Raw genomic sequence first — 57,671 nt, forward strand, 5'->3', positions numbered from 1 at the left:
GACTCCTCATACTCGCGAAGAAGATTTAATTTTTCTTCCTCACTGTAATGTTTGTACTTTTTACGCATAAGTTATACACATTTTTATGGTTATTAAATGTGTCTACTTATATCAGTATAAGTCAGAATGATGGTCAACATTCAAAAGAACGTTGACCATCAAAATATATATTCTTCAAATACCTTCCAATTACTTCTTAATATTCGGCTCTTCCAAACCGTAACCATGCTTCTTATCAATAGCCTTCAGATAGATGGCAAAAAACATGGCAAGCACCCCAAACATGGCAAAGATAATCAAAGGAACCGTATAATCATAAGGGATAAAAGTATTGGTAGCGCCATTTTCTATTGCTTGCTTCGCTGCAATAACAGCCGGATTATTTGCATTCACAGCCTGAAGAACAGTACCGATAAGCAACGGAACGAAACAAAGACCAATATTCTGAACCCAGAAAATCAATGAATAGGCACTACCTAAGAAACGAGGTTCCATAATCTTAGGAACACTTGGCCACAGAGCCGCGGGCACCAATGCAAATGAAACGCCCAAAATGACAATAGTAGAATAAGCAAGGAGCTTGCTATGGGTCGCGGGTAACACAAACGCAAATATTAAATGACAAAATATCAAAAGTAAAGCGCCCCATATCAACATAGTAGCGCCTTTTCCTTTGTGATCAAGATACGATCCAAGAAACGGAGTAATAAACGCTGCTCCAATAGGGAACCAACGGAAAATATCAGATGCCGCGCTTGCGGTTATACCATTCAAATTACACTGCAACATATTGGCTCCGTAACGCTGAAATGGGAATATCGCAGAGTAATACAGTACACAAAGTAAAGCGACAATCCAAAATATTCTACTTGAGAAAATTCCCTTTACGTCGCTCAATTTAAACTGGTCTTCCAGATCGGCATCTTCAACCGCGCCCAACTGCTTATCTAATTTCTTATCCATTACACAGAAAACCAAATAAAAAATCAAACCGATAAGTAACAGAACAGTACAGAACGCTACCGGCTTAACAACCGTTCCAAATTTCTCAGCCAACCAAGGAGAGATGGAGAAGATAGCAAACACACCTACACGTGCAATAGCCATTTCAACCCCCATAGCCAAAGCCATTTCTTTTCCTTTAAACCACTTTGCTATAGACTTCGATACGGTTATACCAGCCATCTCACATCCGCAACCGAATATCATAAAGCCGAGAGAAGCCATCTTCGCACTACCCGGAAGAGAAATCCACCACGAGTTCAACCATTCATTAAATGCTGTCGCTTGAAACCAATCACTGATACCCACATACTTGATACATGCTCCAAGTAACATCATGGAAGCAGCTAATGTTCCGGTAAATCGGATACCGCTCTTATCAAGAATAATTCCTGCTAATATCAGAAATCCGCAAACATTTAAAAGATACTCTGCTGCTGCATACGTTCCAAATACAGACGGCGTCCAACCTCTCTCTGCTTCGATAAGACTCTGTAGTGGAGACATCACATCCACAAACATGTAACCGAAAAACATCATCAGTGCTATCAAAATAAGAGCAGCCCAACGCGCAGCGGCATTGTCGTTGATGAACCTTTGAATTTTCTCTGCCATACTTTCTATTTTTAATAATTCTAAAATTTTTGTAAGCAAAGATACATAAATTTACGAATATTGATATGTATTCTGCAAAAAGTTCTATATTTGCATGAGGAAAGATACATCATATTTAATAATAACGATTATGAGAAAAGGAAAAATTACCGTGCTTTGCATACTGCTAAGCAGTAGCATCATGTTTTCTTCGTGCATCGGTTCGTTCAGTTTGTGGAACAATTTGAAGACTTGGAACCAGAGTGTAAGCAATAAGTTCGTCAATGAACTCGTTTTTCTGGCATTCAATATCATCCCTGTATACGAGATTGCATATCTGGCCGATGTACTTGTTATCAATTCCATCGAGTTTTGGAGTGGAGAGAACCCTGTTACCAGTATGGGTGAACAGAAACAAATTAAAGGTAATGACGGTATAAATTACACTGTTACCACTACTCAGAATGGCTATACCATCACTAAAGAAGGTGATGATAACGCTGTTGACTTGGTTTTCAATCCGGAGAAGAAAAGTTGGAATGCCGTTCAGAATAACATGAGCTACGAACTGGTTCAGATGAACGATGACGGTACGGCTACCTTAAGTATGAAAGATGGAGAAAAACTGACTGTTACTCCTGATGCTCAAGGTGTTGAAACTGCTCGTGTTGCATTAACAGGTACCATTCTTCAGAAATAACAGACATCTATTTATAAAGAGGATAAAAAATGAAATAGTCCACTTTTTAACATTACGATTCATAACTTATTAAAAAGAAAAGCCATTTCTAAACTCCAAACAGAGAATAGAAATGGCTTTTCTTATCAACTAACCGAATTAATCGAGATTAGCTAATTTATTGTCTGATCCAAGAACGTCAGTAATCTTATGCTTGTAGAGCTGCTCCATTAAATCGCGTGCAGGACCACAATACTTACGAGGATCGAACTCTCCCGGTTTTTCAGCAAATACCTTACGAACAGCGGCAGTGAATGCCAAACGAGAGTCGGAATCAATATTGATCTTACAAACAGCACTCTTAGCTGCCTTACGCAACTGATCCTCAGGAATACCTACGGCATCCGGCAACTTACCGCCGTTAGCATTGATAATATCAACATACTCCTGTGGAACTGAAGATGAACCGTGTAATACGATAGGGAATCCCGGTAATTTTTCCATAACTGCATCCAAAACATCGAATGCCAACGGTGGAGGTACCAATCGACCGGTCTTCGGGTCACGAGTACACTGCTCAGGTTTAAACTTATAAGCACCATGTGAAGTACCGATAGAGATAGCTAATGAATCACAACCGGAACGCTTAGCAAAGTCGATTACTTCTTCCGGTTTAGTGTAGTGAGATTCCTCAGAAGCAACCTCATCCTCAACACCTGCTAATACACCTAACTCACCCTCAACAGTTACGTCGTACTGATGAGCATACTCTACAACCTTGCGAGTCAAAGCAATATTTTCCTCGTATGGGAGAGCTGAACCGTCAATCATTACGGATGAGAAGCCCAAATCTACGCAACTCTTGCACAATTCGAAGCTATCGCCATGATCAAGATGAAGAGCTATCTCAGGATGCTTACAACCCAATTCTTTCGCGTATTCCACAGCACCCTGTGCCATGTAACGCAACAACGTAGCATTAGCATAGTTACGGGCACCTTTTGATACCTGCAAGATAACCGGTGAACGCAACTCTGAAGAAGCTTTGATAATAGCCTGCAACTGCTCCATGTTATTGAAGTTGAAAGCAGGAATGGCATAACCGCCATTAATGGCTCTTTTAAACATATCACGAGTGTTTACCAAGCCCAATTCTTTGTAATTAACCATTTGTATTAATTTTAGTGATTAAATTTATTCTTCCACCGCAAAATTAGTAATAAATGTGACATAATCCTTATAATCTGAACAAAAACGACTTTTAATTAACTTAATTTTATCACAAGCCTAATAAAAAGGCACTGTTTGACATACAGAGTTTACAAAAGGTCAAACCTTAAGAAAAAAAAGATTATAAAAAAGTAGAGAGAAGTTTTCTACTTTAAAAGAAATAGTCTATCTTTGCAGACCAAAACCATTACACATTGTTTTGTTACCATACAAAAATTGAAAAAATAAATATAATAAAATAAAAGTTGAAATGAAAAAAGATCTTCATCCAAAAGAGTATCGCCCGGTCGTATTTAAGGATATGAGTAATGGAGATATGTTTTTGTCTCGCTCTACTTGCAAGACAAACGAAACAGTTGAATTTGAAGGTGAAACTTATCCTCTTGTAAAATTGGAAATTTCAAACACTTCTCACCCTTACTACACCGGTAAATCTAAGTTGGTTGATACTGCAGGCCGTGTTGATAAATTCAATAACCGTTACAACCACTTGAAGAAATAATTTAGATTAATTTTTTCTCCGATATAAAAAGGCTGTCTCATTCATTTTGAATGTTGAGACAGCCTTTTTATATGATAATATATACACTTAAAAACTCAATATAACGAGCGAAGCGAAGACAAAAAAATCTATCAAAGTACTAATAGTTATATGTCTTATAAACTCCTTTCCTTACATTTAAAGTTTGAGGTAACCAAACTCTGTAACGATCCTTATAAGCCCAAGTGTCTCCTGCAGAAGCAAAATCGCAGAATGAAACAGTACGTTCATAACTACGCTCTAAGTCTGTACCCAATGTAGTTTTCAACCGGAAACTCAGCCAAGAAAATGTGGGAACAACCTGTTGCAAATCAACATACCCGTCTTTATCAAAAATTTCACAAGTCTCATCAACGAAACCATCGTTAAAACGAGTATCACGAGCCAAAACAATCGGGCCGCGGAGAATAGCTTTATGCTGATCTCTGTCAACAACACGACCTCTCATATCGAATTCAATGGAAATCCTATCACCTCTTTTCCATATTCGTCGCAACGGTACATATTTCCCCGGAGTTACATTCGCAATCACTTCATCGTTTACAGTCACCTTATTCACCTTGCTCCATTCCGGAATACGAAGATAAACGGTAAAATCAGCTTGCTTTTTCATATCGAACGATATCATAGAATTACCCGTTTTTGGATATTCCGATTCCTGCAGAACATGAATTTCCTGTTTACCCATCTTGAAATAAGCATCAACCCGACCAAAGAAATTGATATAAACATCGCTATTCTGAACCTTCATCGCATAATCCGGAATCATCATAAATGCACGCGGTCCGTTTGCGTTACAACAATTGATATGCATTCCACACTGCTCCTCACCAGCCGTATGCTGCCCCTCTAACGGACTATACTTAGAAATCTGCGATCCGTCACCTTTCAACGATGCCATCAACGCATTATACATAGAAAATTCCATCTGATCGGCATACTTGGAATCTCCTGTCAGAGTAAGCAACTTATTACATAGCTGCATCCAAGTAAAAGTTACACAAGTCTCCATGGTGTGATAAGTAGGCTGAACCTGATGCTTCTTACCGAAATACCAGCATTCAAACGAACTTCCGGACCCCGCGACATTAATCTCATTCTCAATAATATTATCAACAGTCTTCAATACAGCGTTTAAGCAATCTTGATTATGAGTCTCCTTATAGTACTCCAAGAGGCCGATATAACAAGACATCATTTCGTAAGCTTTCTGCCCCTGCTGTGGAGAGAACCAATTATCAGCCCCCGGATAAGGAAAACGCTCCGCAACGTTTTCACCCGCTAAAGCTTTGGAAATTAATTTTGACCCATTAGCCGATTCTATCTGTTCAACAATATATTTAGCGAAATCAAAATATTGCTGATTTTTAGTAGCACGATATAAATACATAGTCGGCTCAAGAATAGAACAACTGGCCATACCGTGATAGTTCCCCGTCTCCACAATGTTTACTTTGCCCGGTCCTACCTGACTGAGCAAATAATCCATTTCTTTCGATGCTGCTTCTAACGTCTTTTCATCTTTTGTCAAATCATACCACTTCAACAGCCCAAGCAAAGTATACTTCCGCCCCCATACATCCCAATTCGTCAACTGATACTCGGGCGCGTAATTACCAATATATCCCTCAGGTGTCTGAGTAGAAATCATATCCTCCACGCTCTTTTTAATCTTATCGTATAATTCCGAATTCCCGGTATAACGATACGCGGCAATAGCTCCCTGTACCCATTTTCCCCAGAATTCCATCTGCCATCGGTGATCTTCCGCCTTTGTTCTGAACGGATTAACCAAATGGTCTACATCCTGAGCTATAATACGCCCCTCAAAGCAATCATCCATCCGTTGCCCGACATAACCGCTCACCTTTATATAATCAATATTGGGAGCTATGAAATTCTTTCTCTCCTGAGCCATAACACTCCATGGAAGCACTAAACAAGCACAACCAAGAAGCATTTTATAATACACATTCATATATTGTTAGATTTAATTCATTAAGTTGAGCAAAAATAATTAAAATTGAGGATATTCCGACTTTTTTCTTCTTTTTCAAAATAAAAATCTCTATCTGTAGTATTACAAAATATAAACTAAACATACAGACAGAAAGAGACTTCTAAAAATCCATAGCCATCTTACCTGACTCTGCTTCTGAAAGTTCAGTCACCTTTGTCTGCATCACTCTATAAACCCGTTGGCACATATTCAAAACAGTGGGACGATGAGTGGTAACAATACATGTTTTGTTTGGTCTTTGTTGGATAATGTTACGCAATACAGCTCGCTCAGTTGTAACATCAAGTGCTGAAGTCGCTTCATCTAAAAGTAAAATAGGAGCGTTACGAAGAACAGCTCTGGCAATAGCAATCCGTTGAGTCTGACCTTCAGAGAATCCACGACCTTTCTCTCCTATCTTATGGTTGTAAGTATCCGATAATTTCTGAACAAAATCCCATGCGCATGCTATCTTCAGTGCCTCCACAATCTCCTCATCCGTTGCATCTTCCTTCGCCATTCGCATATTCTCAGCAATTGTTCCGGAAAGGATGGTGTTACCTTGAGGAACATACGAAAACAAATGACGGGTTTCAACATTCATTTGAACTTCTTTTCCATCGTATGCGCGAATCAATGCTTCACCATTTTGTGGATGAATCAAGCCAAGGATCAATCGCAGCATTGTTGTTTTTCCTTCTCCTGAAGGACCTACCAACGCTACAATTTCTCCAGGATGAGCAATAAATTCTGAATTTGTGATAACCTTATTATTTTGAATATAAGCGAAATCTACATTGTTCATCTGCACCGTGAAGCCTTTGTCACTATACTTATCCAATTCAGAGCTTTGAGGAATATGTATTTCTTTTGGTAACTGCACAATCTCACGGATACGATGAGCAGAAACGGAACTATTCAAAAATCCGGGAATGATACCTAAAACGCCATTAAAAGCTCCGGACAAAGCAGAACGCTGCTGCATAAAAAGTGTCATTGTACCGTATGTGATAGAGTGAGTCCATAAACGCCACAAACAATATCCGAAAGCCGTGAACTGAACCAGCATGCCTACCATCGACATGAATATATTTGTTTTGATAGAGAACATATTGTACTTCAAGCTTATATTCCTGAACTTTTCCTGCCACCAACGCAATTTTTTACTATATTGATCAGCTACACCGAATGACTTGATAGTATCAAAATTATAGAATGTTTCTACCTCAAATGTCATCATATCACTACTCATCTCACGCACTTTCTTATTATAATCTCGCTGTTTTGAAATAACAAAGCGTGAAACAGCCAACATAAATGGAGCACTTGCAAAAGCCAAAATCGCCATAATAACGTCATAATGCATAATAACAATAAACGTAGCAATAAACTGATACATCGCAATAATAATAGATGGCAACCAACTGATAGCGTTCCCGCTAACTGTTCCGGCATCACTCGTAAAGCGATTCAATACATCACCATTACTATATCGGTTTATCTCCATCCAGTCAGCATCAATAATCTTATTAAATAGGTCTAATTGTATATCGTTATTAATATAAATGCTCAACTTAGTTGTGACCCGACTGATAATACTGCTAAAAACTAATCCCAGAACAGTACTCCCCACGGCAATAGTTATTAACAGCCAAAGTTTATCAGTTTGATAACCAGTAATAATATCAATTAAATACTTCCCTGCAATACTTCCAATTAATCCCATTGTCGTACTAAAGATACCGAGTATCAAATAAAAGATAATAGCACCTTTATATCGGAGACTATATGTAAAAATCCACTTCCAGTCATCCAATATTTCTCTAAAAGTACCATCTCTCCACTTCCTAATCAGTATATCTAATGATTCAAAGGAGGTACTTTTGCTTCTCTGCTCTGCACTATTCTCTTCCATTTTTCAATCGGATACAAATATAAAAGAACAAGCCAAATTATCTAAACAGTCCGTATAATTTAACAATTAACGGTCGTACGGGCACAAGCCTGATATAAATTCTTTCAAAAAATTTCCACATAAAATTATTAGGCCCTATCCATTTCCCTTTTCGCTGTACTTTCTTAACAATAGCGAAAATCTGATTTTTATTCAAAGGGCCCTCAATTTCTGTCTGAGCATCACCTACTACATAATAACCATCAATCTTTACTTTATATATTCGGTGCATCACAAATTGACCGGTAGAACGCTGATAAAACACCATATCACCACGACGTAACGGACGGTCGGGCTTGCCAAACAGAATAGTATCGCGATGATGAATTAAGAATGGAGCCATACTACTTCCTGAGATAAGAAGTGAGACATCTCTCTCCTCCTCCACCAGTGAACGAAGCATTGAAATATACTTTTCTGTATTTACTTCGTACAACATCTAATTGTTTCCATTAAATAATTCCATGGTAGCCTCACCCTCATGCGAAATATCACGCTGTTGAAACACATTCTTGACAGTCAACAATATAACTTGCAAATCTATCTTTAACGAGAGATGATCAATATACCACACATCCATTTCAAACTTCCGTTTCCAGCTTAGAGCATTCCGTCCATGCACTTGTGCCCAACCGGTAATTCCCGGACGTACATCATGCCGACGTATCTGTTCTTTATTATATAAAGATAAATATTCCACCAATAAAGGACGCGGACCAATCAGCGCCATATCACCTTTCAGCACATTCACCAACTGAGGCAGTTCATCGATCGAAACAGATCGGATAAAACTCCCAATTTTCGTCAAACGTCTCTCATCAGAAAGCAAATTCCCATCGGCATCCCGTTCGTCCGTCATTGTTTTAAACTTTATAATTTTAAAAATCTTCCCATGCAATCCGGGTCGGTCCTGTAAAAAAAATGATCCTGCTCCCTTATTCGCGAAATGCAAAAAGATAATTATTAGTAAAAGCAATGGAAAAAGAGCAATCAGCATAATTAATGCTATCAAAAAATCTAAACTCCGCTTCACATATTTCGCATAAAAGGAATTCATACTACTTCATTACTTTATAGTAAATGTATCCAACCCATTCATGCAATAACGCCTGCCATTGCACTATCGCAGCAGGTGATGGAATAAATGTAGCCGGATCACCTCTGTCAATAATAGTATCCGTAATATAGGTATCAGAGAATATTCCAACTTTATTAAAAGCCATAATAGAACGGCGCATGTGAATTGCAGAAGTAATCAGCAACGAAGGTTGAAGTTTCAAGCTATCACCAATAAGATTTAATGTTAAAACAGCATTCTCCATCGTAGAATTTGCTTTTGTTTCCAAAATCACATCTTCCGACGGAACTCCCATATTATTGAGGAAATGTATCATCCCTTCCGGATTACCACTTAATCCAGTCACATTCGAACAGTCTATAATGGAACCATCCGAAGCTAAAACCAATTTCTTTACCCGTCCTTCCTTATAAAGTTGTATGCCATCAATAAGTCTGTCCGCATTCTCCCCGAACTCAGGCCGTTTCCAGTTTGAATCCCAATCACTGTAACCGCCCAGCACTATGCCATAAGTATATACCTTCCCATCTGGTAACGGATGATTATATTCTTGATACCATTCCTTTTGAAAAAAACTCATCAAAGGCATATTCGTAAAAAACAAGAAAAAAAACAGGCTTAATATAAAGAACATAATCCGCGTCTTTTTATGTTCCCTCTTCACCACTAACATAATCATAAGAGGAACAATAATATAGAAATAGGGCGAGGTTATTAAAGTTGATAGTATATTATATATTATTATCTGCATAATACTTTAGTCTTAAGTCGCGAGTATTCGGATAATTGCACGTTTTATTAAGTTATGCCATTCAACCATGATGTGACTGAGGGGTTGAAAACTACTTAATATCATCATTAATTAACCGTACTACTCTACACGGATTTCCATAGGCTAACACTCCATCCGGAATATCGCTCACCACTACCGAACCGGCACCAATAACACTCCACTTCCCTATTTTCGTACATTGTTTCAGTACCGTCCCCGCACCAATCCATGTTCCCTCACCAACAGTAACCTCACCACAAAGAGTTGCGTGTGGAGAGATATGAACATAATCTTCTATTTCATTATCATGATCAATAGATGCGCCACTATTAATAATGCAATGTTTCCCAATATGCGTGCAGCTCTGAATGATAGCCCCTTGCATCACAACTGTCCCTTCTTCCACCTTTGCGTATTTCGAAAGAATAGCTGACGGATGAATAGCTGTTCCAAAGATGATACCTCGCTTAAAAAGTCTTTCAGACAATAGTTTACGCTTCTTATTTGAACCAATGCTGATAATCACCTCACCCACTCCATCTAAAGAATGCTTTATCTCCTGTTCCATAAAACTTTTCTCTTTCGGATTATCATCAATAATACCAGAGAATATTATGCCATTTGCTTCTAAAATATCACGAATCACTTTGGCATGGCCACCGGCTCCATATAAATACATAACTACTGCTCCAAACTTTTATAAACATCTAATAATGCTGCCCACAATTGCTTTTGTTCATAACGCTCGGCAATCATCTGTCTGGCATTCCTCGACAAAGTTAATATTTTTTCCCGATGCTCATACCAATTCTGCATGGTATCATACAATTTAGCCTCATCTTTTGCAGGAATAATCGTACCATTCTTTCCTTCCACAATGATTTCATTACAGCCGTTAATGTCCGTTACTATACACGGTAAATCCATGGCTCCTGCCTGAAGTAGTACATTGGGAAATCCTTCCCGATAACTCGGAAAGACAAACGCGTCCGATGCTGCTAAAAACGGACGAATATCACTCTGCCAACCCATAAAAAGAATGTTCGGATGATGCAAAATCAGCTCTTTTATCTTTGGAGAAATCGGATCCAGTGTATCTTCAAAGGGACCAACTAAAATGAGCCGAATATCCTGATGCAGCTTATATAACTTATCAAAAGCACTGACCAGTTCATTGATGCCCTTATCATGCACCATACGTCCGACAAAACAAAATGTGAACATCTTTCTATCTGTATAAGGAATAGCCGCTTTCATTACCTCATCAATACGATTATAATAAGTCAGGTCTATACCGTTCACATTACCATTCGCTATGATATGGAGCGGTTTCTTCGTGATATGATTTTCCTCCAAATCATGCTTTACGCCTACCCCCTCAGGGTTAATGTAAGTAGCACTACTGCAAGTTATTCGGTCAGTCATCATGAGCAACTTTCGTTTCCATCCTATAGCAGAAGGGAATATTAATCCGGTAAAAGTATGAATACGAACAGGGACTCTGCAAATCCGAGCTGCCAACATGGAGAGTAATCCGGCTTTTGGCGTCAGCGAATGGACAATACCCGGTCTTTCTTTCCGAAACAATCGTATCAATTTTAATAGCGACACCATATCTTTCAACAGGGCGATATGCCGTTCCATAGGTATTTCTACCACACGCACCTTTTCCCGCGTTGACACCTCTTCCAAGTCCTTTCCTGGTGAAGAAACAGCAATCACCTCATAATATTCGTTCAACATCTTCAGTTGACCGGTTAATAATTTATTCAGTGAAAGTGGAATAGTAGTAATTCGTATTAATTTCATTTCCTCAGATAGTTAAGACTGACAAGCAAATCCGTCACCACTATAAAAGACTTATCCTTTGAACAGAAAATACCAATAGAATGAAGAAAACATAAGAAAGATATTTTCCATTCCTATAAAAGTATTGATTATTTTAATCATAAAATCCCACTTTTTAAAATATTCTCATAGAATGCAAAAGCATAGAATGTAAGAATAGCATATCCCAACATTTTCTCATGATTAGTCCAAAAGCGTTGTTTCATAAAAGGATAAATCAATACTATAGGCATGATAAACCAAGATATTTGAGCAAAACGATTAGAATAGGCAGCACGAATAACCAAAATCCAAAACGCATTAGTTGCCAAATAGGTATTATAAATCCAATGATAATATTCATCCTTAAAATCTCGCCTAAAAATAAAATAATAACCAACGACAACAGCCATTGAACTATATAACAAGAAGTCCCAACGAAAGACCATACTCATTTGGACGATTTCGCCAACCATATTTTCTCCTGTCATATATCCGGAAAAGCGTTCATCGCCAGCCATAAAATCAATTCCAGCCAAATAATTTTGTATCTGTCCACCAAAAAAATAAGAAACAATAACACAGAGAATCCAACCTGCCAAATAATAGTAGCTATTCTTTATAAACCAAGCTAAAGCTCCCCCTGCAACCATTAGCAATACAGATTTATGAAAGCCAATAGCTAATACACTTAATAATGCCATAACAGGTAGATTCTCTACGTATGTCATTGCCAATATAAATAAAGAAGCTCCTACACCATTTCTTACACCATTTACACCATATTGCCAAAATGTAAACATGCTTAAAATAACAAGAAATGGTATCCAATAATAACTTTTAAATATTCTAACCATGGCTAACCAAAGAGGGGCTACATATAAAAATGCGCATAACAAAAAGAAAGAATGAATATTGCTATATTTGGCAAACCAATGCAAAGTAGTATAAAAAATTATATCTTCTTGACTTTTATCTCCAATATCTATTCCATTAGCAATATCCTTAAACATCTTATAATAATTCATTGTATCTCCAAATTGTGCACTAACCAGCCTCAAACCCATATAAATAATAATCAATGAAGCGATAACAAATCCCCAACCTGCATCCATATTTACAACATCTTTACGGAAAATAACTCCCCGCTGACATTGAAATACAGCAAATAAAACTAATATTAATAATGCTATATGGAAGCAATGAGTGTATTGTTGAATTGGAACAAAATCAATAATCATAATTTATTTCAACGATTTATATAAACTATCGTAAGCTCCTACCATTTTACTGATGTCATATTGTTTCGCTTTTTCATAACAAGTATCGGCAACTTGCTTACTATATTCTTTATCTTGTCGCAAATGTAACAATATTTTAGATAAAGCTTCTGCATCCTGATGTGGAAATAAAAGACCTGCATCCTTCACTATTTCATGTAGCCCGTCTACATCACTGGCTATAAATGGTTTGCCTACAGACATACCTTCTATACTTGATAACGATAAGCCTTCAAAATGAGAAGACATAATTACCACATCTGCAGTATGCAATATTTCAGCAATATCACTTTGTATTCCCCAAAACTTAACTATACTTTCAACTTTTAAATTCTCGATCAGATGCTGCAATTCCCATTTCCTATTACCATCGCCAACAATCCAGAATTCAAAATCATCTTTTGGCAGATAAGCCAAAGACTTAATTACCGTATCTTGATCTTTCTGCCAATGTAAACTGGCAACCATCACTATAACAAAAGGTTTCGAATCCTTCCGCCACTCCATGTTAGGTTTAGCTTGTTGGAAAAATTCCACATCAACTCCATTATATATAGTTACGATATTATTCGTTTTTTTTCCAAGATATGAAATCAAGTTGTCTTTTGCTTTATCTGAAATACAGACAATATGATCATATTGTTTATACATCCATTGATCCAAATAATAAAACAATCTATTACTTCTTCGTCTATTGTTCGTACTATGCTCCGTAGTCACAAGTTTTGTATGAACGAATTTATTGGCAATAGCTGCATATAGCTGGGAAGAAGTATTATGAGTATGAACCACATCGTACAGTTTCATTAAAGGAATTAATTTAAAAATGCACATCGGACTATACATAGAATGTCCTAAATCATATACTTTACAACCACATTCCTTCAACCTATGTTTAAAAGGAGTATCTATTCCATCAAATAAAGCCACATCTATCTGATTCCCTTTTTCTCTTAATCGAGGGACTAAATCTATAACCAGTTTTTCAGCTCCGCCAGTCCGTAAAGAAGTAATTACTTGAAGGATTTTCATACCTTATATAATTTACCGACTTTTACTTTATACCTATTAACTTCATAAAGCACTAATCCTGGAACAATAGAAAAAAACGTCATAATTTTCATTGGAGACTCTTTCAGAAAATGAATATTCTTGAAACGGATAGAGTGAGAGACATAATGAATATTATCTATCCATTTACGCTTTATAGATTTTGTTTGCATCATATCAAAACGACGGAAAAAAGCAAAGCCTTTGGGATTATTCCAATATTGTTTCCACATTCCCATACTGGATCCATCTTTCTGATAATCAACTATAACATAAATATCATTCGAAACGAGAAGTGGGTAGTCGCAATCGACCATATAATATTTATATGCTAAAGCAAAATACTTTTCACCTTTAAATAAAGGGTATTCCGGGTACTTAGTTATCACATCCGTCCGATAAACTAACTTTTTATCTCCGGTGCCATGTAAATCTTCATAATATCCTCGCAAAGTTGTTTCTTCCAAATCAGTAAGGAACTTCTGGCCAATAATACTACCATTTATTTTAGCATCTAACCCTATAATACCTGCATATTTCTCTGAACCTTTCTCTCTCCACAAAGAAACAATTTTCTCTACAGCATCATCCGGCATATAATCATCGGAATCTATACAAGTATTCAATTCTGTTGTTATATTCCGATAGGCCATATTATGAGCTCCATGCATTCCCTGATTTTCCTGATGAATATATCGAATAGAAATTTTATTCTCTTCAATCCAGCCATCTACCAACTCTTTCGTATTATCAGTGGAACCATCATCCACTATCAACCATTCGAAATCCTGGCATGTTTGTCTGCACAAACTTTGATAAGTTCGTAGCAAAGTATGTGCTCTATTAAAAGCAGGAGTAAATATGGTTAATGTCTCAGACATAATTATGGTAATGGATAAACTATATATTTATCAGAAGGTGAACTATCTCTTTGAATTATCCTTCCCGGATTACCAATAACAATAGAATTATCAGGAACGTCAAAATTAACAAAAGCACCAGGAGCAATTAATACATTATTTCCTATTTTACATTTTCCAATAATGATGGAATTTGCATTCATACAAACATTATCTCCAATAGTTGGAACTCCTGCTAATTTTCCTTGAGCATTACCTATTAATGTTCCTTCTGAAATATTAAAATTGCGGCCAATCTTAACTTCAGGATTTACAACGATAGTCCCAAAATGAACAATGCGAAACCCTTCTTTAATATTAGTAGATGGCGGAATTTGAATATGCGTAATATAAGACGTGACTTTCAAAAAGAAATAAAAGAATGCTTTTATCAAAACATTCTTAGATAATTGTACTCTCCGAAAGAAATAAATATATGTAAATCCAGGGACAAAGAAAAAATAACGAAGTTGAATCCTTAATGATTCACATCTATTTCCTTCATATCTATATAAATCTTGTTTAATAATTTTATTCATAAATCCTTTAATAATATCTTTCTAAAGAATCTTCCAATCATAAATCGTATTTGATATTTTTTTGATGCCCATGACATAGTATACCAATGAATAGTTTTAGTATTATTTGTTATTGTCACATGCCCTGAAATAGCATTCATAGGGCAAAAATAATCTTCCGGATAAATAATCACATCAACAACAGTTTGTTTTAATCCATTATTTATTAGTCCATAATTCAACATGATATCATTTATCATAGGAATCATAGTGTAATTATTTCTGGAACCATTTTCTTGATAATAACTCAGTTTCGAAAACCTATTCAATATCTCTGAATATAATGGCAATTCCTTTTCTGCGGCAATGCCTAATCCCGGAGCAATTCTATAAACTCCATTACTTGGTTTTTCCCATGCCATAAAAGAACCATTATTAATAATATCATCCATAGGCTTAATAACTTCTACATCCGTATCAAAGTATACTCCACCATAGTAATATAATATCCAAAAACGAGCATAATCACTAACAAAGGCATACTTCTTTGCCTTATAAGCATCTCTTGTATAAGGGATTATGTTCACATCAAAGTTATCCTCATTCCATTCCTTTATCTCATATTCTGGAAAATATTTCTTCCAACTGGCTATACATTTCTGAGCAGACTTCGGGAGAGGATTTCTTCCAAACCAACAATAATGAATAATCTTCGGAATCATGTTATTAATCTGTACACTTTTTCCACTTCCCTCATATTCCCATAATTATGAGATTTCAGGTAATCTATTATCTTTTCTTGAAGAGATTTATTCTGTATAAAATTATAAATTCCTTCAGCACATTGGGTATTATCATGCGGAACAATTATTCCATCTAAACCATCATTTATCTGACTGGCCGCTGTCGCATAGTTCGTCACCACTACCGGTTTACACAATATCTGGGCTTCACGAACAGTAACGGAATTCCCTTCATAGCGAGATGGCTGAACATATATATCACATGCTCTGATATACGGATATGGATTTTCTTTTTTTCCTAATATAATCACATAATCTTTCATTCCTTCTTCTACAATCTTCTGACGAATTAAGGTTTCATCACCACCATAACCTATCAAATACCAATTTACATCCAATCCTTTATCGCGAAGATGTCGGCAAATATTCGGTATATTATCATAGTTTTTAGCTTCGCAAAAACGACCAACAGATAATAAATTTATATGATTTTTCTTATTAGCGACACTTTGTGCTCTAAACTCTAAACTCATACCTCCGGACTCACTCGCACGAGTTCTAACAAACTCAGACGAAAGTATGTTTTTTATCTCTACAATCTTTCCTTTTAAAATAGGAAATACTTTTAAAAAATTCCTCGTTACATCGGGAGAAATAGAAACTATATGATCATACCCTGTCCAAATAGGCAATTCCAAATCTATATTCACATCAATTTGACTATAATCGGTATGAATCCAAGCTACTTTTTTCTTCGCATCTACCTTATGAAGAACGATGTTATGAGGAGTAAGAAAACTGATAGCCAAATCATATTGTCCAAACATCTTTAGAGAAGGGAGATATGGTTCTACATTATTAAAAATATAAGAAAAAAATGAAGAAGCATCACTCGGATTCTTTGCTATCTGATATTTCTTAAATTGTATTTGGGCTTTCAAGCGGCCATACACTATTCCAAACTGCCCTGCCAACAATGTCTCTTTCATCGGTTGCTCAATATAAGCATAAGCCTGAATTTCCGGAAGAAGGTGCACTTCCTTTGGAACATATTGCATCAGCTCACCCCGATGACTATACAAAAACAAGTCTACATCATACTTGGAATAGTCTATAGCTTGCAACAAGCCTATTAAACTTATCTCGGCTCCACCAATCTCCAGATAATGAATTGCTATGAAAATCCGCTTTTTCACGAATAAAACAAATTTTTAAAGACGTTCACCACTTTGCCACTTCTTACGTATAACAATCTATGTATCATTACTTTACCAGTTGCAAACCATGGTAATAAAGTGACAAAAGCATATTTTTATAATCTAGTTAGGTGATAAACCGTACCGGTATTAATACGTTTAATCTCTATCCTAAAACTCAAGAAACGATGCATCAGCTGTCTGGGTGTTAACCCTTTAACCAATTTCGGATAAGTAATTTGCATCTCATCATAAATCTCTGCAGAATTGAGCCAAGCACCCTTCTCATTTTCTTTTGCCTTTCGGAATATTCTGAAGAATGCATTCTCCAATGGCCCCAACTTATAATATGCCTTATTAATTTTCTGCTGTTCTTTTTCTTCTTCGTGCGTCATATAATCTTTCAAACCCTGTTCCACTTCTTTTTTCAGCTGAGCGAAAAATTGTTTATGTTCCGGCTCACTCGAATCAATCTGATGATCCACCTCCACACAGATAAAACGTCGACTACCGGTAGGATCGGACAATACCTGTTTGGTATTAGTCGTAGCAATGAACGATGCCAGACGAGGAACGGTCACATACCCCAAATGTTTGTTCTTGTATAAACGCACCTGCGTCATCTGCGACAAGTTCTTCAGATCGGTAAAACGCTTTTCGCTGAACCGGTTAATCTCATCCAGATTAATCAGTACCACCTGCGCCAACTTATTTTCCGGCTTCTTGGCCGGAACCAAGTCTATGTTATCCAGATAGAAAGTACGCAAACTATTCGGTAATAAGTTTGCACAATACGTACTCTTACCCAATCCTTGCTCTTCGCTAATAAGAACCGGAATCATGGTATTACCATACTTACGTGTAATGCCCATCATCTGAGACGTTAAAGCACGAAACCAGTATTTCCCGGTACGCAACCAATATTCTTTATCCGAAACACGTTTTAAGTATGGAATCACACGGTCTACACCATCCCAATCGGGCAATGCGTTCATATAGTCTCTCACCGGGCTGTATTCTTTCACTTTTGTTGACAGAACAATAGTTGGTATAACATTCCGCCAGCAGACCAAGCCGTCAAGATGAGCTTCTACTCGGATACCGTTCAACGCACGATCATCAATAGGCATAAAGCACTCTTCGGAACCCTTGTGACGGTACTCCGTAACATCTGTCAATTCATTGTGCCGGAATTCATACTTGGAACTAAGATAGTTAATGATGTCTTCCATCTTGACCTTTGACTGTTTTTTTGTTTTCATCTTAGTCAATTTCTGCTGGAGGTTCATCAGTGCCTGAGCGCATGACTGGTTCAACTCCGAGTTCTGTTTAATAGAGGCCAATATGGTACTAACCGGATCCTGCTGCTTTTTAGCTTCTTTTTTACTTGATTTTTTCATTTTATCAGGTTTTTAGTTAATCTATTTATTTGTCAGTACAAATATACAGAAACTTTTTTCAACTGCCAAATGTCACAAAACCACCATGGTTTGCAACGCTTAACCATCAGGCATTCAAATAAATAAAGCTAAAAAGTGGCAAATGTATTTTATTTTTTATTTCTGTTTTATGAGAAGCTTATTATCCATCTACTTACTGACCATCATTTACTAAAGTGATGCGGACAGACGAACAAATTTATCAAGAGTTTTTCTGATTTAATGCGCATAAATTAATCATTTTATGCCCAACACTTTACAAAAACTTCTGCTAAATTTAACGGACAATAGCGAAACATTTTATACAATATTCTATAATACATTAAATACTTTGAGTGTTCAAATGCTGCATTTGCTGTTCTGTATTCAAGATTTAGGCCACCTATTGATTTTAAATGATTATAATACTTATAATATAATTTTTTCTGCTTATCTTTCTCATCTTCTTTAAAAGGATATTGCAACACAATAGAAATCCAAATTCTTGTAAATACAATTTCCATCTGATGCTTTAAGTCTGTGAAATCATAGTCTAATACATCTAACATTTGACTCCGAATTTGATAATATCCATGACTTAATCTTAATTTTTCTTCTACAGATTTTGGATGACTATGAGACCCTTGACGCATAATGTACTTCATTAACGGTCGATCGACATAGATACTTTCAGATTTCCATGTTCCTGGCATTAACATCTGAAGATTTTGACCAAAATCAGATTTTAGAATAGATTTATCTTTATAATACGATTGCAATGCTGAAGTTCTCACCATAAATGTTCCTGGAAAATTATTAGCTTTACCTAATACCAAATCTTCAAACATATTTTTAGAATACTTCTCTTCATCGTTTACCACTATCAAATCTTTTCCATCAAGATTACTCTCAAAAACCTTATATCCATTCGTTCTTGAACAATTGCATTGAGGATTATCTATTAATATAGTAGCCCGAACTTCAACAGATTGAGGCAAAAGCATATCGTCGGAATCTAAATAAGAAACAAATTCTCCCTTAGCTTTTTCCAAACCATTTATTGCAGCATATCCAGGTCCTTGATTAGTTTGTTGGATTATATTAATTTCGTATCCTTTATCAGAAAACTTTGGGATATAAGATTTCGCTATCTCCAAGGTATTATCATTTGATCCGTCATCAACCAAAACCAATTCAATATTAGAATAAGTTTGAGATAATACTGAACCCAAAGAACGTTTTAAATAATCTTTACTATTATAACATGGCATTATAATGCTAACTAAAGGCAAACTTCCCATCAGACACCAATTTTATACATTATTTCTTTCAAATATTTCTCGTCTAATTCTTCTCCGATATTATGACCTCCACCAGCTTCATTAACATACTTATTATGGACAGGTACTTTTGACTCAACTTTACTTAAATACCATTCGTATTCAATGTCCAAATGACCAATATCAATTGCCCAATAACCTAATTTTCCTAATTCATAAGCTAAAACTGTAGCTGTAGGCCCGACTGCTAACAATATAAGATAATTCTTTGAGAATTTTTGAGCAGTTTTTAATAATTGATCATAATAATCAAAAGCATTTTCATTGGGACATAATATTCGTTGTATGCTTTTAGCATTATTAAACAAATCATTACCAACACCCAATCTGGTTTTCTCGCCTTCAATTATAAGCAAATCCTTTGAATTCCAAATCTGTTTCCAAAGTATAAAACATTTATCAGCAATAGATTTGTCTTTATAAGGCATATAACATCTACTAATAAACGAATCATAATATGTCTTTGAAAGATCTAACTGAGAAAGATTTTTTTTTCTATTAAGAATATTATAATTTCTCCAATATTGCTGTTCATCCTCCTTATACTTTGAAAGACTCTTAAACATTGGCTGAATACATATTATGATAGATGAATTTTTAGATTTTAAAATTTTAGACAAATTCTTAGATAATCTGACATCTACATGCTGGAAAGCGGTTTTAATCCCAAACATAAGCTTAAATTCACCATCTCCGTATCTAACTACTGAACACTTATGGTCTCTTATATATTCCAATGTTTCTATTATTCCTTTAACTTTAGGAGATTGATGCAAATACGGATACAATTTATCATTTTCTTCTAAAATCCAGTTGTAAATATTCAAAAGAAACTTTTTAATAAAATTCATACTATCCAATTTAGTGAAATAATAAATATATAAATCTTTTAATAGTATATATAAAACTTTGAGATGACTTTATTTCAATAGGTTGATTAGGAACATATTGGTTGATTAAACGGTCAAAATCTTCTGTTCTATAATTCGCCAGAAATTCCTGACTTCGAGAATTTATTTTAGCAGAAATTGAAACGTTTTCATTAAAGACATATGCTACGCCTTTATCTATTAATGATACATCATTAAGCTGGTCTTTTATGATATTAAATATTTTCGCACCTTTTTCGGTGTTTACAGAAACCACAGAAACGCCAATATTATCTTTCTTATATTTTCTTAATTCACTACTCCCCCAAAAATCACTCAATGTAAAATCACTACCAGATTGAAAATCTTTAAATTTACATTTGGTACATGATGATCGAATATAAAGATTATTTATATACCCTTTCATATAAGAATTGTCAGCACTCGGCATAGATAAATCTTCTCCATTTTCAAATTTGAAAACAACAGAGGAGTTTCTCCATCCATTTTTCTTATCACGGAACGTAACAAAAATGACTTTTGAATTATATTTCTTTTCCAATGTTTTAATATACCACTGATAGACACCTGTACAAGGAACCCCATGACAAACGACATCAACGCATATTAAATTTATGTATTCTTGATGATGTAGGAAAGATTTCAACCCTGCTATTTGACAAGGTGTTCCACTAAACAATACAATTATATTTGAGAGAAGAAGCTTTTTTATTTCTTTAAAAGTATTTTCTATATTGCTATGAATATATTTTGCTCCCCTTAATAATGCTAAATCTTCTTCATTATCAATGATGACATGGTGGACATTATAATAATCATTAGAGAAAGCCGCACCTACAACATATCCTTTATGTTCAATTACACATTTAGCAATAGCGGAAAAGATTCCACCAGAAGAGCTTATCTTCCTGATTTCATCATTTTTATTTTTACAAGCATAAATTTTATTATTCAATTTAAAAGAATTATTGTGAAGTACAGGGCATACAATTTCACAAGCACCACAATCAATGCAATTCTCTTTGTTTTTATATGGATAATAAGACCCATGCTCATCAAGTTTAAATGAAATACAATTTCTTGGACAAATATTTACACAAGCATTGCATCCGCAACAGTCTTCTTTACTAACAAGGTTCAAATATTCTTCTATCATAACATGTCATAAAGAATTTCACCATCCACATTGGCTTTTTCAATATATTGCGGCATAAAATCTATCAAATGAGTACGTATTTCTGTTTCGTGACATACCAGCCACTGAAAACTCTCAACCAATTCTTTTTCATCAGACAGTGTTTGAACAGGCAACACATAACGATCATAAGTTCCAAAGATGTCTTTTGCGATACCTTTTGCTTTGACAGAATAACCCACAACTAAAGTTGGAACACAGGAAGAATAAGCTGCAATAGAAGCATGGGTACGAGCGGCGATCATAAATCGACATTTCGATATTAATCCTTTAAGTTCTGAAGCAGAAGCGTCTCCAATTAAGGAAACTCTTTGATTATTTTTAAATTCATTACAAAGTAACTGTAATGGAATACAATCATTGCTATGAGACCAAACAACATGAGGAATTAATGCTACATTCATTGAAGTATTTTCAAGAATATATTCAATTAAATGTACAAAATTCTTTATAGTAATTCCTTTCTTCCCTTCACATTTTAAAATATATGGACTTAAATTAATACCCACAGTATTTTCTTTAATTAAATTGTGATCGTCTATTTGTTCTTTCTTGAGTAGAAATGCAGGATCTGGATATAAGTAAACATTATTAAGACCATGACTTTTCATTGCTTCAAATGTCAAACTTTCTCTTGAAATGATATATGTATAATTTTTCATATCATTTAAAATATTTGGATTATCTAATCCTGACGGTTCTACAGAACAACCCCACAATATCGTTTTTATGCCATGTTTATTGAAATAATTATTTAAATATGCAAGTTCCTTATTTTCCCCATAGCAATAATTGTCTCCTCCTATTGATAATGCAAAACTTCGTTCTTTTCTTAATCGTCGTACTAAAGAATTATAACGATATGTATCTAAATAGACAAAATTATGAGTAAATCTGTATTTTAAATATGAAATATAAAAATCGAAATTCTTAATATTCTGAGATACATTTTTTAAAATACAAATCTTATCAACAGAATAGTGTTGATCCTCATTAATTTTGGGAGTACATAGAAACAATTTACTATCTGGCAATTTATCCTTTATTATTCCTGCCGTAGTTCTTACAATCGCTTCACAACCATGATTAGCACTTCCTCCATGCCCAAATAAAAGAATGTTTGCCATATATTATAATTTTTTTAGTTTGGAATAAATAGGATACAGAATCGCTTTTATTTTAAAATATATTTTTTTCATATTATCAACATATACAGCATACCATCCACGTACTTTAAATTCTTTTCTTTCTTCATTATTAGAAGAAACATATTGCTGTATAGTTTGAGCTATTTTATAATATACGTTTTTTTTAAAATGATTAATCGTATCTAAATAAGAATTATTACTATCTATACAAGTATTGACATCTAACAAGAAACAATTATCATCATGTGATTCTATAAAGTTCTCTAATAATCTATTTAAATGATGATGAAGAACTTCACGCCCCTCATAACCTTTTTTATATTCTCCCTTGTATGGAAGTTCTGCTCCATTTTGTATAATCAACATTGTTGAAGGAGACAACAAATGTCTAATCTGAGTAAGATTTTTTATCATATCATCATCTGAAATCCTCCCTATAAATTCATAGTTATCCTTGAAATATTGGTAATAATGTAATATTTCTTCATCAGACAATGTACTTTGATCATGTAAAATTGACATCCAACTATCTTTCTGAGTATAATCAATAGTGTATTGATTATAAGGAAGAATAATCAATGGATTCTTTTTATTCCTATACAATCCCAAACCATAGTCTGGAAGAATACTATAAATGACATAATCGTATTGTTTACTGAAAATTCTGGAAGAAAAGTATTCCTCATCTATGAAAGGTAATGTATCTATCAACTCTTTCCTCGTAGAAGCATCTATACTATGAGAAAGTAAGATCTGGCTTGAATGATTTTGAGCTTCTATATATGTCCCTGATTTTATCTTACTAATGTATGAAAATTCCGTGTCAAACAAAGATTGGTCTTTAAAGAAAGGAACTACTTGGGAAACATCACAAGGCCCCTTAATCAATATTCTATTTCCATTCGTTTGCTTTTCTATAGATAATTTTTCTATAAAATCTATTAATTGTATCCAATCGGGTTGATAATTCTTTTCTAATTGATTAACCACCTCTCCGGAAACGTCAAGTTTGGGATATTTTAAGAATGAATAGACATATTGTTCGATACCCATTCCAATCGTACGACAAGAAAACAAAAAATGCTCCAGCTTATGTTCTGTTTTTTGCAATGCATAAAACCCGATTATTCCATAATCACAGAATTTATCAATGACATGAATATACCCACATTCATAATTAACATCTCTTATTAAACATCCGACTTGAGATTTATCAATACGCTTTTTTGTAAAATTCAACTGGTTCGTACGGCCTATCAACTCTGTGATTCGATCTATCTGCGGTTCACAATTTTTATTGATCTGCAATTTAATATTACAAGCCCTCAGAAAATCCTCTGCAGAATCATAGTCTTTGCTGGAAGCAACTTTTATCTGTAAATCCTGATACTGCTTAAGTCTTTTCATAGATTCATTTAAAGGCAATTTGCTGATTTGCTTCTCAATTTCATGATAAATACTGTTTATATCAGAACATACAATAGAAGGATCTAAAGAATTGACATATTGGAGATTATAAGGTTCGTCATCCAAAAACAGAACATTTGCCGGACGTAATCCCATATCTTTAACAATATTTAACACCCTCTTTCCTTTAGGAGTCCAATCTATTGATGGAAATACAAAATAGTCCCATATTTCCATCTCTTTCAATTTGTTCTCACAAACTTCGAAAGTATTTTTGCTGCATATTGAATTAACAACACCATGCAGAGATAAGTCCTTCACAAGTTTTGCATATTCTGGAATTTTATGAATTGGTTCTTCTGAAATGATACCTTTCCAAAAAGTATTATCCAAATCCCAGATTACAAGTTTTATTTTGGTTAAATCTAAATCTTGAGAATTAATTAACATACTTGATCAATTAATAAGACTATCAAAATAAGACAAAATTATTTTAGGACTAAAAGAATGGCATACAGTTTCATAGCCATTTTTTACCAAAAGTCCACTATGAGGAATTTTATGAATCATTTCTATAATACCACTGGTCATATCAATAACATTCTGCTTTGTTAAAATTCCATTGACACCAGACTTAATAAAATCTTTAGGCCCAATTGATTCACAAACGACACAAGGAGTTTTTAAAGCCATAGCTTCAAGAATTGTAATACATTGGGATTCAACATGAGACGTATGAACCAACATATCAGCAAATTTAATGTAAGGATAGGGATTTATTTTCTTTCCCAATAATATTATTTGATTTTCATAATGATTTTGAGCTATTTTATCTCTTATTTCTTGCTCCTTATCACCATCACCAATAATATACCATTTAAATCGATCATATCCTTTTCTTACCAGATTATTGGCTATATCTGGTATATCCTCGATGTGCTTTTCCCAACACAACCTTCCGACAGTGATGATCTTCAATATGTTACCATTATCGGTATAAGGACTACTATTACCCGCAAAAATATTAATTTTACTTACGTCAACTATATTTGGTATTACCTTTATATGATCAGCAGGAAAATCAAAATTTCGAATGATTAGATCCCTGCATCCATTAGATACAGAAACGACATAATCCATATTCTTCCAGGAATCATTAATATGCTTTATTTGATCAACATTGTAATTGCATTCGCCATTATGCCACCAACAAACTTTCTTTTTGCTTTTAACTGCATATGAAACAATATCGGAACTAAACCCTACTCTATAGGCTACAGCACAGTCATAATAGTCTGCTATATGAAGTAAAGGAAGAAGACTTCTATAAATCTTATAACCAAAAAATCTACTAAAATAAAGTATCAAACGAAATACGACATCAGAAAATCTTCTATCTTTAATACAGGAAACTATTGTATGAAATAAAGATCCATAAATTTTTGTGGTATCTCTGAATATTACTCGGACGTCAGACGGAAGTTGAGTAATATAATCCCCCGGCCTTTCTAACAAAAGTAAATCAACACCATATTTAGTATAATCCAAATTACATAGCAAATCCAATAAAGACTTTTCTATGCCTCCAACATTTAAATGGCCGTTTACAAAAAGAAGTTTTTTCTTAATTTGCTGCATTTTCTAAAATATCTGCAATCCGCTTACACGCAAATCCATCACCATAAGGATTACTTGCATTACTCATTTTATTATATTCGTCCTTATCCTCAAGCAACAATTTAAAATTATTATAAATAGTTTCTTCACTGGTCCCTACCAATTTTAGAGTACCCGCTTTAATTCCTTCGGGACGTTCAGTTGTATCCCTCATCACTAATACCGGTTTTCCTAAAGATGGAGCTTCCTCTTGAATACCACCAGAATCAGTCAAAATCATATAACTTCGTGCTAAGAAATTATGGAAGTCCAAAACTTCCAAAGGCTCTATAATATGAATTCTATCATCATCTCCAAAAATTTCTTTAGCAGTTTGCCGGACAATAGGATTCATGTGAATCGGATATATAGCCTTAACATCAATATGCTCATCCAAAACTCTTTTAATGGCACGGAACATATGTTTCATCGGTTCTCCAAGATTTTCTCTTCTATGCGCAGTAATCATAATTAAACGACTTTTCCCTACCCAATCAAATTCTGGATGGTAATAATCTTTTCGTACTGTAGTTTTTAAAGCATCAATAGCTGTATTACCTGTTACATATATTGTATTTTCATCTTTTCCCTCGCGAATCAGATTTTCCTTGGCGAGTTCAGTAGGAGCAAAATTATACTTGCTGATAATACTAACAGCTTGTCGGTTAAATTCCTCTGGATATGGTGAATATATATTATAAGTTCTTAATCCGGCTTCAACATGGCCAACTGGTATTTGAAGATAAAAACAAGCCAATGCTGTTACAAAGGTTGTTGAAGTATCTCCGTGAACTAAAACAATGTCTGGTTCTATTTCATTCAGAACAACTTTTATATTACTAAGAATATTGATAGTTATATCAAATAATATCTGCCCTTGTTTCATGATTGATAAATCATAATCGGGAACAACATCAAAAGTATGAAGAACTTGATCCAGCATTTGTCGATGCTGACCAGATACACAAACTATTGTTTTCATAGTGTTTCTTTGTTTTAGTTCATTAACCAAAGGGCACATTTTTATAGCTTCCGGTCTAGTTCCAAAAACTAACATTACCTTTTTCATATCATTTATAATTTTGAAAATTGAGCACGTCTTCTATAACCTAATACTATTCCAAAAGGCAAAGCTAATGCTGTCATTATTTTATTATTAGATTTTGAAAGATAGTTCATATTTCTACTATAAAATAAAAGAGCTATCATTTGTGAGGCATTGTAAAATAATGACTTAAAATCATGAAATCTTAAAAGATTCTGATTATACATCATAGCAAACCCCATAGGATTATTCTTTACTAATTTATTATCTTTAGTCTGTCCATCAGGCAGATAATCACAAATACATAATTTTTCATTTCTCCAACGCATTTTCCAACCATCAAAAGCCATAGCATAAAAACACAATTGTTCTGGAGCATATTCCTCTGTTTCCCAATATTGAAAAGGATATTTCATCAACAATTTGGTACGATGAACTTCACAAGAATCCATATTAAAATTATATTTAGCACGCTCTAAATGAGTAGCATCAACATATCCATCTTTTGGATCAATAATTGGTTTCTGCGGTTTCATATAACTTCCATCTGGAAAACAACAACAAAATCCGATACCAGCAAATTTGTCCAGATGATCAACGTCATTCAACCATGGAATTATCTTTTCAACAGTTTCTGGTACAAAATGATCATCTGAATCCAACATCATAAACCATTCTGCATTCGAATGTTGCACTCCATTATTCAATGCCCGTGGGATACCTACATGAGAAAGTTTATAATAATGAATTTCAAACCCATTATCTGCCTCCATCCATTTTTTTACCAGATCTTCAGTATTATCTGTAGAACCGTCATCAGAAATAATCCATTCAAAATCTTTGATCGTCTGATTTCGAAGAGAATCGTATGCTTTGTCTAAAATATAAGCACGGTTGTAAGTTGCAGTGTGAATGGTAATTTTTGGCATATTACAAATTAAGTAAAGTTTTGACTACATTTTCTGGTTTAAAAGCATCTACAATAGGGTAGTTAATATTTCCTGCAGATGTTATTTTACACATTGCATTAGCAATATCAGTCTTGTTATTATCACAAAAATAATATCGATTAAATTTTTCAAAGAAATCCTTTATGATTTTCTTTTCTTCTTCTGTACCATCCAAAATAAATAATATTGGTTTATGGGTAGCAGAATAGTGATAGACTTTACCTGGTATCTGCCCCCCCCTCAAATTACAAAGATGAACCAAAACTGAAGTTCTGTCTTGTATTTTCTCCAACACATCTAAAGTTACTCTTCCCGAAACCTTAATTTTTCCATAATTCTGTATGTCCAAGTCTGAATCACCATAAATATATCCTTGAAAATTCATTTCTTTTAAGGCTTCATAAAATGGTATTAAATTTCTCGTCTGAGAATAATAGTCTCCAAAATAACCGAAACTCATATCTGAGTCTTCAATGTCTACTTTATCTTGAGAAAACTTCAAAAATGGAAGCGGAATAAAATGCATTTTATCAGCGCAATCAGGAAAATAGATTTGTTGATAATGCAATGTCAAAGGACTTACATAGTAAATTTCCTGTCCGACTTGCAACAAATGATGCTCTTCTTTTTCAATATAATCAGAATGGCCACCATATAAGTCATGATACCAGGGATCCTCCCAAATCTGAATCCATTTTCTATATTTAATTCTATTTTTCGAAATTAACAATGAAACTAATTTATGGCTTGCTGTAGGAGAAGAATTAGAAATGACTAAATCATATTCTTTCTTAGAATGAAACTTAGATGCATTTTGTAACCAACATGCACTCAATGGATATATAGGATCCGGCTTAAATAAGAAATAAAAAATACTCTTTAGTGATTTTCTTATTCTTTGATTCATAGTAATTCGAGGATCTGATTGAATTGAAATATCTTCATTAGAACTCTTTTTGCCAACTATAGAATTTTGTACTGCAAATTTTATTGCTCCACGAAAACGCATTCTTAACTTATCAGCAATAGATACGGAATTAAATTCATAATAGTTAGCTTTAGCATATTTTTTAAGTTTATTATCTGTCGATCCCCAACTATCATTTGCCATGATAATATCTACTTCATGGCTATTTTCCAATAACCCCTCTATATAACCATTATGACTCATATTGGCTGAAGTGTTTTTAGATAAGCAAGAAGCGGTAACATAAAGGATCTTTTTCATAACTCAAGAAAATTAGATTATTAATTTATATTTAAATCAAATTGAAATTCATAATCCTCACTACTCAATATTTCCCCGCTAAAAGATGAAAGATTATTGGAATGTATTTTTATTTCTCTAAGAAAATTGCAACCTTAACTATCAATAAATACATAAATCTTGTCAATTTATGGTTTTTAAATTTAAATTCGTTAGACATATATGTATAATCTTTTAAAATTCTGGGAGGAATACATTCTTCCAGCACAGTTTTTTTTTCTTGTTTGATTTTTATTATATTAGAATCAAGAGATGATATTCCATTAGCATCAAAGACTGTTATACTCTTATTAATATATTTTACGGTCGCATTATGAAGAATGATAGTTACCAAAAAAAATTTCCAATCAGATACGACATTGTATCGTTCGTCATACATTCCGTATCTTCTGAATAAAGATTTTTTTATAAAAGATGCTGGATGAAATAAAGAACCATAATAAAAATCAATTAAAGAAATATTTCGAGGTCCGATTCCTCTATCTACTTTTCCATTTCTAATAATATTTCCTGTTACGATATCTTCATTATAATCATCCTTAAAGACATCTAATAATATTGTACTACTGGTTAAAGTATCTCCAGAATTAAGGAATTGCAAATATTCGCCATGTGATTGTATGATTCCTTTATTCATAGCATTATATATTCCTTTATCAAGTTCGCTTACCCAATAAGAAACATATTGAGAATATCTTTCGATCAATTCCTTACTGCCATCAGTTGACCCCCCATCAATTATTATCCACTCAAAATCTTTAAATGTTTGAGAAATAACGCTGTCAATAGTTTTCTGCAAACCTTCCTTATTGTTATAATTTATAGTAATAATTGATAATTTCATAATTAAATACTTTCCAATCCACAAAATCCTTCATTTTTCTGAATCAAAGCTCTACCATAACCTTCTTGATAACCATCAAAATGCAATTCAGCACAATTTGGTGCTTTCATTTGATATTCTACCATTGGATGATGCATATACAAATCTACCAAATAATCCCCACAGCTAACAAATTTCGGTAGTTGTATAGACCGATGAATAGTAAAATCTCCTTTTCCTATATTGAACAGAATACCCTTACAATGTCCTTCTGCAAGAGATGCCATGGGAATCTCATCTCTATTTTTGATAATTAACATAACATCTGTTTGCATATCTTCATCAGTATATCCTTTAATCTTCACATCCAAAACATGTTGGTCAGAGGACACAATAGAATGACTCTTAATAGTATTATTAACTTCTATACTGTCTATTTTTATATTATATTTTTTCCATTGAACTCGATCTATAATTTTCTCCAAATCAAAATCATTATAAACTTTTAAATAGTGATTTACTGCATCTTCTGTAGAGCCCATAAAATCAATTGCACCATCTTTTAATACAATCCCCCGATTACATAGACTTCTAATTGATGCCATATTATGACTAACAAATAGTACTGTTCTCCCTTCACCCTTAGCAACATCCTGCATCTTACCAATTGCCTTTTTCTGAAACTCCGCATCACCTACAGCCAACACTTCATCAACAACAAGAATCTCAGGTTCCATAAAAGCGGCTACCGCAAAGCCCAAACGTACTGTCATTCCACTGGAATAACGTTTCACCGGGGTATCTATATATCGCTCAACCCCGGCAAAGTCAATTATTTCATCTAATTTCTTCGTTATCTCTGCTTTCGTCATCCCCATAATGGAACCATTCATGTAGATATTCTCACGACCTGTTAGCTCTGGATGAAAACCTGTTCCAACTTCTAACAGAGATCCAATCCTTCCTTTCGCTCGAATTATCCCTACTGTTGGAGCCGTTACTCTTGACAAAAGTTTTAATAGTGTAGACTTACCAGCTCCATTTTTTCCAATAATTCCCACGACATCTCCCTGATGAACATCAAAAGTAATATCTTTCAATGCCCAAACATACTGAGAACCACCCTTATGTGCTCTATCATTTGTTTCTCCAATTTTTAAATATGGATCTTCTTTATGACGAACACTCACTTGCCACCACCTATTTAAGTCGTGAACAAGAGAACCTGTACCAACAAGCCCTAATCTATATAGTTTCCCTACATGATCAAATTGTATTGCTAAATCACTCATTGAAATATAAAACTTATACCGTATCCATAAAATTTCGCTCTACTCTACTAAATATAATCACAGATAAAAATAGAGTCATTAACATAAATACAAAGCTATATAATAACCATTCCCATTCTAATTGGCCAGCCCCTAACCACCCATACTTAAATGTTTCAAATATAGAAGTTAGTGGATTCAACTGAATAAGGAAACGATATTTTGTTGGAGCTGCGCTCAACGGATAGATAATAGGAGTGGCATACATAAACAGTTGCATTCCAAATGTGATTAATTGCGTTAAATCCCTGTATTTCGTAGTCAAGGAGGTAACTATCACCCCCCATGACATAGCATGGAGTGCTAACATTATTATCAAAACGGGGAATAGCAATGCTACCATATTAATATGTGCAGATGCTCCGCCCAAGCTGAAATAAAAATATAATACCAAGAACAGGGAAAACTGTATTAACATCTTCATCAGATTTGATATGCAAGAAGATATCGGAACAACTAATCGAGGGAAATAAACTTTTCCAAAAACTGCAGCATTGGCAGAAAAAACATTTGACGACGCCATAAACACAGAATTAAAATAAGTCCATAAGGTAATACCTGCCATATAAAATAAAGGCTGAGGTACTCCATCGGTTGGAATTCCTGCTAAACCACCAAATACAAACATATACATAATAGTAGTAAGAATCGGTTGGACGACAAACCAAAGAGGACCTAAGACTGTTTGCTTATACACTGTCACAATATCGCGTTTTACATACATATATATTAAATCGCGATAACGCCATATTCCTGTTATATCTAAATCAAGCCATTTCTTCTTTGGCTTAATAACAATCATCCAATCATCTGACATTTTATATTAATCCTTTTTGTTCAGAAAGTAATGAATATCTCAAGACATTGTTATTTCTGATATTAAAATATATAAACTACTGCTCCAATGCGTATGAAAATGAAATTATATTTCAAAAATAATAGATTTATAATAGAATTCAAAAAAGAAAGAAGTAAAGCATTTAATTAAGCTCAATTTTTACCTTTTGCATCTTATGATCGCTTAACTCTGTATCTTTCAACTCATAACTGTTTACTCCCAAATCTTTTGTACAAAGAATATAATCTATCTTTACCAAATTACGAAACTTGTTATAAGTTCCTCCCCATCCTTTTCCCGCAGATTTATGACAGTCGATTAGTCCGTTCGAAACAGTGCGATAAGCATACGAGGAACGGGTATCATTAAAATCTCCGCATACTATGACCGGGACTCTTGATGAAGAGATAAGCACATGCAAATCACCAGCCTGATGGTTACGGAGCTTGGCATTATCTTTTAACTTATTGATGTGATTTTTACTTTCCGTATCACCTGCGCCATTTATACCGGTAGTCTGCAAATGAACATTGAAGATTCGGATTATAGTTCCTTTCACATTAACATCAATAGCCATCATCTTATTATAGGTGTTATCGCAATAATATTCTTGATGATTAAGCAGTGGATACTTACTCATCACCGCCAAATTAAGTACTTCATCTTCCCGACTATTAATAATTTTATATGGATAATCAAGAAAACAAGACTGTATACTGTCCCAACTGATGACATTGGTATGGGGGCGCTCCTGAATACAAATAATATCAGGTCTTTGTGCTAATATCTGCTGACTTTGCTGATGCATCCTTGTATAATTCTGATATCCAACTCCCATATTATCAACATTCCACGATACCAAGGTGAATTGCTGCTTTAACTTTTCATTGGCCGATGGCCAAGAAAACGGGATGTAATTCCACACCCATGTGAAACAGCCTAACACCACCACCATGAAGAAGAACTGCCAGATACATTCTTTCTTTATAAAAAGCCAGATAATAACATCGACTATAAATAGCGGCCAGGCTAATAAACTGAGAAAATAAAAATTACCTGCCATATCGGCTGACAGGTTGGGAAGGATGATGAGGATGCCTGTGAATACAAGCAAAACAAGAAAAAGAACGTGCTTAAACATTTTCATTGTTGACAAGCAATTGCTCTACCCGGTCCAGCTGTTCCTTGGTTAGCTTCATGTGCTCCAACATAGGTTTATAATGATATAAGTGATGCAAGTCACTTCCTATATAATCATACATACCTTTCTCCAACAAATCTTCCGCAACTTTTTTTGGACGACCTCCATAATAGCCACTCAATGACATCAAATTCAATTGGAAATCGTATCCTTTATTTTTCAAATTCTCATAATCGGGAAAATCCATATACATATATCGCTCAGGATGGGCTATCAATGGATGATATCCTGCATTCCAAACACTTAACAAAATATCATATAATTCTAAAGGCGGATTCATATAGGAAGTCTCCACTAACAGATGTTCATTTCCTAAACGTAAAGGATCGGTTGTCAACCGAGTATTAAAACCCTGATCCATCATATATTCTGAAGCGAGATATAATTCTATCTTTCCTGTATACTTAGGCCGAAAAAAATCAAATCGCTTCTGTAGCTTCTCTGCTGTATTCCCCAAGTCGACCATCACATGTGGTGTCAACCATATTTTAACATAACCAAGGGATTCCATAAAGTCTAATAGTTGCAAACTTGTATCTACATTGGGAGAACCGTCATCCACTCCAGGTAAAATATGACTATGTATATCGGTCTTACCTATTAAAATACCACTTTTTATTAAAGAGTATTTTTTATTGAAGAAAAACATTTAATAATAGTTTATCAATTCTGTAAATTTAGCTTCTGCACTCTGAGTTGTAAAAAATGCTATTTCCAATCTAAACCAAACAATTAACTTTATTTACTTATTATTTAATCAACTATGATGATGGTGATGCTTCTTTCCGAAAAGTTTTTTCCACCATGAACGATGCTCACCTCCATATCCATATCCATAACCATAGCCATAACCATAGCCATAACCGTAGCCATAACCACGTTTACGAACGATGGCACCATTAAGGATAAGAGACATATTCTTCAGTTTACCACTTTCATAAATCTTCTCAATCTCAGGTAACATACGACGGTCAAGCTTACCTACTCGGATAATAAAGATGGTTAAATCTGCAATACGATTGGTAATAGCTGCATCAGCAATAGCTCCGTATGGAACATTATCGACAAAGATATAATCATATTTGCTTCTTAATTCGTTAATCATGGAATCCAATCGGTCGCTGAGTAACAACTCTGCAGGGTTTGGAGCAACAGAACCTGACGGGATAAAGTCGAGGTTCGGACAAAGCTCATCTGGCTGAAGAATATCACTTATCTCTGCCTGATCAGCTAAGTATGCTGTCATACCTATTACATTATGCTGCAAGGCATGGGCACTTAATGTACCCTTTCGGATATCCAGGTCAATCATCAACACTTTCTTCCCTGCTTGAGCAAAACATGCGGCCAAGTTACTGGACACATACGTCTTGCCTGCTCCTGCGCCAAAAGAGCTGAAAGTGATGACTTTCATATCTTTTGATTTTACACGCATAAAATCCATATTGGTACGAACTATACGAAAAGCCTCAGATACCACATCACGACTATTCGACGTAACAACAATGGCATTCTTAAAATTCTTAGTGCGTTTGGCTCCATCTTTCGGAATTTCACCTAAGAACGGAACACTGATGTAATCCTCCACATCCTTGCGATCCTTTATACGGGTATCAAAGAACAGAAAAAATAATAAAATAGCGGCAGGAAGAGCAACACCTTCAAGTACACCGGTAGTAATCATTTGTTTCTCATTTGGAGAAATAGGTACCTCACTGCCATGAGCCGGTTCCAGAATCTTGGCATTAGACTCGGTAGTTGCCTGCAACAATGCATTTTCTTCTCGCCTATTCAACAGGTACAGATAAAGTTCTTGCTTAATTTGCTGCTGACGTTCGATGGAAAGCATCTCACGTTGCTGAGTTGGGATATATGAGATTTTTGCTGCCGCCTGATTAGCTCGGTTCTCCATATCTTTTAACTTGACATCAGTGCTGACATTCATATTATCTACAGAACGAATAATACTCTGACGCATTGCATTGAGAGACTTATTCAAATCTTGAACAATCGGATTCTTATCACTACTGCCCTCCATAAGTTTATCTCTCTTAAGCTTAGTAGAATTATACTGTTGAATCTGTGCTTCAATATTTGCGTCCTGTATGGTCTGAGCCGGGATCAAGTCGTTTAACTTAGACGGGTCGGTTAGGTAATTTTTCATATAACGCCCCATAGTAGCTTGTTGCTGCAGATTCTTCGACTCGGTCCCATAAGTTTGTTTTTCACTAACTGCGGTTCCGGCTTCTGAATTAACATCAACCATATTATTAACTCGCTTATATTCCTCCAGCTTAGACTCTACACCACTCAATTCTTTTTCAATAATTTGTAAACGTTCATTGATAAAATTCGTAGTATTGATAGACGACTGGTTCTTATCTAAAATATTCTCTTCATTATAAATAGTAATAATCATATTCAGAATATCTTCTGCACGAGAAGCATTGGAATCAGTCAAATTCATATTCAAAATAGAAGACTCATCCTGGTCATCTGCCTGGAAGACATTTAAATGAGCACTCAGCACTTCTGCAACAGAAGCTACACTGTTTTTACGAACATCAATAGACACACCGTACCAATTCTTTGAATAATATAATGTAGGAGTAACAACAATCTTTCCAACAGTTGTCTTAATAGAATCTCCCATTTTTACTCTCATATTATGGTCGCCTGTAGTAAAATTTGTCAGATCCACATGAGTTTCATCTACAGGAATAGCCTTTAATGTAAATATTTGCTTATCATCGGCATACGGGAAAACTATCTTGATTGGGGATTGAGTATAAAGCTCCTCTTCACGCAAATAATCCATAACAACGTAACTAACTTCAGCACCCAAACGTTTAACAGCATCTTGCATCAACTTGTTTGATCTCATTTGAAGTATTTCATTCGAAACATTTGTCTTTGCCCCATACCCTGTCAAACGATCCAAACGTGCTTCAGTTGCTGCTGCTTTCGTATCCTTAAACATGACAGACGCAGAACATGAATAAACTTTCTGCATAGTAGAATAACGATACCAAGCAATACCTCCAAAAATGGCAATACAAAATACAAACCAATACCAATTGAAAAGGAAGTATTTGATAATATCTATCGGGTTGATATTAAATCCTTTTGAAGCTAATGACTTATCGGGCGACAAATCACGTTGTTCACTCATTTTAACCATTCTCTATATACCTTATTATATATAATGATTTATTTCTTTGTAAAATAGAATATCAATGTAGTTAATGTAACTGCACTTGATAAAAACATAGACCACATACTATACGCACGTTGCGTCTCCTGTTTTGCTTTATTGCTATTCGGCTCTACGTAAACGATATCATTCTGCTGCAAATAGAATGAAGGCGAAAGGAAAATATCCTTTGAACGAAGGTCGTTGAACATAATACGCCGCTTATTACCATATTCACGAATAACAGCAACACGGTCTACACGGGCATTATCTGTCAAATCTCCAGCCATAGCAATAGCCTCAAGCAAAGTTACACGATTACCTTTTGTCTCATACGTACCTACACTACCAACTTCTCCCAAGACAGAGAACTTGAAATTTAAAAAGTCGACTATCACAATTGGATCCTTCAGATATTCACCTTCGATCAAACGTTTTTTTATCAGATCGGTCAACTGATTACGGGTTAAACTTTCAACATGCAACTTTCCAATAATAGGGAAATCAATATCACCGTTTACATCTACAATATAACCGGCATCTTTATCAAGCGTCCCACTCGTATTCGCAATAGTTCCATCCGCGCTTACACTATATCCTCCCCCAGCCCCCGGAATATTAAAAGCCAAAGCCAATTCCGGATTTTTCGCGCTCACTTTAATACTAATCTTATCATCGCGCTGGATGACGGCTTCATACTTTTGCGCAACCGGATATTCCTGCATTTCATACATATCCTGTAGATAGACTGTATCCTTTCGAGTAGCACAAGAACTAAGGATAACAACTACTGTCAACAGACAAACTAAATGAGCAATTTTATTCATATTTGTACTTTTTATTTCCTATCAAAAAAATCTTTTATACGCTGTGTTATCAATTGTAACGGAGTAAAAACGGCTTCACCCTGAGCATAACGAAAGAATACCAACGAATTATTAATCATTCGCTTAGCGGTAAACACTTTATCCCCTTCCTTCGGTCGTTTAACCATTCTCTCATCCAAAAGGCCAAAATTACCACTTTTCCAAATTTCTTCCAACAGTTTATATGGTTTATATTTTTGAATGTCAAAAGAATAGGGCAAATATTCCTCGGACAAACCTAAATAATTCACACAAAAACTGAATACTAAATTCGCATACTTCAAAATTCCCCAGTCTTTCAACATAAATTGAAGTTCTTCTTCATGAAAATTGCCTTTCTCACCATGAAGCAATAGTGCAACATCGGAAAGCTGACGTAATCCAATCCCCTCGTTCAACAAATGCTTCAGACTATGAGTAAGCAACAACAGCAAATTTTGATGGGGAGCCAACACCTTTAAATCAGAACTATCCAACTTAATTGTCTGATAACCTGATCCTTCAGATAATTGTCTTGCCAATTTCTCTTTCGTCCTTTTACAAACGAACGGACTATGTGAGGTAATCAATTCTCCATGATTCTCAACTACCACTTGATTAAGTTGAAAAATAGTTTCACTCCCATTACCCCTGACAGGTATTCCCCATTGCGACATCAGATTATTTGCTCTGTTCGAAGCTTCAACTCCTCCAAAATACAAATCGATATCTCCGATTACACGATGATTCGGGCAAGGATAGTAATAAGCAACACTTAATCCTTTCAATATAGCAGGATTCAAGTCGGAAACTGTCATATACCTTATATATAAGTAATTGAGAGTCTTAAGATGTTCCTTATACGTCTGCTCCATATTCCGGACATACTGACTCCATTGCATCATTAAATCAGATTCGGGTAACTGTTTTTCAGATAAGCGACAAACAGCATCGTACACTACTCCTGAAATAGTCTGCTTCATACATGCAAAATAAAGTGCATTCCATTCCTCATTGGTTAAAGGTTCTGATAGTGATGATTTTCTATCCCAAAGTCCCGCCTTCAATAGGTCAAGTAATACGGATTGCAATTTCTCCATCAAGCAGCCATTTTAAACTCAAAATCCGGACTTAAATAGCACATAACATACCTCTACCAGTTCTCACTTGATGGCCTGAGCATGCCGGCTCTCAACAATTGCATCAAAAAAGTCGATGCATCTTTTGCTGCGGTCACACCATCTATATCGTATACTTCAAGTATCTTATCTACAAAATCTTGGAAAGACTGCGTCTCTTCAATATGATCCCAAATAAATTCTCCAACATCGGATAAGGTAATCATACCGTTAAATGTCTGTGCCGTTTTTCCTATCGGGACCAACAACACTTCATCCGCAACCTTTCGCTTTATAAATTCTCCTTGTCGTTTCATTTCTGTTCCAGAGCGTAACTTTCTAAAATTTCTTTTTTATGATGAGTCATCTCACAAAGATAGTTTAAGTTTCCAAATGCCCGTTTCTCTTCATTAGCTTCTTCAAAACAGACATCACAAATAGAACGGATTTTACATCCGGCACATTCCTCATGTTTAGGCAATGCATCACAAGCTGTAGTAATCTTTTTCCAACATTCAGCAATAGTGGAGCCTTTGATATCTACAGCCGGACTTTCCATTGCTACACATGGTGTCATAATATGCCGCCAGTTAATCCAGCAGGAACTTTTGCCGGCCCGACAATCCAACCCCTGTCCTTCTCGTTGGTATGGTCCGTTATCAATACGATAAAGAGTTCCTTTTACAAACTCCGGAAACTCTTCGCCATACTTATATTTATAGTATTCTATATCAGCAGCGGCAGCTTCTTTCGGGCACATCCGTTCATAACGGATATCCCGCAACCCTCTGCACTCCTTTCGGGTACAAGGCGACATGTAACTGTTAACTACAACCGGCATACCCAATTCCTTAGCTGTTGCCAATATACTTTTGTAATCTCCTTTGTTTTTCTCGACCACACTTACATTTATCTTTGTATCTATATGATACTGTTTTAACAAGCGCAAGCCTTTCATTGTCTTCTGATACCCATCAACGTTATGACACAATCTTTCGTAGGTTTCTGAACTGGTTCCGTATAAAGTAATGTTCATACGTCGCGGTTGAAGTTCCGCAAATATCTTTATTGTTTCTTCATCTATTAAGGTTCCATTAGAGTTCAAAGTTAAAATAAACCCCATTTTCCGGAGAGCGATATATAATTCTTTAAATCCGGGATATAACATTGGTTCCCCACCAGTCAAAAGAATAAAGAGTGTACCCATCTCTTTCAATTGTTCGGCTAAATCAAGCCACTCATCCACACTACGCAATCCTCCTAATTTTTTAACGATACTTTTCGTGGTATGAATAAAGCACATATCACAGTTTAAAGTACAAGTGGGAGTCAGCTCAAAGTTAGCAGTTATTGGAATCCGATCCTGATTAGCCTTAGCTACTAAACGCTCTTCCAAATCAATAGAGGTACTCATTTATTCTGCAAAAAGATAATCATGAAGAATTACAGGAGCATCGGAATTCATATTACAAGCATAAGTTGTAATTTTTATAGTCTGTACTAACTTAAGCATCCAATCCAATGCTTTTCCTGTAGCTTCCACATTCCAATGATTAATAGTAATTTGAGCAGTCAAACGCTTATAATAACTCATCAAACTTTCCTCAACCACATGATTTATAACTGACTGTTCCATAAAAACAATAGCTTTTAACGGATAATGTTCTTTAAAACAAATTTCACTGGATCCACAAATCGGCCAACCACATGCTTCATACGTCCCGTCTTTATTAAGGCATATCAAACAACGATCTCCATTCACAATATGACAATTAGAAATATTTTTACACCATAAATCAGCATGTGTTGACTTACCTATTCCACTTGGTCCACTAAATAAAATGGCCTGACCTTTGTATACCAAAAAAGCGCAATGCAATATATAGCATCCACGCTCAGCTAAATGGCGTTCCAAAGAAAGACATGATAAGAATATAGTATCTATCTGTAACTCTGCTTGAATCGCTTTAAAAAAATATACATTAATATTTCTATCATCAACTTCTTCGTATTCTGCATAAGGAATAGAATTATCACCCACCCCTATGATCCTTGCTTCTCTTTTACCTGCGGCAAACACTAAGAGATTCGGCCGCTGATACTTCAATTTCCAGAATAAATCCAACTGAGGAAGTTTATCTAAGAAATGAAATGTGTATATTAAATCTGATATTCTCGAATCATCATCCTTTACATTAAACAACAAAGCATTAGCCGGAATATTATATTCTGTGATTCCTCTAAGTTCTAAAACGAGCGAAGAGATGCCTAATTTCATTTCTTTTCTATACCTTATTTATATTGTTTAATAAGTTGAACTATTTTTTCAACATCAGCATCCGAAACCATTGGACCGGAAGGTAAGCACAACCCAATATTAAACTGTGATTCTGAAATTCCATTTACATAGCTTGGAGCATCCTTATAAACCGGTTGCAAGTGCATCGGCTTCCACAACGGACGAGTTTCCACTCCCTCCTTTGCTAAAAAATCAGATAGTTGCTGATAGGTATATCCCGTTTCCTCCGGATTAACAGTTATAGTTGATAACCAATAATTTGGCTGACAAGGTTTTTCTAAAATAGGACTTTTGATCGTTATTCCCTTTATACCTTTCAGAGCATTATCATATAATTGATGTACATGCTGATGATGAGCAATATGTTCATCCAAGACAAGCATTTGCCCACGACCTATTCCTGCTGATACATTACTTAATCGGTAATTATAGCCAATTTTTTCATGTTGATAATAAGAAAACTTCTCTCTGGCTTGTGTAGCATAAAATTTAATACGATCGGCATCCTCCTTAGAATGACAAATAAGTGCTCCACCACCACTGGTAGTAATCATCTTATTACCATTAAATGAAAAAATTCCATATTTACCAAATGTTCCACAATATTTCCCATCGTATTTAGAACCCATTGCTTCAGCGGAATCCTCTACAACAGGAATCTCATATTCGTTGGCAACGTCCATAATCTCGGAAATACAAGCCGGATTACCGTACAAATAAACAGGAATAATGGCTTTAGGTTTTTTACCTGTCTTTTTAATGCGATCTTCAATCGCATCCTTTAGCAAGTATGGATCCATATTCCATGTATTCAATTCACTATCTACGAACACAGGAGTTGCTCTCTGATATTTAATAGGATTAGCAGAAGCTGAGAAAGTAAAGCTCTGGCAAATAACCTCATCACCAGGCCCTACTCCCAACATTACTAATGATAAATGGATGGCAGCGGTTCCGGCACTCAAAGCTACAACATAATTTTCTTCCTGAGCAGAATGCTTAGCAAGCCATTGTTCCAAGTCATGTTCAAACCCATCGACATTCGGTCCCAATGGTGCCACCCAATTTGTATCAAAGGCCTCACGGACAAAGTGTCGCTCCGCTCCGCCCATGTGTGCCAATGATAACCATATTTTACTCATAATTCTAATTACGAGGTTTAATAACAAAGATTACAACACGGTTCCATTCATTCTTTCTCTGATAAGGTTGAACGGTATCACCCTTATAATCAATGCTTAAACGGGCAGGATCAACGCCATAATCATTAACCAACATATTATAAACAGCCTTGGCACGACGTTCGGACAACTTCAAGTTATATGCAGGATATGCAGTCTGTACATCAGCATAACCGGTAACAACCAAATTGACATCATCATGACTCTTTATATAGTTGGCGACAGCCTCAACATTCTTCTTTTGAATATCAGTAATATCATATTTATCGATAATGAAAGAGATTGTCATATCAAGAATACGAGTCTGAATCCCTTCAGTCTTAGTTTCCGGATGAATATTATTCAAGTCTGCGCGAGCATCATTAATCTTACGATTCATTTCATCAAGTTCCTCTGCATCAGACAATCTTCTATACTTGAAACGAGCATCACCATAATGATCTTTGAAATGATAAGTCAGTCCTAACATAGCAGTTGCATAGCCATCATATCTACGGCGATAACGAACACCATTATACCCATCATCAGTAGCATGCATAGTAGCCTCAAGTCCCAAGTCAAAATGTTTACTTAGCATAACGTTGAATCCTAAGCCTGCGCGAAGAGCAAAATAGCCATGATTCTTCATATCTGTCGGATACGGACCATCAGGTAGAGCTGCCCATTTATTTAATTTATCTTTATCAAATCCTCCTGTCCAGTTAGCTCCTAAACCAATAATACCAATTACATTAAACCTGCGAGTTTCACTATACGGAGCAAAGATATTTGAGAAATTGAATAAAGCATCTATATAAGTATTTACATTATGAAACTTATAAATTCCATCACCATAGGCCTGTGGATACGCATCAATAGCCTCCTGATTGGCACGTCCATGCTGATTAAGATATGCAACATATAAACGAGCCCCAACTTGTGGAGAGAAATACTTACCAACAGAGAAGCCACCACCGACACCTAACACATCTTTAGTATGCTTCAGACGAACATTCTCACCCAGAGGAAGATTCAAACCTCCGTGCAATGTAACAAACCAATTATCGCCGGATGTATAATGGCGCAAACCTGTAACAGTATCAGCCTTTAACGCAAAGTCAGATTGAGCGTTAGTAGTTAAAGGAAACAAACCTAACACTAAAACGAATATTGTAACTATTTTTTTCATAATCTCATTCTTTTAAAGTTATTTATTCGTTGATATACATTATTACGTAATCAGTTGACTTATCCAAAGACTCAACAAGAGCAGGATCTTTCTCTATGTAGATTCTCCCGGCAGGAATATTATAATCTTTAGTGAGAGAATCACGAATAGACTGAGCACGTTGTATAAATAAATCTGCATTCTTTGTAGCCTTACCTAATACAGTAATATACAAATCAGCATTATTCAACTCTTTCATAGCCTCAGCCGCGGTATAAACATTTACTTCCTGCAATTTATCAATTTCGGAAGAACCTTTAGCAAATGAGATCAGAGTATTAATCTGTTTGCTATTGATGGTATTAATATTCGGATGGGCAGCAGCATAAGCTCTATCATCAGCAGCTTTCTGGCGTAAACGGTTAATTTCTTGATTCATGACATCATACTTGTTCCAATCACGACGAGCATAAGTAAACTCATGGGAGCCATCATGATTTTTAAAGCGATAAACAAAACCAAGCATTAAATTGAAATGACCATCATAACGATTATTTTCAATCAAACCATCATAAGAATCATCCAACCAGTGATTTGTTGCCTCAACTGTCAAATCCCATGCTTCACTCAACCGCCAGATACTCATTAAGCCCAAACGTCCTGTAAGTAACCAGCCTTTTGGATCCGGAACCACATTATTTTTATAATCGAACACATGCTCCGTTCCAAATCCCAAAATACCGACAAAATTAAACGAACGGCTTTCTTTATAGCCACAGAACAAATTTGTGAAGTTAAACATTCCATCTAATCCTCCTCCCAATGCCCACCATTTAGGATTTGCTCCCGCATCATAAGTTGCCGTGTTTTTTGCAAGAGATACATTCGCACGTAATGCTACATACGGCGATAACCATTTTCCAAGAGACAGAGCACCCATTGGACGAATCTGCTTAAAGCTTCCTGAAAAATCTTCATCAGCACCCCAATTAAAGGTTCCACCTCCATGAATTCCAAAGAACCAATTGTCTCCGAACTGCGACTTGTTCAGCACTCTACTGTTACTGTCACTTTTATCTTCCCAATAGCCTTGCTTTGTATTAGTAATCGTATCACTTACAACCACTTGAGCAAAACCAGCCATGGTACTAAAGAAAATTGCCATAAGGACAAGTCCTAACTTTTCCACACGATTCATTGTTTAATCATTTAAAATAAAACAAATTATAAATTATCACTTATTTTCTTCATCCTTTAATTCTACAATTCCACAAGTTTGGAATGAAGACTCCTAAAGTCAGAAACCATCAACTTAATTTGCCGAATTGTTTCTGTTTTATCTTGAGTTCTTGCAAGGTCAAGTAAATAGTTTATCGACTGATTAACTTCTTCATACTCATACCCTACCGTATTTGCTCTATAAATTTTCGGATTCACTGTGGGAAATGAATTTTCTTTTTTATAAAGTAACTCCTCATATAATTTCTCACCAGGCCGAAGAGCTGTAAATTCTATCTTAATATCCACATCCGGACGCAGACCACTAAGTTCTATCATACGTTTAGCCAATTCAACAATCTTAACCGGCTTGCCCATATCAAATATAAAAATATCATTACCTTCCCCTATATAAGCAGCTTCAAGAACCAAACGACAAGCTTCCGGAATAGTCATAAAATATCTGATAACTTCGGGATGGGTAACTGTAACCGGACCACCAGCAAGAATCTGCTTACGAAACAATGGAATTACACTGCCTTTACTTCCCAGAACATTCCCAAAGCGAGTTGTAACAAATGTAGTTTTTCCTTGCACTCTTCCCAATTTAATAGCCTCTCCCAAACTCTGTACATACATTTCCGCTACCCGCTTTGTAGCTCCCATTACACTACTGGGATAAACAGCCTTATCAGTAGAGATCATAATAAATTTATCAACGCCGTACTTTACAGACAAATCAGCTACAGTCTTCGTTCCACCATCATTATCGATAACAGCCTCGCAAGGATATTCTTCCATTAACGGGACATGCTTGTACGCCGCGGCATGGAATATAACATTCGGATGATATAGATTCATCAAAAAATCCATACGATCAGCATTACGGACATCTGCAATAACAGAAACAATAGATTTTTCTGGAAACTTCTTCTTTAGATCCAAATCAATCTGATAAATCGCTGTTTCTGAAAAATCAAGTACAATTAGTTGCTTAAAGTCACAACGACAAAGTTGTCTGCAAAGTTCACTGCCAATACTTCCAGCCCCACCGGTCACCATCACAACTTTATCTCTTATATTAGACTGAATATGATCAAAATCAATCTTTATCTCGTCTCGCCCTAACAAATCCTCAATCTGAACTGTACGCATTTGAATGTCTGCTACATTCTTTGGCATCTCTGCCATTGGAGCAATTCGCAAGCAGACATTATGCTTCAGTCCGTAATTAATCAATTCTTCGTCAGCATGCAAATCCTGATTATTTATAAAAAACAGATCTTTTACTTCCCATTTTCTTATTAATTCTCCAAAACCGTTCAAGTCTTTCAAATAAAAAATACGATAACCTGCAATTCGATAATCTTTCCATTGGGAACTGCGAGTTACGTATCCAATAACTTGATATTTTTTGCTGTTTCGCAAATAATTAGCTAAACTAATAGCCGCGTCTGATATACCATATATTAACGCGTTTTCCGCTTTATCAACAATCTTGTTTATTACATAATAGTAGAAACTAACAACAAAAACCCTCTCCAACGTAAGCAGCATAACAGAAAGTATAAAATCTACTATAATAATGGAATAAACAAAGCGACCAACATAATCTAAATAGATATAAGCAATAATCAATAGGGTAATATCTTTTAAGAACATAGCATAAACTATACGCATTAACTCTGCTAATGTCGCATGTCTTATAATGCCGTCATTCGTTTTGCATATCCAAGTCCAAATCAGACTTACTACAGTAGAAATAATTAGAATAAGCCATACAAAACCAGGAACTACATCAATAGACAATAAATAATTAAAGAACAAATAGCTGAGTAAAATAGATATAACAGAAAGGAAACAATCTGCTACCCAAACGATATAGCGGCTTACATAGCTAAAATGAGTAAATAATATTCTTAAAAGATTCATACACCCAGCATATTAGCTTCCAAACTCAAAAATAATTCCTTGGGGTCACCCGAAAAGTGATTTCCCGGGGTAAAGAAATAATTAAAATTCTCAAAATCAATTCATTAAGTCGTATTTTATTCCCTAAAAATAACATTGAGAACCAATAAATGTCACAAAATTCATCCAATTAAGTATTCTCATAATAGTAAAAAAGTTTCTATTTATTTCAAATAACACCTTTTATACCATCTTCTATTCTACAAAAATAGCACAATAAAATAAAAAAGTTCGCATATAATAAAAATTTTATAATATTTCCTTATCAAAATATATCATTATAATATGTCAAAAAAACTCCTCACTCTCATCAATCCTATTATTATATCTTATCAACCATCGAAGGATGTAAAGCAATTGTCGCAACAGCAACAAATCCTTCAATACTAACAACTACACGCATTCCTTCTCTTACTTTCAAGAACACACCCTCAACACCTTTCCAGATACCGCTATTAATTCGTACCTTATCACCTTCTCGCAACTTAACTTCTTCCGGAGAAAGATATAAAATCTGTTCTTCTGTTCTTCCGGCTACTGCAATAAAATCGTACATCTGCTTATCAGGCACTATCAAAGGCTTATGCTTCTCTTTATCCATTATATAACGAATAAGAGACTGAAGAGTTGACGTTTTCTTCAATTCTTCTAATTTTCCTTTGGTACAATGGACAAAAATTAAATTGCTAATAACTGGAACAAGTTTTCGGATTATTTTTTCCTGACGTTCAGACACGACATAATGCATAGGGATAAAATTTTCTATTTGATTTGAATCAAGATAATCTTTCACCTTCATACCTCGTGAATATGTGCATCTCAAAACAAACCAAATTTTCTTTTCTTCCACATTTTGTGTCTGTGTCATCATCTAATTATTATATGATAATGCAAAGATATTTATTAATTTTCAATCGGCAAGACTATTTGATAGAAAAATAAAAAATATTCTTCCACTATTCAATTTTATATATACTAATGCAAATTCAACAAATACTAAAATAATACGAACTGCGTATCATTGTTTCTTCTTAAAAAGGACGCACTGTTAATATCAACCATATAAGCTATTATTCCGATGCGCATGAAGATGAAAAGTGACGCGGATGAGTTGACCGGTTCATGCGGATGAGTTGCTCAACTGATGCGGATGAGTTGGTCGATTCATACGTATGAGTTGGACGATTTACACGGACCGCTTTATTCGATTATACGCATCGAAACAGTAGCTGCATATTGTTAACTTCGTTTATCATTAAAATGCTAACCCAACTTATCAAAACATTAGATTTGAACTTTCATAACCCATTTTTTAGCTGAAAATATAATTAATAATAGTTATTTATCAAAAGGTTTTATATCTTTGCATGAGTAAATAAAAAGAAAATATTCAAACTTTATAAAATTTAGTCACATGGAATATCTAACAAATGACAAGCTGGTCATTGTCGGCGCAGCCGGAATGATTGGCTCAAACATGGTTCAAACAGCTTTGATGTTGCACCTTACAAACAACATTTGCCTTTATGATGTATTCTCAGCTGAAGGTGTTGCTGAGGAAATGCGTCAGAGTGGTTTCGACGATGCAAATATCGTTTCAACAACTGACCCACAAGAGGCTTTCACAGACGCAAAATATATCATTTCCTCAGGTGGCGCTCCACGTAAAGAGGGTATGACTCGTGAAGATTTGTTAGCAGGAAACTCAAAAGCTGCTCAGGAATTAGGTGAAAACATTAAGAAATATTGTCCGAACGCTAAATTCTGTGTTATCATTTTTAATCCGGCAGACATCACCGGCTTGGTAACATTGGTATATTCAGGTTTAAAACCAAATCAAGTAGCAACACTTGCCGCTCTCGACTCAACTCGTTTGAAAGGTGCTCTCGCAAAACATTTTGGTGTCAGCCAAGCTGTTATTAAGAACGCTTACACTTATGGAGGCCACGGAGAGAAAATGGCAGTATTCGCGTCTCCAACAACCGTTGACGGTGTTAAGTTAGTGGATATCATTGCCGGTAAAGCTACAGTTAACGGTAAGGGATTAAGCGCAGACGAATGGGCTGTAATGCAGAAAGAAGTTACTCAGGGTGGAGCAAAGATTATCGAACTCCGTCGTCGTTCTTCATTCCAAAGTCCGTCATACTTAGCTGTTAAAATGATTGAAGCCGCTATGGGTGGTGAAGAGTTCGTTTATCCTTCAGGAACCTATGCCGACACATCTCGTTACAACCATGTAATGATGGCTATGCCTACCCACATCAACGCAGAAGGTGTATACACCAAACCTGTTATGGGTACAGCCGAAGAAATCGCTGCCTTAGACGCAAGTTACAAACACTTGCAAGGTCTTCGCGATCAAGTAATTGCTATGGGCAGTCTTCCTGCTGTTGAAGATTGGCACAAAGTTAATCCGAATCTCTAATAATTCCGATTCAATAAAAAATAGGTCTCTATTTTGATAGAGGCCTATTTTTTTATATCTTCGCTTCCGTTATGATCGATCGGGCAACCATAGATAAGGTAATGGATGCTTCCAACATTGTGGAAGTGGTTTCTGAATTTGTAACTCTCAGGAAACGCGGAGTGAACTATGTCGGGCTTTGTCCTTTCCATGACGATAAAACTCCTTCCTTCTATGTATCGCCGGCCAAGAATTTCTGTAAATGCTTTGCTTGTGGTAAAGGTGGAAATGCCGTTCATTTTATAATGGAACACGAACAACTGACATACCCAGAGGCTATCCGATGGTTAGCCAAGAAATACAATATAGAAATACAGGAAAAGGAATTAACTCCCGAAGAATTAGTCAGGCAAAACGAGAGAGAGAGCATGTTTGTAGTAAATAACTATGCTCGCGATTACTTTATGGATGTGCTGCATAATACTTCAGATGGGAAAAGCATCGGTATGACCTATTTTCATCAACGGGGTATTCACGATGATATGATTCAAAAATTCCAGTTGGGCTATAGCATAAGAAACAATCGCGCGTTCTCAAAAGAAGCGCTTCGAAAAGGATATAAAGAAGAATTCCTTACCGGTACCGGACTAAGCATTAAGCACGATGATGGGACTTTACGCGACCGATTTTGGGGAAGAGTCATGTACCCTTGGCATACCATAACCGGCAAAGTTGTCGCTTTCAGCGGACGAGTACTTGAATCGAATGCCAAAGTCGCTAAGTATGTCAACTCTCCGGAGAGTGACATCTATCAGAAACGAAAAGAACTCTATGGACTTTACTTTGCAAAACAAGCTATTGTGAAGCAATCGAAAGTCTACTTGGTTGAAGGTCAGATGGATGTTATATCCATGCACCAATGCGGCATTGAAAATGTTGTTGCCAACTCCGGAACCTCACTTACTCCGGAACAGATAAGATTGCTACATCGTTTCACGAATAATATTACCTTATTATATGATGGCGATGCTGCCGGTATACATGCCAGTATGCGTGGTATCGATCTTCTTCTATCGGAAGGAATGAACATAAAAGTATTACTGTTACCCAATGGCGAAGACCCTGATAGCTTTGCCCGTACGCATAATGCATCTGAATTTCAGGAATTCATCAATGAACATGAAGAAGATTTCATTCGTTTCAAAACCCGCGTTCTAATGGATGAAGCTAAAAACGACCCTGTTAAGCGAGCTCAATTAATAGCAAATATCGCCCAAAGTATTAGCCAAATACCGGATAAGATAATTCGTTTCACCTATAGTCAGGAATGCGCAAGCATCTTACAGGTAGATGAAAAGATAATCCTGAATGAATTTGAAAAGTACGTTAAGAAACGCAAAGAAGGATTCCTCTCCGAGCAACGAGAACAACGTGAGAGAAAAGATCAGGAATTAAATAAGACGATGAAACAAATCCGGCAAAGCAACGATGTTACCTCATTGCCGGAACCTCCCATGCAAGACGCAGGAATACCTGTCCCTGAAACTTTGGCAAACAATATCACTATGGAAGAGAATATTCCTGATCCTCCTTTTGATAATATGGAGCCAATAGTAGAAGAAAAGCCTTCCACTACTTATATATCATCATCCGAACGAGAGAAGTTCTTATTCTACGCTAAAGAAAAGGAATTAATGCGCGTAATCGTTCGCTATGGAGAATGTTCATTTTGCAAAATACAAGATGAAAATGGAAAAGACAAGAATTTATCTGTTCTTGAATTTATATATAAAGACTTGAATCATGACGGACTGCAATTCCATAATCCATTACATAACAGGATGATAGAAGAAGGAATGAAACATATTAAAGAAAGTGGATTTACTTGTGAACACTTTTATATTAATCATCCGGACCAAGAAATAAGTATGGAAGCAGTAGACTTATTAAGTAAGAAATATCAATTGAGTAAACTTTGGAATGATAACAGCTCAGAAAGAAATCACTTGGAACAAGACATCCCGGAAATTATTCTTTCGTACAAAAGCACGTATGTAAAGGAAGAAATGGACCAAATAAACCGTAAATTAGTTGATCCGGACATCATGAAAGATAATGATCAAATCGTTGAGATTATGAAACGATGTAAGGAACTAAGTCAGATTCAAAAACAAATCTCGCTAAAGAACGGACAAATTTTTCTTTAAACCTCACTAATTCTCTCCTCTAATTAAATTCATAAACTCTTGACGAGTCTTTGCCTGATTAAAAGCTCCGGTAAAATCAGAAGTCATGGTAATAGAGCCCTGCTTTTCCACTCCCCTCATTTGCATGCACATGTGCTGTGCTTCAAGAACAACCATTACACCTAATGGTTGAAGAGCTTCTTGAATACACTCTTTAATCTGACAAGTCATGCGTTCTTGAACTTGAAGTCGATGAGAAAACACATCCACCACCCTGGCAATTTTACTCAGTCCCGTAATATATCCATTAGGTATATATCCCACATGAGCTTTTCCATAAAAAGGAAGTATATGATGTTCGCAAAGAGAATAGAACGCAATATCCTTTACAATAACCATTTGACTATATGGTTCTCTGAAACGGGCTTGCATTAAAATGGCATGTGGATCTTGTTCATATCCTCGAGTCAAAGTAAGCATCGCTTTGGCAACCCTCTCAGGAGTCTTAACAACCCCTTCCCTTTCCGGATTCTCTCCAAGAAGCCTAAGAATAGCCTCATAATGCCCCATCAAATCCTCAATTTTCTCTTTTGCCCATTCCGGATGTGCTAATTCCTCCATAATCATTCCTTTGAAACATTAATTTGTTCACGAACAATAGACACTTCCTTAAAAAATCCTGTAGCTTTCAATTTCCTCATAGTAATATAAGCCTCCTCCATAGACTTGAAATCCCCTACTCGACACAGCCAACGCGGAGGAAGGAAATAAGTATAAACCGGAATGTCAGGGAATTCAGTTTCTACTTTATGAGCCACACTATGAGCCATGCTACGGGCATCACGGGAATTATTACCGGCATAAACTTGAACACGATATCCTCGAGCTTTCAACTCTCTATTCCCTGACTCATCAAACTTCTTTGGAATCCCAACCAAAGACGCGATAGAAGAATCCTGATGGATAGTAACTGTCCCCTGCCATGAACCACTCTGTTCAAGTTCTTCAAAAATATTATTCTGAGCCTTAACAGTCAAAGCAAAAAAGGCAAGAGCTATGGCAAATAAATATCTCATGTCGCAAATTAATAGATAATAAATAGTAGAAAGTGAGCAGAGAGTCCTCTGCTCACTTTATTAATTAGAATTATTTCTTCCACGCATCAATAATACCTTTGAAATCAGCGACCTTTAAAGATGCGCCACCAATCAATCCACCATCGATATTTGGCTTAGCGAATAATTCAGAAGCATTTCCCGGTTTACAACTACCACCATAAAGAATAGTAGTATCGTCAGCCACCTGCTTACCATATTTATCTGCAATAATACTACGGATAAAAGAATGTATTTCCTCTGCTTGCTCCGATGTAGCTGTTTTTCCGGTTCCAATAGCCCAAATAGGTTCATAAGCAATAATAATCTTTCCGAAATCTTCGGCACTCAAATTAAATACGCTACCCTCTAATTCTGCCTTAACAATCTCATTCTGCTTATTTGCCTCGCGTTCTTCCAAACTCTCGCCAATACAGAAAATTACTTTCAAATCATTCTTCAAGGCTAAAAGAACCTTTTCTTTCAAGATTTCCTGAGTTTCATGGTAGTAACCACGGCGCTCAGAATGACCTAAGATAACATATTGAGCTCCTGTGCTTTTTACCATCTCCGCAGAAACTTCACCGGTATATGCTCCATGCTCTTTATCTGCACAGTTTTCCGCGCCAAGACCTATTACTTCCTGATCCAAGAACTGGGCAATACTTGCCAAATGGATAAATGGAGTACAAATAATAACACCACAATGGGGCTTTTCTGCTTTTAATGTTTCATTCAACTCTTTTGCAAGAGCCACACCATCTTGCAGGTTCATGTTCATTTTCCAATTACCTGCTACAATTTTCTTTCTCATTTCAATTGTTTTATTTAAAAATTGATTATCTAATTTATTACTTCTTTCTATAGTTTCTATATTTTCCCCAGACAATATCAATCACACTGAAAAGAAATAGAGGCAAGACAAACCACCCCAAAACAAGCAATATCCGATGAACCGGACCACGTTGGTTAATATGTCCTAATGGCAACTTCTCTAACTTGTCCGTCAACTGATATTCGTCGGGAATATTCTCTACACTCCACTTATTAATAACGACTCCTTTCTTCAATAAAACCAAACCCGGATTCGAACGAATGATGGTTCGAAGGGTGGTATCATCGGTTATAGCAAATGGATATTCTGCTCCGGTTCGTTCCTGCCAGTACTGAATATCTTCATCCGGAGAAGCTGTTAAACAGTAGAAAGCATACCCGTTTTCTATACAATAATCATAAAGTTCATTTATCAAATCAACACGACTATCATCTGCCTCTTTCAACTGGTGCGCAATCAATAAAAACGAATAACTGACATTATTCAATACTGCTTCTGTTATGTCGTCCCCATCATCATGACGGACAATAGAAAAATCATGTATCGGAGGCTCATATCCTCTTTTCTTAACAACTGTACGCGAGTCTACAAAAGTCCATGTACTATCAGGATAATTATCTAATGTAAACTCCTTCTTTTTCCCATCTTTCTCCAAAACGAAAAATGTCTCATACTCGGTCGGGAACGCTCCTTCCGGAATCTCCATACCTTCTTTTATATTGGCTCCGATATGATAGGGACGGAAATCAAATACGGGTAAATTCCTTAAAGAATAAACCATCACCCCACCAATAAAGAGAAATGTGTAAAGCTCTATCAGCCAATCAAATCGTTGTGATACCAATGGACGAATCTGATTCCCCCATCGAAACACCGAGACTGCCGCAATGAGCAAAAATACATTCTTAAAAAATGTTTGCCAATTCGTTAACTTTATAGCATCACCAAAACATCCACAATCGGATATGGGATTCATTATTGCCAACCAAAAAGTCAACAACGTCATTATAATCATAAAGACAAAAACAAACGATGTTGAAACTCTTCTTCTAAATCCAAATAAAAGGAAAACTCCTAAACAGAACTCAACAAAAGCTATGAACAAAGCTCCCCCAAAAGGTATAACCGTAGATATAAGCGGTATAAAATTCAAAGCCTCAAAATAGTCCTGAATTTTATAAGTAGTCCCCAATGGATCGATAGCTTTGACAAAGCCGGAAAAAATAAAGACACCGGCTAAAACAAAACGACAGACATTCGTCCACAAACTAACTATTATGTCTAATTGTCTATTCTTCAATGTTTTGAATTCCAAACTCCAATTTTATCATTCCAAAAACAGCATAGTTTATGATATCCAAATAATTGGCATCAATACCTTCTGATACAATGGTGCTTCCATTATGGCTTTCTATTTCTTTTATGCGATTGACCTTTGTTAGAATAAAATCAGTGTACGAAGACATCCTCATATCTCGCCACGCTTCATTATAATCATGATTCTTGGCCTTCATCAGTTCCAAAGCCTTCTTTGCGTATTTTTCATATAGTTGTAAGGCTTCATCTACTGTAACATCAATTGTATCAGAATAACCCTTTTCCAATTGAATCAGGGCTATGATACCATAATTTATAATACCTATCAGCTCCGGTCGAATACCTTCGTCTACCATAGCGACATTGGTAATTTCCAACGTCCGAACACGCTTTGCTTTAATATAAATCTGATCAGTTAGCGACATCGGACGCATGATGCGCCATGACGCGCCATAATCTTTCAATTTCTTCGTAAACAAATCACGGCAGATAGCAATGATTTGTTCAAATTCTTTATTAGTATCTTCCATTCTTATTAATTAAGAAGCAAAGTTATACAAATTTCCGTAGAGGATTAAATAAAAAGGTGGAAAAGTAAATACTTCTCCACCTTTTATCTATTTTTAATGATTATTCTTATGAACAACGCAAAACTTGCCCGGGTCTCAGTGTCTTTCCTTTTGAAATATGATTCAACTTACACAACTGTGCAATAGAAATTCCAACCGAGTGAGCTATTTTACTCAAAGAGTCTCCCTTACGCACCTTATAATAACGGACATCGCCATTCTCCGAAGATGCCATCTGTCTTGAATTGCTGTAACGGCTTTTCCTGTCATACCGATTGTAGCCTTTACGGAACAGGTAAGTATCGGCGACTATATCCTGTTTCTCAAAATCAAACAATAACGCAGGATTGATAGCTTGTCCTAAAAAACGAGTTTCAAAATGCAAATGTGATCCGGTTGAACGACCGGTATTACCACCTAACCCTATTGCCTCGCCAGCCTCAACAAACTGATTTTCTGATACTAACTGTTTAGATAAATGTCCATATACCGTTTCCAAACCATTCTCATGACGAATAACTATATAACGCCCATAACCGCGTCTTTCATATTTTACAATACGAACTTTTCCTGAAAATGCAGCTCGAATTGTATCGCCAATATATACTTTTACATCCAAGCCATAATGCATGCGACGACGACGAGGACGGTAACCAAAAACATCCGTGATTTGCGTATGGTCGGTAGGCATACAAAAATTTACCAAATTAATACGAAAAGTATCCGGAATCGCTACATCAGCATATCCATGTACATATTCATTTTCCCAACTCGGATATAAATCATAAGCCGGATAGGCAGATTGCTCTGCTTTTATTTGACGTACCAAAGCTACGGAATCAACAGCTTTCAATTTCCTATCTATAGGCGCCTGTTTAGCTAACAAATCCTGAGCAGAAACATGGACACTCATTAAAACAAGTACTCCGGCTGTGATTATTTTCAATTTCTTAAAAGCCATTAAATTCTATATTTTTACATTCAAAGTGAATTACCCGATGGAAGTCATCAAGCATATATGAACTTTTTTCTTAAAAAATCGTGTCAAATATAATCTTTTTATTTGTAAATACAACTCCCGATTAACTCTTTTTGTACGTAGTGGTTTAATTTTCTATCACTTTTTATAATCTAACTACCTATTAATAAACAAGAAAGAAGCTATTTATGTTATTCAACACAAAATCAAATTTTAACATTAAAACGCTATTCAAAAGTTTGGAGACAAGCGCAAAAACACATGCTCTTCCTCAATTTGAGATAAAAAAGTCTATTTAACGTAAGTTCGATGAAATAATAGAGAGGTCATAGCCTACGAAGGCTGGATACAGTCTTATAGTATGTTGCTGAGGTATTTTTCCCTTTTTATTTGGTCCATTAAAATAGTCATAAAGAGATGGAGAAAAAGTCATACGTATGAATCAACCAACTCATGCGGATGAACCGAGCAACTCATACGCATGAATCGATCAACTCATACGTATCGTTTTTCATCCTCATACGCATCAGGGCAGCAGCTTATATAGTTGATATTTTTAATTGAAAATGAACATCTTTCAAGATATAACCGACCAATTCACATTCGTTTTCCTCATCGCGGCTAACTGTTTCCATACCACTCTATTCTCAGGTAATGTAGCATTAGGATCTTCATCTATAAAAACCTCAGCAACATCTCTCACATATTGTAACAGTTGCCCGTCATGCGACAAATCTGCGATTTTTAAATCAAAAGCTATTCCACTCTGCTGAGTTCCCTTCAAATCACCGGGACCACGGAGCTTCAAATCGGCCTCTGCAATCTCAAAACCATCATTCGTCTGAACCATGATTTCTATTCGTTTTCTGGTATCTTCCGATAATTTATAAGAAGTCACAAGCACACAATATGATTGATCGGCGCCACGACCTACCCTCCCCCTTAACTGATGTAACTGAGACAACCCAAAACGTTCCGCGTTCTCTATAACCATCACAGAAGCATTGGGTACATTAACTCCAACCTCAATTACCGTAGTAGCAACCATAATTTGTGTTTCACCATTTACAAAACGTTGCATCTCTGTGTCTTTTTCCTTAGGTTTCAGCTTACCATGCACTTTGCACACCTTATATTCCGGAAATTCTTTACATACCCGTTCATATCCATCCTCTAAATTTTTCAAAGCCAACTTCTCGTTTTCCTTTATCAAAGGATACACCATATATACTTGCCTGCCCGATTTTATCTGACCGCGAATAAAATTACAAAGACTGTTTCTATGGTTATCAAATACATGAATGGTTTTTACCGGCTTCCGCCCCGGAGGTAATTCATCTATAATAGAAACATCCAAATCTCCATATAAGGTCATAGCCAACGTTCGAGGAATCGGAGTCGCCGTCATCACCAATATATGAGGAGGGCATGCGCTCTTCGTCCA

At 35.6% G+C, this 57,671-nt stretch carries 52 protein-coding genes (1 of these 52 running past the window's edge); 4 read left to right on the forward strand and 48 right to left on the reverse strand.

Annotated features, from left to right (window positions below):
* Positions 1 to 189: 189 nt before the first annotated feature.
* Positions 190 to 1,617, reverse strand: coding sequence for an MFS transporter (locus LO761_RS09760; RefSeq protein ID WP_272818100.1), 1,428 nt, complete (start codon positions 1,615 to 1,617; stop codon positions 190 to 192).
* A gap of 130 nt (positions 1,618 to 1,747) precedes the next feature.
* Here LO761_RS09760 and LO761_RS09765 point away from each other — a divergent pair, with 130 nt between their 5' ends.
* Positions 1,748 to 2,296 (forward strand): DUF3332 domain-containing protein, encoded by a 549-nt coding sequence (locus tag LO761_RS09765; RefSeq protein WP_272818101.1) that lies wholly within the window; start codon positions 1,748 to 1,750, stop codon positions 2,294 to 2,296.
* Positions 2,297 to 2,434: 138 nt separating this feature from the next.
* On the opposite strand, the gene LO761_RS09770 is transcribed toward LO761_RS09765, so the two are convergent.
* On the reverse strand, positions 2,435 to 3,445 hold the full coding sequence (locus LO761_RS09770) for a class II fructose-bisphosphate aldolase (RefSeq protein WP_272818102.1): 1,011 nt from the start codon (positions 3,443 to 3,445) through the stop codon (positions 2,435 to 2,437).
* A 310-nt stretch (positions 3,446 to 3,755) separates the two neighbouring features.
* On the opposite strand from LO761_RS09770, the gene LO761_RS09775 reads away from it, so the two are divergent.
* On the forward strand, positions 3,756 to 4,007 hold the full coding sequence (locus LO761_RS09775) for a type B 50S ribosomal protein L31 (RefSeq protein ID WP_272818103.1): 252 nt from the start codon (positions 3,756 to 3,758) through the stop codon (positions 4,005 to 4,007).
* A 139-nt stretch (positions 4,008 to 4,146) separates the two neighbouring features.
* Here LO761_RS09775 and LO761_RS09780 read toward each other — a convergent pair whose 3' ends face one another.
* The 39 genes from LO761_RS09780 to LO761_RS09970 all read right to left on the reverse strand — a co-directional run bounded on the left by LO761_RS09780 (position 4,147) and on the right by LO761_RS09970 (position 47,711).
* Positions 4,147 to 6,024, reverse strand: coding sequence for a beta-L-arabinofuranosidase domain-containing protein (locus tag LO761_RS09780; protein WP_272818104.1), 1,878 nt, complete (start codon positions 6,022 to 6,024; stop codon positions 4,147 to 4,149).
* 142 nt (positions 6,025 to 6,166) lie between these two features.
* Positions 6,167 to 7,960, reverse strand: a complete 1,794-nt coding sequence (locus tag LO761_RS09785; protein ID WP_272818105.1) for an ABC transporter ATP-binding protein — start codon at positions 7,958 to 7,960, stop codon at positions 6,167 to 6,169.
* A gap of 37 nt (positions 7,961 to 7,997) precedes the next feature.
* The gene (locus tag LO761_RS09790) at positions 7,998 to 8,438 is read right to left on the reverse strand and encodes a S24/S26 family peptidase (RefSeq protein ID WP_272818106.1); all 441 of its coding nucleotides are present in this window, start codon (positions 8,436 to 8,438) and stop codon (positions 7,998 to 8,000) included.
* Positions 8,439 to 9,056: a sugar transferase gene (locus LO761_RS09795; RefSeq protein WP_272818107.1), complete on the reverse strand. Its 618-nt coding sequence runs from the start codon at positions 9,054 to 9,056 to the stop codon at positions 8,439 to 8,441.
* A 1-nt stretch (position 9,057) separates the two neighbouring features.
* Positions 9,058 to 9,657, reverse strand: coding sequence for a YdcF family protein (locus LO761_RS09800; RefSeq protein ID WP_272818108.1), 600 nt, complete (start codon positions 9,655 to 9,657; stop codon positions 9,058 to 9,060).
* A 262-nt stretch (positions 9,658 to 9,919) separates the two neighbouring features.
* Positions 9,920 to 10,528, reverse strand: a complete 609-nt coding sequence (locus tag LO761_RS09805) for an acetyltransferase (protein ID WP_272818109.1) — start codon at positions 10,526 to 10,528, stop codon at positions 9,920 to 9,922.
* A gap of 2 nt (positions 10,529 to 10,530) precedes the next feature.
* The gene (locus LO761_RS09810; RefSeq protein WP_272818110.1) at positions 10,531 to 11,658 is read right to left on the reverse strand and encodes a glycosyltransferase family 4 protein; all 1,128 of its coding nucleotides are present in this window, start codon (positions 11,656 to 11,658) and stop codon (positions 10,531 to 10,533) included.
* 137 nt (positions 11,659 to 11,795) lie between these two features.
* On the reverse strand, positions 11,796 to 12,917 hold the full coding sequence (locus tag LO761_RS09815) for an EpsG family protein (RefSeq protein WP_272818111.1): 1,122 nt from the start codon (positions 12,915 to 12,917) through the stop codon (positions 11,796 to 11,798).
* 3 nt (positions 12,918 to 12,920) lie between these two features.
* The gene (locus LO761_RS09820; protein WP_272818112.1) at positions 12,921 to 13,988 is read right to left on the reverse strand and encodes a glycosyltransferase; all 1,068 of its coding nucleotides are present in this window, start codon (positions 13,986 to 13,988) and stop codon (positions 12,921 to 12,923) included.
* The gene (locus LO761_RS09825; protein ID WP_272818113.1) at positions 13,985 to 14,887 is read right to left on the reverse strand and encodes a glycosyltransferase family 2 protein; all 903 of its coding nucleotides are present in this window, start codon (positions 14,885 to 14,887) and stop codon (positions 13,985 to 13,987) included. The genes LO761_RS09820 and LO761_RS09825 overlap by 4 nt, the downstream gene beginning before the upstream one ends.
* A gap of 2 nt (positions 14,888 to 14,889) precedes the next feature.
* Positions 14,890 to 15,444, reverse strand: coding sequence for a serine acetyltransferase (locus LO761_RS09830; RefSeq protein WP_272818114.1), 555 nt, complete (start codon positions 15,442 to 15,444; stop codon positions 14,890 to 14,892).
* On the reverse strand, positions 15,441 to 16,145 hold the full coding sequence (locus tag LO761_RS09835) for a glycosyltransferase family 32 protein (RefSeq protein ID WP_272818115.1): 705 nt from the start codon (positions 16,143 to 16,145) through the stop codon (positions 15,441 to 15,443). Before LO761_RS09835 ends, LO761_RS09830 begins: the two co-directional genes overlap by 4 nt.
* Entirely contained in the window at positions 16,142 to 17,362 is a 1,221-nt protein-coding gene (locus LO761_RS09840) for a glycosyltransferase (RefSeq protein WP_272818116.1), read from the reverse strand. The genes LO761_RS09835 and LO761_RS09840 overlap by 4 nt, the downstream gene beginning before the upstream one ends.
* Positions 17,363 to 17,478: 116 nt before the next feature.
* Entirely contained in the window at positions 17,479 to 18,762 is a 1,284-nt protein-coding gene (locus LO761_RS09845) for a VapE domain-containing protein (protein ID WP_272818117.1), read from the reverse strand.
* A gap of 281 nt (positions 18,763 to 19,043) precedes the next feature.
* A complete protein-coding gene (locus tag LO761_RS09850; protein WP_272818118.1) occupies positions 19,044 to 20,081 on the reverse strand; it encodes a glycosyltransferase family A protein in 1,038 nt (345 codons plus the stop codon).
* On the reverse strand, positions 20,081 to 20,971 hold the full coding sequence (locus LO761_RS09855; RefSeq protein WP_272818119.1) for an SP_1767 family glycosyltransferase: 891 nt from the start codon (positions 20,969 to 20,971) through the stop codon (positions 20,081 to 20,083). Before LO761_RS09855 ends, LO761_RS09850 begins: the two co-directional genes overlap by 1 nt.
* Positions 20,972 to 20,981: 10 nt before the next feature.
* Positions 20,982 to 22,166 carry a Coenzyme F420 hydrogenase/dehydrogenase, beta subunit C-terminal domain gene (locus tag LO761_RS09860; RefSeq protein ID WP_272818120.1) on the reverse strand — a complete coding sequence of 395 codons (1,185 nt, stop codon included), beginning with the start codon at positions 22,164 to 22,166 and terminating at the stop codon, positions 20,982 to 20,984.
* Positions 22,163 to 23,332: a polysaccharide pyruvyl transferase family protein gene (locus LO761_RS09865; RefSeq protein ID WP_272818121.1), complete on the reverse strand. Its 1,170-nt coding sequence runs from the start codon at positions 23,330 to 23,332 to the stop codon at positions 22,163 to 22,165. Before LO761_RS09865 ends, LO761_RS09860 begins: the two co-directional genes overlap by 4 nt.
* Before the next feature lie 3 nt (positions 23,333 to 23,335).
* Positions 23,336 to 25,210 carry an HAD-IIIC family phosphatase gene (locus LO761_RS09870; protein WP_272818122.1) on the reverse strand — a complete coding sequence of 625 codons (1,875 nt, stop codon included), beginning with the start codon at positions 25,208 to 25,210 and terminating at the stop codon, positions 23,336 to 23,338.
* A gap of 6 nt (positions 25,211 to 25,216) precedes the next feature.
* On the reverse strand, positions 25,217 to 26,398 hold the full coding sequence (locus tag LO761_RS09875) for a glycosyltransferase (RefSeq protein ID WP_272818123.1): 1,182 nt from the start codon (positions 26,396 to 26,398) through the stop codon (positions 25,217 to 25,219).
* Positions 26,385 to 27,485: a non-hydrolyzing UDP-N-acetylglucosamine 2-epimerase gene (gene wecB / locus LO761_RS09880; RefSeq protein WP_272818124.1), complete on the reverse strand. Its 1,101-nt coding sequence runs from the start codon at positions 27,483 to 27,485 to the stop codon at positions 26,385 to 26,387. The genes LO761_RS09875 and wecB overlap by 14 nt, the downstream gene beginning before the upstream one ends.
* Positions 27,486 to 27,490: 5 nt before the next feature.
* Positions 27,491 to 28,390, reverse strand: a complete 900-nt coding sequence (locus tag LO761_RS09885; RefSeq protein WP_272818125.1) for a glycosyltransferase family 2 protein — start codon at positions 28,388 to 28,390, stop codon at positions 27,491 to 27,493.
* Position 28,391: 1 nt separating this feature from the next.
* Positions 28,392 to 29,639 carry a hypothetical protein gene (locus tag LO761_RS09890; RefSeq protein ID WP_272818126.1) on the reverse strand — a complete coding sequence of 416 codons (1,248 nt, stop codon included), beginning with the start codon at positions 29,637 to 29,639 and terminating at the stop codon, positions 28,392 to 28,394.
* A 109-nt stretch (positions 29,640 to 29,748) separates the two neighbouring features.
* Positions 29,749 to 30,522, reverse strand: coding sequence for a glycosyltransferase family 2 protein (locus LO761_RS09895; RefSeq protein ID WP_272818127.1), 774 nt, complete (start codon positions 30,520 to 30,522; stop codon positions 29,749 to 29,751).
* Positions 30,523 to 30,524: 2 nt separating this feature from the next.
* Positions 30,525 to 31,793, reverse strand: a complete 1,269-nt coding sequence (locus LO761_RS09900) for an ABC transporter ATP-binding protein (protein ID WP_272818128.1) — start codon at positions 31,791 to 31,793, stop codon at positions 30,525 to 30,527.
* 13 nt (positions 31,794 to 31,806) lie between these two features.
* Positions 31,807 to 32,649, reverse strand: coding sequence for an ABC transporter permease (locus LO761_RS09905; RefSeq protein ID WP_272818129.1), 843 nt, complete (start codon positions 32,647 to 32,649; stop codon positions 31,807 to 31,809).
* Positions 32,650 to 32,812: 163 nt separating this feature from the next.
* Entirely contained in the window at positions 32,813 to 33,817 is a 1,005-nt protein-coding gene (locus tag LO761_RS09910; RefSeq protein WP_272818130.1) for an endonuclease/exonuclease/phosphatase family protein, read from the reverse strand.
* Positions 33,804 to 34,520 carry a tyrosine-protein phosphatase gene (locus tag LO761_RS09915; protein ID WP_272818131.1) on the reverse strand — a complete coding sequence of 239 codons (717 nt, stop codon included), beginning with the start codon at positions 34,518 to 34,520 and terminating at the stop codon, positions 33,804 to 33,806. The genes LO761_RS09910 and LO761_RS09915 overlap by 14 nt, the downstream gene beginning before the upstream one ends.
* A gap of 108 nt (positions 34,521 to 34,628) precedes the next feature.
* Positions 34,629 to 37,052 carry a GumC family protein gene (locus LO761_RS09920; RefSeq protein ID WP_272818132.1) on the reverse strand — a complete coding sequence of 808 codons (2,424 nt, stop codon included), beginning with the start codon at positions 37,050 to 37,052 and terminating at the stop codon, positions 34,629 to 34,631.
* A 29-nt stretch (positions 37,053 to 37,081) separates the two neighbouring features.
* Entirely contained in the window at positions 37,082 to 37,891 is an 810-nt protein-coding gene (locus LO761_RS09925) for a polysaccharide biosynthesis/export family protein (RefSeq protein ID WP_272818133.1), read from the reverse strand.
* An 11-nt stretch (positions 37,892 to 37,902) separates the two neighbouring features.
* Complete coding sequence (locus LO761_RS09930) at positions 37,903 to 39,009, reverse strand: nucleotidyltransferase family protein (protein ID WP_272818134.1); 1,107 nt, start codon at positions 39,007 to 39,009, stop codon at positions 37,903 to 37,905.
* A 53-nt stretch (positions 39,010 to 39,062) separates the two neighbouring features.
* Positions 39,063 to 39,344: a PqqD family protein gene (locus LO761_RS09935; RefSeq protein WP_272818135.1), complete on the reverse strand. Its 282-nt coding sequence runs from the start codon at positions 39,342 to 39,344 to the stop codon at positions 39,063 to 39,065.
* A complete protein-coding gene (locus LO761_RS09940) occupies positions 39,341 to 40,441 on the reverse strand; it encodes a radical SAM protein (protein WP_272818136.1) in 1,101 nt (366 codons plus the stop codon). Before LO761_RS09940 ends, LO761_RS09935 begins: the two co-directional genes overlap by 4 nt.
* A complete protein-coding gene (locus LO761_RS09945) occupies positions 40,442 to 41,305 on the reverse strand; it encodes a hypothetical protein (RefSeq protein ID WP_272818137.1) in 864 nt (287 codons plus the stop codon).
* Between the two features lie 14 nt (positions 41,306 to 41,319).
* On the reverse strand, positions 41,320 to 42,468 hold the full coding sequence (locus tag LO761_RS09950) for a DegT/DnrJ/EryC1/StrS family aminotransferase (protein WP_272818138.1): 1,149 nt from the start codon (positions 42,466 to 42,468) through the stop codon (positions 41,320 to 41,322).
* 4 nt (positions 42,469 to 42,472) lie between these two features.
* A complete protein-coding gene (locus LO761_RS09955) occupies positions 42,473 to 43,675 on the reverse strand; it encodes an OmpA family protein (RefSeq protein WP_272818139.1) in 1,203 nt (400 codons plus the stop codon).
* A 22-nt stretch (positions 43,676 to 43,697) separates the two neighbouring features.
* Positions 43,698 to 44,843 carry an OmpA family protein gene (locus LO761_RS09960; protein ID WP_272818140.1) on the reverse strand — a complete coding sequence of 382 codons (1,146 nt, stop codon included), beginning with the start codon at positions 44,841 to 44,843 and terminating at the stop codon, positions 43,698 to 43,700.
* 71 nt (positions 44,844 to 44,914) lie between these two features.
* Positions 44,915 to 46,804, reverse strand: coding sequence for a polysaccharide biosynthesis protein (locus tag LO761_RS09965; RefSeq protein WP_272818141.1), 1,890 nt, complete (start codon positions 46,802 to 46,804; stop codon positions 44,915 to 44,917).
* 361 nt (positions 46,805 to 47,165) lie between these two features.
* Positions 47,166 to 47,711 carry a UpxY family transcription antiterminator gene (locus LO761_RS09970; RefSeq protein ID WP_272818142.1) on the reverse strand — a complete coding sequence of 182 codons (546 nt, stop codon included), beginning with the start codon at positions 47,709 to 47,711 and terminating at the stop codon, positions 47,166 to 47,168.
* A gap of 546 nt (positions 47,712 to 48,257) precedes the next feature.
* On the opposite strand from LO761_RS09970, the gene LO761_RS09975 reads away from it, so the two are divergent.
* Both LO761_RS09975 and dnaG read left to right on the forward strand, forming a co-directional pair.
* Entirely contained in the window at positions 48,258 to 49,268 is a 1,011-nt protein-coding gene (locus tag LO761_RS09975) for a malate dehydrogenase (RefSeq protein ID WP_272818143.1), read from the forward strand.
* Between the two features lie 71 nt (positions 49,269 to 49,339).
* Positions 49,340 to 51,454: a DNA primase gene (gene dnaG, locus LO761_RS09980; protein WP_272818144.1), complete on the forward strand. Its 2,115-nt coding sequence runs from the start codon at positions 49,340 to 49,342 to the stop codon at positions 51,452 to 51,454.
* A gap of 6 nt (positions 51,455 to 51,460) precedes the next feature.
* Here the strand turns inward: dnaG and folE are convergent, their stop codons facing one another.
* The 7 genes from folE to recG form a co-directional block, all read right to left on the reverse strand.
* Positions 51,461 to 52,054, reverse strand: coding sequence for a GTP cyclohydrolase I FolE (gene folE, locus LO761_RS09985; protein ID WP_272818145.1), 594 nt, complete (start codon positions 52,052 to 52,054; stop codon positions 51,461 to 51,463).
* 2 nt (positions 52,055 to 52,056) lie between these two features.
* Positions 52,057 to 52,509 carry an SPOR domain-containing protein gene (locus LO761_RS09990; RefSeq protein WP_272818146.1) on the reverse strand — a complete coding sequence of 151 codons (453 nt, stop codon included), beginning with the start codon at positions 52,507 to 52,509 and terminating at the stop codon, positions 52,057 to 52,059.
* 70 nt (positions 52,510 to 52,579) lie between these two features.
* On the reverse strand, positions 52,580 to 53,341 hold the full coding sequence (gene tpiA / locus LO761_RS09995; RefSeq protein ID WP_272818147.1) for a triose-phosphate isomerase: 762 nt from the start codon (positions 53,339 to 53,341) through the stop codon (positions 52,580 to 52,582).
* Positions 53,342 to 53,378: 37 nt separating this feature from the next.
* Complete coding sequence (locus LO761_RS10000; protein WP_272818148.1) at positions 53,379 to 54,662, reverse strand: BT_3928 family protein; 1,284 nt, start codon at positions 54,660 to 54,662, stop codon at positions 53,379 to 53,381.
* Positions 54,652 to 55,209, reverse strand: coding sequence for a DUF1599 domain-containing protein (locus LO761_RS10005; protein ID WP_272818149.1), 558 nt, complete (start codon positions 55,207 to 55,209; stop codon positions 54,652 to 54,654). Before LO761_RS10005 ends, LO761_RS10000 begins: the two co-directional genes overlap by 11 nt.
* Before the next feature lie 106 nt (positions 55,210 to 55,315).
* Positions 55,316 to 56,209, reverse strand: a complete 894-nt coding sequence (locus LO761_RS10010; protein WP_272818150.1) for a M23 family metallopeptidase — start codon at positions 56,207 to 56,209, stop codon at positions 55,316 to 55,318.
* 595 nt (positions 56,210 to 56,804) lie between these two features.
* A protein-coding gene (gene recG / locus LO761_RS10015; protein WP_272818151.1) for an ATP-dependent DNA helicase RecG crosses the window boundary here: on the reverse strand, positions 56,805 to 57,671 show its end. Its footprint extends 1,230 nt past the window's final position; only the last 867 of its 2,097 coding nucleotides appear in the window; its start codon lies beyond the right edge, outside the window; the stop codon is at positions 56,805 to 56,807.

The organism is Phocaeicola oris (assembly GCF_021295095.1).
Taxonomy (GTDB): Bacteria; Bacteroidota; Bacteroidia; order Bacteroidales; family Bacteroidaceae; genus Phocaeicola; species Phocaeicola oris.

Coding starts and splice junctions, on each gene's coding strand:
- LO761_RS09760 (WP_272818100.1), bottom strand. CDS start 1,617: ATGGCAGAGAAAATTCAAAGGTTCATCAACGACAATGCCGCTGCGCGT.
- LO761_RS09765 (WP_272818101.1), top strand. CDS start 1,748: ATGAGAAAAGGAAAAATTACCGTGCTTTGCATACTGCTAAGCAGTAGC.
- LO761_RS09770 (WP_272818102.1), bottom strand. CDS start 3,445: ATGGTTAATTACAAAGAATTGGGCTTGGTAAACACTCGTGATATGTTT.
- LO761_RS09775 (WP_272818103.1), top strand. CDS start 3,756: ATGAAAAAAGATCTTCATCCAAAAGAGTATCGCCCGGTCGTATTTAAG.
- LO761_RS09780 (WP_272818104.1), bottom strand. CDS start 6,024: ATGAATGTGTATTATAAAATGCTTCTTGGTTGTGCTTGTTTAGTGCTT.
- LO761_RS09785 (WP_272818105.1), bottom strand. CDS start 7,960: ATGGAAGAGAATAGTGCAGAGCAGAGAAGCAAAAGTACCTCCTTTGAA.
- LO761_RS09790 (WP_272818106.1), bottom strand. CDS start 8,438: ATGTTGTACGAAGTAAATACAGAAAAGTATATTTCAATGCTTCGTTCA.
- LO761_RS09795 (WP_272818107.1), bottom strand. CDS start 9,056: ATGAATTCCTTTTATGCGAAATATGTGAAGCGGAGTTTAGATTTTTTG.
- LO761_RS09800 (WP_272818108.1), bottom strand. CDS start 9,657: ATGAGTTTTTTTCAAAAGGAATGGTATCAAGAATATAATCATCCGTTA.
- LO761_RS09805 (WP_272818109.1), bottom strand. CDS start 10,528: ATGTATTTATATGGAGCCGGTGGCCATGCCAAAGTGATTCGTGATATT.
- LO761_RS09810 (WP_272818110.1), bottom strand. CDS start 11,658: ATGAAATTAATACGAATTACTACTATTCCACTTTCACTGAATAAATTA.
- LO761_RS09815 (WP_272818111.1), bottom strand. CDS start 12,917: ATGATTATTGATTTTGTTCCAATTCAACAATACACTCATTGCTTCCAT.
- LO761_RS09820 (WP_272818112.1), bottom strand. CDS start 13,988: ATGAAAATCCTTCAAGTAATTACTTCTTTACGGACTGGCGGAGCTGAA.
- LO761_RS09825 (WP_272818113.1), bottom strand. CDS start 14,887: ATGTCTGAGACATTAACCATATTTACTCCTGCTTTTAATAGAGCACAT.
- LO761_RS09830 (WP_272818114.1), bottom strand. CDS start 15,444: ATGAATAAAATTATTAAACAAGATTTATATAGATATGAAGGAAATAGA.
- LO761_RS09835 (WP_272818115.1), bottom strand. CDS start 16,145: ATGATTCCGAAGATTATTCATTATTGTTGGTTTGGAAGAAATCCTCTC.
- LO761_RS09845 (WP_272818117.1), bottom strand. CDS start 18,762: ATGAAAAAATCAAGTAAAAAAGAAGCTAAAAAGCAGCAGGATCCGGTT.
- LO761_RS09850 (WP_272818118.1), bottom strand. CDS start 20,081: ATGGGAAGTTTGCCTTTAGTTAGCATTATAATGCCATGTTATAATAGT.
- LO761_RS09855 (WP_272818119.1), bottom strand. CDS start 20,971: ATGAATTTTATTAAAAAGTTTCTTTTGAATATTTACAACTGGATTTTA.
- LO761_RS09860 (WP_272818120.1), bottom strand. CDS start 22,166: ATGATAGAAGAATATTTGAACCTTGTTAGTAAAGAAGACTGTTGCGGA.
- LO761_RS09865 (WP_272818121.1), bottom strand. CDS start 23,332: ATGGCAAACATTCTTTTATTTGGGCATGGAGGAAGTGCTAATCATGGT.
- LO761_RS09870 (WP_272818122.1), bottom strand. CDS start 25,210: ATGTTAATTAATTCTCAAGATTTAGATTTAACCAAAATAAAACTTGTA.
- LO761_RS09875 (WP_272818123.1), bottom strand. CDS start 26,398: ATGCAGCAAATTAAGAAAAAACTTCTTTTTGTAAACGGCCATTTAAAT.
- wecB (WP_272818124.1), bottom strand. CDS start 27,485: ATGAAAAAGGTAATGTTAGTTTTTGGAACTAGACCGGAAGCTATAAAA.
- LO761_RS09885 (WP_272818125.1), bottom strand. CDS start 28,390: ATGCCAAAAATTACCATTCACACTGCAACTTACAACCGTGCTTATATT.
- LO761_RS09890 (WP_272818126.1), bottom strand. CDS start 29,639: ATGAAAAAGATCCTTTATGTTACCGCTTCTTGCTTATCTAAAAACACT.
- LO761_RS09895 (WP_272818127.1), bottom strand. CDS start 30,522: ATGAAATTATCAATTATTACTATAAATTATAACAATAAGGAAGGTTTG.
- LO761_RS09900 (WP_272818128.1), bottom strand. CDS start 31,793: ATGAGTGATTTAGCAATACAATTTGATCATGTAGGGAAACTATATAGA.
- LO761_RS09905 (WP_272818129.1), bottom strand. CDS start 32,649: ATGTCAGATGATTGGATGATTGTTATTAAGCCAAAGAAGAAATGGCTT.
- LO761_RS09910 (WP_272818130.1), bottom strand. CDS start 33,817: ATGAAAATGTTTAAGCACGTTCTTTTTCTTGTTTTGCTTGTATTCACA.
- LO761_RS09915 (WP_272818131.1), bottom strand. CDS start 34,520: ATGTTTTTCTTCAATAAAAAATACTCTTTAATAAAAAGTGGTATTTTA.
- LO761_RS09920 (WP_272818132.1), bottom strand. CDS start 37,052: ATGGTTAAAATGAGTGAACAACGTGATTTGTCGCCCGATAAGTCATTA.
- LO761_RS09925 (WP_272818133.1), bottom strand. CDS start 37,891: ATGAATAAAATTGCTCATTTAGTTTGTCTGTTGACAGTAGTTGTTATC.
- LO761_RS09930 (WP_272818134.1), bottom strand. CDS start 39,009: ATGGAGAAATTGCAATCCGTATTACTTGACCTATTGAAGGCGGGACTT.
- LO761_RS09935 (WP_272818135.1), bottom strand. CDS start 39,344: ATGAAACGACAAGGAGAATTTATAAAGCGAAAGGTTGCGGATGAAGTG.
- LO761_RS09940 (WP_272818136.1), bottom strand. CDS start 40,441: ATGAGTACCTCTATTGATTTGGAAGAGCGTTTAGTAGCTAAGGCTAAT.
- LO761_RS09945 (WP_272818137.1), bottom strand. CDS start 41,305: ATGAAATTAGGCATCTCTTCGCTCGTTTTAGAACTTAGAGGAATCACA.
- LO761_RS09950 (WP_272818138.1), bottom strand. CDS start 42,468: ATGAGTAAAATATGGTTATCATTGGCACACATGGGCGGAGCGGAGCGA.
- LO761_RS09955 (WP_272818139.1), bottom strand. CDS start 43,675: ATGAAAAAAATAGTTACAATATTCGTTTTAGTGTTAGGTTTGTTTCCT.
- LO761_RS09965 (WP_272818141.1), bottom strand. CDS start 46,804: ATGAATCTTTTAAGAATATTATTTACTCATTTTAGCTATGTAAGCCGC.
- LO761_RS09970 (WP_272818142.1), bottom strand. CDS start 47,711: ATGACACAGACACAAAATGTGGAAGAAAAGAAAATTTGGTTTGTTTTG.
- LO761_RS09975 (WP_272818143.1), top strand. CDS start 48,258: ATGGAATATCTAACAAATGACAAGCTGGTCATTGTCGGCGCAGCCGGA.
- dnaG (WP_272818144.1), top strand. CDS start 49,340: ATGATCGATCGGGCAACCATAGATAAGGTAATGGATGCTTCCAACATT.
- folE (WP_272818145.1), bottom strand. CDS start 52,054: ATGGAGGAATTAGCACATCCGGAATGGGCAAAAGAGAAAATTGAGGAT.
- LO761_RS09990 (WP_272818146.1), bottom strand. CDS start 52,509: ATGAGATATTTATTTGCCATAGCTCTTGCCTTTTTTGCTTTGACTGTT.
- tpiA (WP_272818147.1), bottom strand. CDS start 53,341: ATGAGAAAGAAAATTGTAGCAGGTAATTGGAAAATGAACATGAACCTG.
- LO761_RS10005 (WP_272818149.1), bottom strand. CDS start 55,209: ATGGAAGATACTAATAAAGAATTTGAACAAATCATTGCTATCTGCCGT.
- LO761_RS10010 (WP_272818150.1), bottom strand. CDS start 56,209: ATGGCTTTTAAGAAATTGAAAATAATCACAGCCGGAGTACTTGTTTTA.